The sequence below is a fragment of the Halorubrum marinum genome (assembly GCF_048381195.1).
Classification (GTDB): Archaea; Halobacteriota; Halobacteria; order Halobacteriales; family Haloferacaceae; genus Halorubrum.
The window spans coordinates 222995-277905 of sequence record NZ_JBLWMM010000001.1 but is presented as its reverse complement, the minus strand read 5'-3'; the positions used below and the strand labels follow the sequence as shown (position 1 = coordinate 277905).

The window sequence follows — 54911 nt, the reverse complement described above, 5'->3', positions numbered from 1 at the left end:
CGTACGGGCGCTCCGCGAGGACGCACTTGGCGCCGTGTTCGGCCGCAGCGTTCACGACGACCTCGTCGGGTTTCTGCAGACATGATTCCATCGCTTTGGGGCACCGGCCCGCGAAGTAACACCGGTCGTCCATCTCCGAATCGAGCAACCCCGGGACGTTGCCAGCGATCGGCTGGAGCCGCGACCGCGGGTCCTCCAGGTCGGGGACCGATCCCAGCAGTCCCTCGGTGTACGGGTGGACCGGGTCGTCGAACACCGCGCTGAGCGTCCCTCGTTCGACGATCTCTCCGGCGTACATCACGCACACTCGGTCGCACATCTCCGCGATGACGCCGAGGTCGTGCGTGATGAGGACGATGCTCATCCCGCGATCCGCTTGGACCTCCCGCAGGAGGTTGAGTATCTGCGCCTGGATGGTGACGTCGAGCGCGGTCGTCGGCTCGTCCGCGATCAGCACGTCAGGCTCTCCCGCGAGCGCTTGTGCGATCATCGCCCGCTGGAGCATTCCCCCGGAGAACTGGCCGGGGTACTCGTCGACGCGGTCGGCGGGGTCGGGGATGCCGACCTGTTCGAGCAGTTCGATCGCCCGGTCCATGCTCTCTTCGCTGGTGTAGTCGCGACCGGGAACGATCCCGTCGAGGAGGTACTGACCGAGCCCGTACCCCTGCGTCCGCGACCGCGTCGACCGCGGGTTCGCCGTCGCGCGCCGCTGGACCTCGACGGCCTCGGCGATCTGCTCGCCGACCGTGATCGAGGGATTGAAGCTGCTCATCGGGTCTTGGAAGATGGTGCTGAACGACGGCCCTCGAAGCGATCGCCGGACCCGCGGCGGAACCGTTCGCAGGTCGACGTGGTCGCCGTCGACTCCTACCCCGTCGTTCGATCGGAACTCGTCGGCGAGCGTCTGGTTCCGGTACCACACTTCGCCCTCGGTGATCCGCCCGGGCGACTCCACGAGGTCGATCAGCGACAGCGAGGTCACCGACTTGCCGGATCCGGACTCGCCGACGACGCCGAGGATCTCGTTGTCCCGGAGGTCGAATGAGACGGACTCGACCGCGTTTATCTGCCCCTCCTCGGTGAAGAACCGAGTCGAGAGGTTCGAGACGGAGAGCACGTCGTCGGCGTCTGGACCGCGACCGGCGCGGGACGCCGCCTGGACGCGCTCGCTCATGCCGCACCTCCTTCACCCTCGATACCCGGATCGAGGGCGTCGCGGAGCCAGTCTCCGAGGAGGTTGATCCCGATCACCGACAGCATGATCGCGAAGCCGGGGATCGACGAGATCCACCACTGCCCCGACGAGACGTAGTCGCGCCCCTGCGCGATGTCGAAGCCCCACGAGAGCGTCGTGCCGGAGAACCCGAGGAACGACAGCGAACTCTCCAAGAGGATGATCGCCGCCACCTGTACCGTCCCGAGGACGATGATGGGAGTGATCGCGTTCGGCAGCACGTGTCGGAGGATGATCGTGTTGTCGTCGGCGCCGAGCGCTCGAGAGGCCTTCACGTACTCCTGCCCGCGCAAGGAGAGCGCCTCCCCGCGGGCGACGCGGGCGAACCACACCCAGTTGACGAGCCCGACGACTATCACCACGGTTATCGGTAACACGAAGCTCTCCGGCATCTCCGGCGCTAACCCGGCGGCGACGAAGGGATCGGGAACGTTCACCGCCGCGCGACCCCAGAGCCCGATGAGCGCGACCGCCAACACGAGCGAGGGGAACGCGAGGCTGACGTCGGCGACCCGCATCAGCGCGTCGTCGACGGTCCCGCGGTGATATCCGGCTAACAGGCCGACCGGAACGCCGACGACGGCCGCCAGCAGCGTCCCGAGCACGCCGACTGCGAGCGACGTGCGGGCGCCGTACACGATCCGCGAGAGCATGTCTCGTCCGAGGCTGTCGGTGCCGAACACGTGGTTCGGGTCCGCCGTGATCTCGACGGTCTCGGTGACCGTCTGGATCTCACCGTCGACCAGTTGGGAAGAGGTCCGCTCCGTCGTCTCGGAGAACCCGATCGGCGGCAGTTGACTCTGATCGAGCTGTTGGGTTGTCGGGTCGTGCGGAGCGACGAACGGCGCGAACGTGGCGATCAGAATGATGCTGATCACCAGAACGAGGCCGATCTTCGCGAGCACACTGTTTCTGAACTCCTTTTTGAGATTGCGAATGACACGTGCGGAAACCATTAGTCGTTCACCACTTGTGGGTCGAGATACGCGTAGACGACGTCCACGAGGACGTTCACGAGCACGAAGCTCGTACCGATGACGATGAGACTACCCTGTAACACCGGCCAGTCCCGGCGGTTGATGCTGTCGATGACGAGCGTGCCGAGCCCCGGCCAAGAGAAGACGGCCTCGGTGATCACCGCACCGCCGATCAGCGTGCCGAGCTGAAGCCCGAGAACGGTGATAACGGGGATAAGCGTGTTCCGAAGCGCGTGTTTGTACCGGATCAGCGTCTGCGGGAGTCCCTTCGCTCGGGCGGCCTGCACGTACCCCTTGCTGAGTTCGTCGAGCATCCCCGAGCGGGTCAACCGCGTGATAAGCGCCATGAAGTACGTCCCCAGGGCGATCGCGGGGAGGGTGATGTACGCGAGCCACGCGAGCAGCGTGCCGAAGAACGGCTCCGAGCCGACGATTGAGAGCGCCACGTCACCGACGTCGACGCCGCGTCCGCTCGTGTTGAACACGTTGAACTCCACCGCGAAGATCAGGATGAGCATGATGCCGAGCCAGAAGTTCGGCGTGCTGATCCCTCCGAGCGAGAGGAGCGTCGCGCCGTAGTCGACCGGCTCGTTCCGCCGCGTCGCACTGAGGACGCCGAGCGGGATCGAGAGGGCGATCGCGACGATGCTGGCGGCGAGCGCCAGCTCCACCGTCGCCGGGAGCCGACCGAACACGAGTCCGACGACCTCCTGCCCGCGGATGTACGAGAATCCCATATCGCCCTGAAGCAGGTCGAAGAGGTACTGTCCGTACTGGATGTACAGCGGTTGGTCTAAACCGAGCTCGGCGGCGATCGCCTGACGCGTCTCCGGAGTCGCGTCGAGGGGAGCGACCGCGTTGATCGCGCTCCCCGGTGTGACGAATCGGAGCGCGAACACGACGGTGACGACCCCCCAGACGACGCCGAGTCCTTGGAGGCTTCTTTTGAATACGAATCTGCCGAATGACATTAATAACTGATGTGAGAGGTTCGTCTGGCCTTACTGTCTCGTCGCCGTATCGGGGTCGATGAACTCGTCGCTCCGCGGCTCCCACGAGATGTCGTTCGAGACGCCGTAGACGCTGAACTGCTGGTGAAGGAACACCCACGGTGCGAGGTCGTGCGCGAGCTGGTTCGCCTCTCGCAGGAACTCGACCCGTTCGTCGGGGTCCTCGGTGTTCTCGGCCTGTCGTATCAACTCGTCGAGCTCCTCGTTTTCGAGGATCGTGAGCGCACCGTTCGTGGTCATGAGCGGAGTGATGGTCTGGCTACCGTCGAACTCGGCGTTCCCCCACCCGAGGAGGTTGAAGTGCGGCTTGTCCTCGATGTTCCCCGTCGTGATGTCCTGCACGAGCGAGGAGAACTCGCGCTGTTCGAGGTCACAGGAGACGTTCGACAGCGAGTCGATCTGGTTCGCCGCCGCCTGCGCGATCTCCACGTCGCCGAGGTAGCGCCCGATCGGCGTTTCCAGCGTGATCTCCGCGCCGGCGAAGCCCGACTCTTCGACCAGTCGCTCCGCCTCTTCGGGGTCGTACGGGTACGGATCGATGTCCGGGTTGTACCCGACGTGCTCTTCTAAGGTCGGTTGACCCGTGATCGACCCGAACCCGTTGAGGACGTTCTCGATGATGCTCTCGACGTCGACGGCGTGGTTCATCGCCTGGCGGAACTGCTGGCTGGAGAACGGCTCGACGTCGTAGCGCATCTGCAGGAAGATGATCCGCGCGCTCGGCACCGAGTTGATCCCGGCGACGTCGGAGCTCTCGACGCGTGAGACCTCCTGTGGCGGTACGTTCGTCACGATGTCGGTCTCCTCGGCGAGCAGCCGGTTCACTCGCGTGCTCGATTCGCTGGAGGCACCCATCGTGAGCCGGTCGACGGGGACGTCACCGCCCCAGTAGTCGTCGTTGGGCTCGTAGATGACCTCGTTACCGGAGTCGTACTCGGTGACGACGAAGGGGCCGGTGCCGTTGGTGTTCTGATTGATGTAGTTCCCGTCGTTCTCCTCGACCCACGACTGCTGCATGACCTCGCCGTTCGTCGCGAACAGCTGGAAGGCGATGGGGTTGAATCCCTCGAAGCTCACGGTCACGTCGCCGTCGCCCGCGGTGACCTCGTCGATGACCCCGAGGTCGTTCGACTGCGGGCTGACGATGCCGACCTCGTCGTCGACGATCCGGCGGATGCTGTACGCCACGTCCTCGGCGGTCAGCGCGTCGCCGTTGTGGAACGAGACGCCCTCGCGGAGCGTGAACCGGACGCTGCCGTCGTCGGTGCGCTCCCAGTCCGTGGCGAGGCTCTCGACGATACCCCCCAGCTTGTCGCGGTCCATCAGCCCTTCGTACGTCTGCCCGACGATGATCTCCGTGTTCGTTTCGGCGTGGTCCTGCGGGTCGAGCCCGGAGTCCATCTGCCCCATCGTGACGCCGATCTCGAAGCGGTCGTCGCCGCTGCTTCCGTCGTCGCTGCTTCCGTCGTCACCGCTGCCGCCGTCTCCGCCGCTCCCGTCGTCGCCGTTTCCGGAACAGCCGGCGAGGCCGACCGCGGCGGCGGTTCCGGCGTACGCAAGAACGGACCTTCTGTTGACATGATCACCGTTGTCAGGGTTCATGGAGTACTTCATACGAGCGAGTGTTATGAACCTAACGACGTGAACACCCGTCGTAGCCGTCGTATCTACAGTATTTTGTCACGACGACTGGACAAGTATTTACCAGACCGGAGAATTGTTATCGATATGCGACGAGTCGATCCGGGCGAGCGCTGGGGCGACGTGGTGGCCGACAGCGACGCGACGGCCGACGCGTTCCGCGAGCGAGGCTGGACCGCGCTCGCCGCTCACCCCGGCGACGTGAACCCGGTCGCCGACGCGGGGCGGCTCGACGTGCTGTTGCCCGGATCGGAGTTCGACGCGGCGAACGAGGCGGTCGGCGACGCCGCGATCGACACGGTTCGCGTGTACGCCGCGGCTGGAGAGGGCGTCCAGTACCGTCTCGTCGTCGCCGAGGACGCGGACGCGGCGCTCGCCGTCTGCGTTCCGACCTACCTCGGTGCCGCTGAGTTCGACGCGCTCCGGGCGGCGATCGGCGATGACGGGACGCTCACGGTCCGCCTTCGGCCTCTCGACGATCGCGACGTCGTCGAGATCGACCTGACCGATCCCGGCGTCTTCTTCGAGCCCCCGGCCGACGCCTGAGACGAGCGACCGACCCCCTGAGACGCACACGGATGTGTATCGAGCCGAACGGACACTTCGACGTATTCATAGTTGTGCGATCACGATCATTTCCATGAACCGAGCAGAGAAGGCGGCCCTCCAGCTGCAGGCGGTCGCCGTGTTGCGGATGTTGAAGCAGACGCGAACGTACGAGGAGCTGTCCGCGGTGACGGGACTGCCCGCGGGCGACCTGAATCGGTACGTGAACGGCCACGTGTTGCCCGGCGCCGACCGCGCGAGCGAAGTCGTCGAGGCGGTCGGTCGCGACGCGCTCGCGGACGAGCTCATCGCCCGCGTCGAGTTCGACGAGGAAGGGTACGTCGACAACTCCAGTATCGTCTTCGACCAGTCGTTCCTCGACCTGGTCGCGCCGGTCGCTGCGGAGACGTTCGGGTTCGAATCCCCAGACGTGGTGCTAACGGCCGCGACGGACGGGATCACCCTCGGCGCGGCGATGGCCTCCTTTTTCGACGCCCGGCTCGCGTACGCCAAGAAGTCGAAGGAGACCGCCGTCGAGGAGTTCATCGAGTCCCGACAGCGGCTCGCCTCCGGCATCGAACTCACCTACTACCTCCCGGCGAGCGCGGTCAACGCCGGCGACACCGTCCTCGTCGTCGACGACCTGATCCGGTCGGGCGAGACCCAGGAGCTCCTCTTGGACATCGCGCTACAGGCCGACGCCGACGTCACCGGCGTGTTCACCCTCATCGCCGTCGGCGACGAGGGGATGGACCGCGCGCGAGCGATCACGGACGCGCCGGTCGGTGCGCTGACGACGTTCGAGTGACGGCCGAGGGGGTGAACGAGGTACGAAAGAGGATGAGATGCCCACGTTTGCGCATAGTATCTGCACACCAACTGTTTTATGACCCGATACGATCCATGTATGTGGGTATTTTCTGACAGTCATCAGCAAGGCTTATAATCCGATCCGTCGGTATCCTCAGTTGTTCAATGGGGCTTACAGACACGCTTGCTACGCGGTTTAACCTAGAGGAGCACGACTCCGACGTCCGTACGGAGCTGGTCGCGGGACTCACGACGTTCCTCGCGATGTCGTACATCATCGTCGTGAACCCGTTCATCCTCGCGGAGGCGATCCAGATCCCGGGGTACGAGTTCTTCGAGGTCGTCCAGATGATCGCAATCGCGACGATCATCGCCTCGGCGATAGCGACGCTGGTGATGGCGCTGTACGCTAACCGCCCGTTCGGGCTCGCACCCGGGATGGGGCTCAACGCCTTCTTCGCGTTCACCGTGGTGATCGGGCTCGGGATCCCGTGGCAGACCGCGCTCGCCGCCGTCTTCGTCGAGGGCGTCCTGTTCATGCTGCTGACCGCCGTCGGCGCGCGGAAGTACATCATTCAACTGTTCCCGGAGCCGGTCAAGCGCGCGGTCGGCGCCGGTATCGGGCTGTTCCTCCTGTTCATCGGACTGCAGGAGCTCCAGATCGTCGTCCCGGACGACGCGACGCTCGTCACGCTCGGCAACGTGTTCGCGAACCCGTGGGCGATTCTCGGGATACTGGGACTGGCGTTGACGTTCGGGCTGTGGGCTCGCGGCGTCACGGGCGCTATCATCCTCGGTATCCTGACGACCGCGCTAGCCGGGTGGGCGCTCACGTTCGCCGGCGTGTTCGAGCGCGGCGTCGTCACTCCCGAGACGCTACCCGCGGCTCAGTACGACATCACTCCGCTCGCGGGCGCGTTCCTCGACGGAATCGCCGATATCGAGCCGCTCACGTTCGTCTTGGTCGTGTTCACGTTCTTCTTCGTCGACTTCTTCGACACCGCGGGGACGCTCATCGGCGTCTCGCAGTTCGGTGACTTCCTCGACGAGGACGGCGACCTGCCCGAGATGGAGAAACCGCTAATGGCCGACGCGGTCGGAACCACCGTCGGTGCCATGGTCGGTACCTCTACGGTGACAACGTACATCGAGTCGTCGGCCGGTATCGAGGAGGGCGGCCGCACCGGACTCACCGCCTTAGTCGTCGCCCTCGGCTTTATCGCGTCGCTGGCGCTGATCCCGTTCGTCGCCGCGATCCCCGAGTACGCCTCCTTCATCGCGCTGATCGTCGTCGGCGTGATGATGCTCCAGGGACTCGTCGAGGTCGACTGGTCGAATCCGGCGTGGGCGGTCTCCGCCGGGCTCACCGTCACGGTGATGCCGTTCGCCTACTCCATCGCCGACGGGCTGGCGGCCGGTATCGTCGCCTATCCGCTCATCAAGATCGCTCTCGGCGAGTACGACGACGTCCACCTCGGACAGTACATCATCGCGGCGCTGCTCGTGGTCTACTACGTGCTGCAGACGCGCGGCGTTATCCTCTAGGGCCGCTTGCGTCTCCGGGGCGCGACGCTCCGTCTCCGGGCCGCGGGGTATTTCCCCGCGCCGACCCGACGGAGCAGCGATGGAAGAGTGGGAGACGGTCCGCGCGTGGAAGCTCCGAGAGCTCCCGGATCCGCCCCTCTACACGCTCACGCAGCTGTTCTCGAAGCTCTCGCAGAGCGGCCCGCGGTCGTACCGATCGCCGCAGCCGGAGTGGGAGCTGAAGGCGCGCGTCCGTCTCCGTGACAAGTTCAAGTGCGCCCTCTGTCCGGCGGGGATGGTAGAGCGCGTCGACGGCGCGACGGTATGGCGCGACCGCGACGACCGGACGCGTCGACGGCCGCCGGGGAAGTCGACGCAGGGAACCGCGGCGCGAATCCTCGAGGTCCACCACGTCGTCCCGCGAGCCAACGGCGGGTCGAACGAGCTCTCGAACCTGATCACGCTCTGCCGCGACTGTCACGAAGACGTCCACGACCGTCGTGCCGACCGGATCCCGCGAGACGAGACGCGGCCCCCGCTCGGGACCCGTCCGTGAGCGAAAGTCGCCTTCATCGACGGTTTCGCCCGTGCGCGTGTCGCGCACCGACCACCGTACTTCTTTACGCGTCTACCCCCTACGTGGAGGTGATGACGAACCTGACGCTTTACGAACTAGAGGGCTGCCCGTACTGCGCGAAGGTGACGGCGAAGCTCGACGAACTTAGCATAGAGTACGAGTCGGTGATGGTCCCGCGCTCTCACTCCGAGCGGACGGAAGTCGAGGAGATAAGCGGCCAGACCGGTGTACCGGTCCTCGTCGACGAGGAACACGGGATCGACGCGATGCCCGAGAGCGACGACATCGTCGAGTACCTCGAAGAGACGTACGGCGACGCGAGCTAGACGTACGCGACACGGGCTCGCGGACGAGCGCGGCTCGCAGTCGGCGCGTCGTCACCGCCATATCGAGGCGACACCGTCGCCGATCGAGAGGCTATTTATCCGGCCGTGTCGACGTGACGAGCGTGCGCCTCGTCCACGTCTCAGGCCCGCCGGACGACCGCGAGAGTCAGCTCCTCGCCAGCGACGTCGATGTCGCGCGATCGACGCTCGAACAGGCGCGCGGCCTGATGTTCCGGCGATCGGTGCCCGACGACCACGCGCTCGTGTTCCCGTTCGACGGGGCGGAGTCGCGGTGGCTCCACATGCTGTTCGTCCCCTTCGCGATCGACGCGCTGTGGCTCGTCGACGGCGAGGTGACCGCGAAACGGCGGCTCGCCCCGTTCGTCGGGCTCGGGCGCGGGCGGGCCGACACGATCGTCGAACTCCCGGCGGGGGCGGCCGACGCGGTCGCGGTCGGTGACGAGATCCGGCTCGTAGACTAACCGCAACCGGCTCGGTCGCCCGTGTCCGCTACTCGTCGTCCAGCGTCCGGAGTTCGACCTCGATCCGGGTGCCACCGGCCTTACTCTCGCGAATGTCGAAGGAGCCGCCACCGGCCGTAACGATCCAGTTGACGTACCAGAGTCCGAGTCCGCTCGCGTGCTCCAGCGGGGTCTCTTCGCCGGTGAGCACCGACCGCTCGGTCGGCGGGATTCCGGGACCGTCGTCGGCGATCACGAGTGACGTCCACGACTCGCTGGGGAGTTCGGCGGCGCTGATCCGGACCCACGGGCGCTCGGCGTCGTTGTGGCGGATCGCGTTGTCGACCAGCTCTGTGATCGCTTCCGCGAGGTAGCCCACCGCCGACACGGTCAGCTTATCGGGGACGTCCACAGCGATGTCGGCGCGCTCGCGGAGTTCGCTCGGAAAGGAGACGAGCGCCTCGTCGACGGCGTCGGCGAGGCGGACCGATCGCGGCGTGGGGCGATCGGCGAGCAGTCGTTCGACCCGTCGAGAGGTCTCGCCGAGCCGGAGGAGTCGATCGGCGGTGGCGACGACGCGTTCGAGGTCTCGGGCGAGGTCCGGATCGTCGACCTCCGAGATCGCGTGCTGGGTGAATCCGGTGACCACGTTGAGATCGTTTCGGAAATTGTGCCGGAGCACGCGGGTCAGGACGGCGAGTCGCTCCTCTCGAAGCGAGGATTCCGTCATGTCCTCGCCGATGCCGACCGCGCCGACGACCTCGTCGCCGTCGATCGCGTCGTCACCGGTCTCGTCGCCGACAGCGTCGTCCCCGCCGACGATCGGCCCGAGCGTGAACCGATACGGAACGCGCTCCCCGGATCGGGTGAACAGGCTCGCTTCGCATTCGGTCACCTCGCCGCGGCGGTACACCGACTGGAGCGCCTCGGCGACCGCGTCGCGGCTCTCCTCGTCGACCAGCGCCGTCAGCGTAGTCCCCGTCAGCTCCTCGGCGGCGTAGCCCGTGTCGCTCGCGAGCCGCTCGTTCCAGCGAGCGAGCGTGCCGTCCACCGTACACTGAAACAGCGCGTCCGTGGTCGTGGACGCGATCGCGTCGAGAACCCGGAGCTGCGACTGTGCGCTCTCTTCGGCACGTACCCGATCGGTGACGTCGGTGAGCCCGACGACGAGCCACCCCTGATTCGAAATCTCGGCCGTGCGGACGGAGACAGAGAGGCAGAATCGCCCGCGAGAGTCCCTGACGTTCCACTCGAAGCGAGTGACGCCGTCCTCCTCGACGGCGGCGTCGACTACCTCGTCGACCGCCTCCCCGTCGACCGTCGTCAGCGACTCGCCGATGTCGGTGAGACCCATCAACGTCAGCGTCGCGGCGTCCCGATCGAGGAGGTCGGTGGCCGGGGCGTTCGCCGCGCGGATCGCTCGCGTGTCCGGATCGCACGCGAGCGTGGGGGTCGGAATCGCTTCGACGAACGATCGGAGGGCGGGCGGTGCCGACGCGTCTCCCGGCGACACGTCAGGTGACGAGCTGTCAGATGACGAGTTCTCGGGAGAGATCGTCGAAAACTCGTCTGGAGCGACGTCGAAATCCGCGTCTCGCGGGACATCGTCGAGCTGGCGGCCTTCATCGGAAGGTCGACCGTCGCCCTGATCGCCACCCATGTCTAGTCCCGCTGATGTATCCGAGGAATATGTGTCTGTGGATCTGACTATCAGGAGGGATATCGTTCGCTCGGTCGGCTTCCGCTGTCTGCCGACGACCGCCGCGCTCAGTCGGCCTTCGCCTGCCAGTCGCGGACCGTATCGGGACCGACGCCGTCGACGTCGGCCGCTAGCTCGTCCGGATCCGCGGACTTGAGATCGCCGACGCCGTCGACTCCAGCGTCCTGCAGCTTCTCGGCGGTCTTCTCGCCGATCCCCTCGACGGCCTGCAGCTCGGACCCCTCCTGCCGGGCGGTGAACTCGCGGTAGTTGCAGATCGGACAGCCCAGCTCCCACGGCTCGTCACCGGAGTGAACGCGGAGGTGCGGGAGGTCGTGCTCCTCACACCGCTCGTCGGTGATCTCGATCTCACCGCGTCGCGGGAGCGGCAGCGAGTAGTCGCAGTCTGGATACCGCGTACAGCCGACGAGCCGGGAGCCGGAGCGGAGCCGCTTGATGGCCAGCTCGCCGCCGGCGTCGGCGGTTTCACCGCCTCCGTCTCGCGGCGAAGCCGCGCCCGCTCCACACTCGGGACACGCCCCGATCACCTCGTCCTCCTGTTCGTCGGCCTCGTCGGCCTTACACTGCGGACACCCGTGGACGAACGTTTTCCGTCCCGCGAGCATCTTCACGTTCCGAAGGTCGTGCTCCTCGCAGGTCTCGTCGAGGATGAGCGGCTTCCCGGTGGAGGGCAGCGGGAGCGTGTACGTGCAGTCGGGGTACCCGTCACAGCCGACGAAGTACGACCCCTGTCGCGACTTCCGAACGAGGAGGTCCGCACCGCACTCCGGACACGGGCCGAGCGTCTTGTCCGCTTTCAGCGACTTCTGAAGGTGGTCACCGACCGCCTCCCGAGAGTCGGTGAGGTCGTCGAACACGCGCGAGAGCAGCTCTCGTGACGCCTCGGTCACTTCGTCGTACCCCTTCTCTCCGCTCGCGATCGACTGCATGTCCCGTTCCAACTGTGCGGTCATCTCTTCGCTCACGACGTGCTCGGCGAACTCCTCGGCGGCCTCGACGACCGCCTCCGCGAGTCGGGTCGGCCGCGGCGGGTCGCTCTCGATGTAGTTGCGGTCGTACAGCTTTTCGAGGGTGCGGTGACGGGTCGCCTTCGTGCCGACGCCGCGTTTCTCCATCTCCTCGATGAGTCGCGACTGCCCGTATCGACGCGGCGGTTGCGTCTCTTTCGCGTCCGTGCGCCGGTCGGTGAGCGCGAGCGTCTCACCGACCTCGACGTCGGGGACGATCCGCTCGTCGCTGGAACGGTACGGATACACGTCGTGGTATCCCGCCTCCAAGAGGCGCTTCCCGTTCGCCTTCAGTCGGAGGCCGCCGTCGGCGACGAGGTCGGCGGGGCCGGTCGCCTCCTCGGGGTCGCGCAGGGCGGCGAGCCCGTCCGCGCGCTCGGCGATCTCCGTCGCCGCGCCGTTCGCGAGCGCGACGACGCGGAGCCGCTCCCACGTCGCCGGCTCGGCACAGGTCGCGAGGAAGCGGCGAACGATCAGCTCGTACACCTCCCACTCGTCCTCCGAGAGGTCCGACGCCGAGGGGAGCTCGCCGGTCGGGTGGATCGGCGGGTGGTCGGTCGTCTCCTTGTCGCCCTCGGTCGGCTCGATCTCGCGGTCCGCGTCCAGCAGGCGCTTCGCGTCTTCGCCGAACGTCGAGGCCGCCGACAGCTCCTCGATCAGTTCGCGAGGCTCTAAGTCCTCGGGGTACACCGTGTTGTCCGTCCGCGGGTAGGTGGCGTAGCCGGCGGTGTACAGGTCCTCCGCGAGCGACATGGCGCGCTGTGCGGAGTAGCCGAGCGAGCCCGCGGCGCGGATGAACGCCGTGGTGTTAAACGGGGTCGGCGGCTCGTCGGTTCGCGTCCGACGGCGCACGTCGTCGACGACCGTCTCGTCGGCCGCAGCGAGCGCGTCCGTGAGCACCTCGGCGACGTCGCCGTCCCAGACGCGTTCCGCCTCGTTACCCTCGTCGTTCAGGTAGAAGTAGCGCGCCTCGAAGGGATCGCCGCCCGCCTTCGTCAGGTTGCCGTACAGCTCCCAGTACGCCTCCGCGTCGAACGCCTGGATCTCCCGCTCGCGGTCGACGATCAGCTTGAGGGTCGGTCCCTGCACCCGGCCGACGGAGATGAAGTCGTCACCGAGCTGGCGGGCCGACAGGGAGAGGAATCGGGTGAGCGCCGCGCCCCACGTGAGGTCGATCACTTGGCGTGCCTCACCGGCGGCAGCGAGGTCAAAGTCGAGCTCGTCGGGGTTCGCGAACGCCTCGTTCACCTCGTTGTCGGTGATCGAGGAGAACCGAACGCGGTCGATGGGGGCGTCCTCGTTGACCTCGCGGACCAGCTCGTACGCTTCCTTCCCGATCAGTTCGCCCTCGCGATCGTAGTCGGTCGCGATGACGACCCGGGAGGCGTCGCGCGCGAGCGTTCGGAGGGCCGCGACGATCCCCTCCTGGGTCGCCTCCTTGGTGACCGGGGCGTCGATCAGCTCGACCGGCTCCACGTCGCGCCAGTCGTTGTACTCCGTCGGGAAATCGACCCCGACGACGTGGCCGGAGAGGCCGATACAGCGCTTGCCGCCCCACTTGTACACGTTGACGTCGTTCTGCCGCTCCGTCGTCGCGGACTCGCCGCTCAGGATCTCCGCGATGCGGCGCGCCGCGTTGTCTTTCTCCGTGATTATCAGTTCGGGGCCGCGACTCATTACCCCGAGATAGGCCGCTCCCCCGTCTAAAGGTTTCGTGACACACGCATAACCGTCCGCACGTGCGGGGATACGCGTACGCTCACGGTATTCGCCGCGTTCGCGGTGTCCGCGACGATCGGTGGGTCGGTGTCGGCGACGGTGGTTGATCACAGAGGCGCTGTCGGAAATACCCTGTTTGCGGGCTCATACTGTTAAATACCCAACCGAATATATTTGGTAGAAACGCTTTGTGTTAGCACGGACGACTCAGTCTGTTGGAAGAGCACCAATCATCCTGTCACCTAATCATGATGAACATCCAAAAAAACTGGGATGATGCCGTTCCGGTATACAAGGTCGATTTAGACGAGACCGCAGACCAATCGACGAGTTGTACAGTGGTCAGAAGTATTGCCAACGTGATTGACAAAGACCTAGACGACCTCGAATCGTTGTGGGACAGCGTAGATCCGGATGCGTTGGACTCGTTCGTCGCTCACGCGAGGGAGTCTTCGACTCCGTATCAACTCACCTTCCAGTATCAGGGGTACGCGGTCAAGATAGAGAACCGTTGGATTCAGTTTACCCCAACGGAAGAAACGCCCTCATCTGTGAGCGCATAGCACGGCGCACGAAACGATTATCAGCTCAGCAACCCTTTATAAGGATAGTTGACCGACCGCCGATCGGCTCTCAGAGCCGTCGTGAGGGATGGGCCAACGAGAAGGTGAATTACTATGCACAGTTACCGATATAGCGTCGATATCGAAGCGCCGGTCGAATCCGTGTTCGCGTTCGATACCGACCCCCGAAACTGGCCCCGGACGATGGCCAGCCTGACTGACCTCGAAATTATCGAAGAGACCGGTGACACCGTCCAACTGAAGGGGACCTACAGCTTGCTCGGGATCAAGATGGAGGGGGAGATAACGATGACAGTCGTCGAACCCAACGCCCATGTCGTCACCGAGTTCCGCAACGATCGGATGCACGGCACGATGCACAACCGCTACGCGGAGACCGAGACGGGGACCCGGCTCGAGCTCGAAGCGGAGTACGAGTTCGGCGACTCGCTGCTCGGACGCCTGACTGAGCCGGTCGCCACGCGCTACAACAACCGCCAGTTCAAAAACCACCTCGAACACACCAAGGACCTCGTCGAGGCCGAAGCAACGGTCGTCGCCGCGTCCGACGCGTGATCGATACGTCCAGTCTGCCCTCCCCAATTGCGATTCCGGTGAAGCTCCCTACGAACAGTTACTCTCCATCGGACTCGCAGATATTTTAGTAAATTGTCATTTCTCGTTGCGAACCGACACGGCGCGCCCTACTCCTCGTCGTCCGGCTCGGTCGGCACGCCGCCGAGGTTCCCCTCGTCGTCGAACAGCTTGGCGCGCAAAAAGCGGGCTCGATACCGGTTCGCACCCTCCTTCGTGTCGGCCTCGCGGATCTCGTCGATCCGACCGTCGGCGACCGCATTGATGATGTCCTCGACCTGCTCCTTCTCGCTCGGCGTCAGCTCGAACTCGTAGGTCCGCGGCCGCTCGCTCTCCAGCCGCGTCCACTTACGGGCGGCCGAGACGACGACCGAACAAGGCTCGCGGCAGGGGAACACGCCGTCGCCGCCGTCGACGTCGAGATCGGTCTCCTCGTCGTACTCCCACTCCCGGCGTTTCAGACACTGCGAGTCGTCACAGCAGGCCTCCGCGACCCAGTCGACGTGCTCGTGGCCCTCGCCGCGGTCCCACGTCTTCACGACGCCGTAGATGCCGGACTGTCGCTCCATCGTCTCGCGCCAGTGATTCACGTCGAGCTCGCCCTCCCGCTCGCGGTGCCAGTTGGCGACCGTCGCCGGGTAGATCGTCTCGACCGCCTCGTACGCGTCTCGCGGCCCGAGATCGGGGAAGACCCACCCACCTACGAGCGACGGAGCCGTCTTGAGCGGTCGGTAGCGGCCCTTCGCGTCGAAGGTCACCAGCTCGCGGGCGTCGAGCGGGTCCTCGTACGTATCCAACTCGTCGACGGGGACCCCCGCGTCGTCTGCGTGGCGCACGTCGTACCGGCGCTCGCCGCGGTCCGTGACCGTCGCCGTAATCGCTAGCTCCCCCCACGCGCGCTCGATTCCCGCCGCGAGCGCGGCGTACCGGGCATCGACCGTCGCGCCGTCGGCGTCCTCGATCCAACGCAGAAACGCGCGGCGCGGCCCGAACTCGCCGACGACGCGCTCGAAGACGTACCAGTCCGTAACTGCTGGGGCGCGCTCGTCGAGCGCCGCGTGGAGTTCGCGGTCGCTCAGTTCCGTCTGCGGATCGTCGCCAGCGGGGTCGAGCCGGTACGTCGCCTCGGTCGCGGACGCGTCGTCTCCGTCGGGCTCGACACCGACTGCAAACCCCTCGAATCGGAGGTCCTCGCCGGGATCGAGACCGGCGAGCGCAGTGAGCACCGCATCGAAGGCGTCGCTCGGGAGGTCGATATCGGGGACAGAGGGCTCGTCGTCGTCCGGCCGAGTCCGGTCGGCGGTGGTTTCGGCCACGGTCAGTCCCCCGTGGCGACGCGAGTCGTTTCGCGCACGGCCTCCAGCGCGGTGCCGAGGTCGGCCCCGGCGTCGGCGGCGCGCTCCAGAATGACGTCGGCCATCAGCGGCTCGGTGCCGACCGCGCCGGCGTACCAGATCCGGGTGCCGTCGACCTCGGTGGGCACGTCGTAGCCCTCGGTGTGGTCCGCACAGAGACCGACGTCTTCCGGGATGTCCTCCTGCGTGTGGTAGCCGTCGGCGATGAAGAGGGGGACCAGAACGACGTCGTCGCTCTCGAAGAACTCGGGGAGGTCGTCGACCTCGGGGTCCTCGTCCATGTACAGCGCTTTCACCTCGTCGAAGCGGTCGCGGTCGCGTATCCGGTCGGCGTGATACTTGACCGCCTTCGCCGAGTTCTCGTTGCGCTCGGTGCCGTGGCCGACGACGGCGAGGCCGAACTCCTCGCCCACGTCGGGGTCGCCGGTGACCGACTCCGCGCGCCGGACGATCACGTCGGTCATCGCGCGGTGGGTCCCGACCGGACCGCAGTAGTGGACCTCGCGGTCGATGTCCTCGGCGACGAGCGTGGCCTGGTCGGCGGAGAGGCCGTCGGAGTTCCACTCGGAGACGTCCCACCCTTCCAGTCGAAGCTCGCGGGGAATCACCTGTTCGGTGAAGTACCCCTCGGAGACGAACAACGGGACGACGTAGATCTCGTCGCCCTCGACGGTACGAAGCACCTCTCGGAAGTGCGGCTCTTCCTTCCAGAAACCGGTTTTCACCTCGTCGAACGCGCCGGTCGCGCGGATCGTGTCCGCGTGGTCGTACGTCGGCGCGCTCGAACCCGGATTGAGGTGTGAGCCGTGTGCGACGATGACGAGCGACTGCATATCCGATCTGGGGTCGCGCCGCTCTTATGGACTTCGGCACGCGCGGCGAAACGGGAATCCCGCGCGGCCGCCGCGGGCTCTCGATCACCGGAGGCCAACGGCGGCGGACGACCGAAATCGCCATCACGACTCGTGGCCCAGACTCACCTATGTCGCTGGCAGCCGAGACACGAGATGCGGTCAGAGCGCGGCCCTTCCTCTTCGACGCGCTCCGTGCGGGAGTCGTGAACCACAGCGCCGCCGCGGCGTGGCTCGCAGCGGAGGCCGACCTCGACGGCGACGCCGACGCGATCGCGACGGCCCTCCGTCGGTTCCGCGAGGAGCAGCCAACGTACGCGACCGCTGAGCGCTCGGCGAGCGTGTCGATGCGGAGCGGCGTGGGCGTGGTCGACGAGCCCGAAGAGCCCCGAGAGCACGAAGCAGATGCGCTGCTGCGGATCGCCGGCTCGGCCGTCGTTCCCGAGGGCGACGCGACCGCCGTCATCGCGAACGGCGACGTGGACGCCGCGGCGCTCGCGGAGACGCTCGACCGCCTTCGCGCCGCCGATATCGCTCCCGTCGCCGCGGGGGCCGCGGGCGATTCGCTCCTCGTCGTCGTCGGGAGACGGGAGGGCGCGACCGCGGTTCGAGTCGTCGAGGCGGCACTCCGCGCGATCCCGGAAACTCGGTGAAATTCCGCTTCGATTCGACGGCGAAAGCACCGAGAGGCGGGCGCCGACGACAATCGCCCGCAGAATTCGTCAAACCCCGTAGGCTTTTCCGGACCGGTCTTATAAGAGCAATCGATGAACGCCGTCACGCTCGGTCCCGCCGGCACGTACTCCCACCGTGCGGCGCGGGCCGTCGCCGCCGAAGTGTCGTTCCGCGAGTCGGTCACGGCCATCGTCGACGCCGTCGAGGCCGGCGAGTTCGAGCGGGGCGTGGTCCCCATCGAGAACAGCATCGAGGGGTCCGTCACGGAGAGCCTCGACGCGCTGGCCGACTACGACGTCGCGGTCACTCGCGAGATCGTCACCCCCATCCGGCACGCCCTGCTCGCGCAGGGGCCGGAGTTCGAGGTCGTCGCCAGCCACTCGCAGGCGCTCGCGCAGTGTCGCAACTGGCTGGACGAACACTACCCGGACGCCGGTCTCGAAGCGGTCGCCTCCACCGCCCGCGGCGTCGAGCGTGCCCGCGAGGACGCCCGCATCGCCGGGATCGGCCATCCGGACAACGTCGGCGACGACCTCACCATCCTCGCCGAGGACATCCAGGACCGCACCTCCAACGCGACGCGGTTCCTCGTCGTCGCCCCCGAGTCGGCTCGCTCCGACGCCGGCGGGAAGACGACGCTCATCGTCTACCCGAACGCGAACTACCCCGGCCTCCTCTTGGAACTCTTGGAGGCCTTCGCCGACCGCAACCTCAACCTCTCGCGGATCGAGTCGCGGCCGAGCGGCGAGCGCCTCGGCGACTACCTGTTCCACTTCGACGTCGACGCCGGGCTCTACGAGGAGCACATGGCGAAAGCGGTCGAAGACATCGAAGCGATCGCCGACAACGGCTGGGTGCGCGTGCTCGGGTCGTACGATACCCAGCACGTGTTAGATTGACATCCTCCCCGCCCTAAAGAGCGAGGATTCCCGAGCGTTGGGATATTAGGGTTTGCAACCAACCTGTTCGCTCGGTGCGAAACGCCCCGAGGTTTGATTGAACAGGTGGACTGCTGGCCGTGCCAAACGACCGTTACTCATATCCTCCGTGGGAGGACTCTGAGTTATCTTTCTACGAATGTTCACTGCACCATTCACGTCTGCGTTCATCGTCGCTCCGCACGACTCACAGACGTACAGACCACGCTCCACGCGATTCGCATCCCGCTTCCGACCACAACACGAACACGTCTTCGATGTGTTTCGCTCAGACACACGGTCAACAAGGATACCGTGTTCCTCTGCTTTGTACTCTAAGAGCGTCGTGAAGCGGTCGAATTCCCACCCGTGGAGTTTCTTGTTCCCGCGCTTACCCCAGTTCCGCGAGTCGCCGTTCTCCTCTTCTCGAATCTTGCTCAAGTCGCCAACAGCGATGCGACCGACCGCGTGGTCGATGCACTGCTCAACGATGTGTTTGGCGAGGGCGTGCAGGAAGTGGTCTTTCCGACGCGAGAGTTTCTGTCGGGCGCGGAGCGCACGGTGTGACGGGCCGTTCTCGCCTTCGGTGTCGTACTCGTCGCGGGTGAAGTAGTGTTTGTCCTGTTTCAACACGTTCCCCGGATACAACTCCGCATCACCATCGTCGTAGCCAATAGCGAGGTAGTTCTTGATACCGAGATCGATTCCAGCCGTGTTGTCGCCGGGGGCGTCCTCAACAGGAATTTTGACCTTGCAGACGAGGTGCAGTTCCCAGCGGTCGCCGTTCCACACAGCCCGCACTTGCTGGATGTTCTCCACGGTTACGTCCGGTCGTGTTTCGTACTCTGTGAGGATGAAGTCTGAGCGGTGGTTCTTCAGGTTGAATCCTTTGCTCAGACGGAGTTTGTTGTGCTTGGAGTCGTGTTTGATGCCGTTCTGTTTCCACGTCACGGTGGAGCGTGGGTGGTTGTCGCCTCGCTTTCGATAGCCGGGAGGATTCGCGTCTATGTCACCGTTCTTGCGCTTTTTGAACCAACCGTTGAACGACTCAGCGAGTTCTTCAAGAACGCGCTGACTTGACTGAGAATGTAGGTCACTGTATCGTTCGTGGTCTTTTAGTTCGTGCTTGAGGTCGGCTTCGGACGGAATCTCGCCAGTTTCATCCCATTCTTGTTGGGCGTGGTAACGGGCGACGTTCCACAGTTTGGATGCTGAGTGCCCACAGTCATCGAGGTCGTCGCTCACCTGTTGGTGGTTGACGATTTTCGCTCGATAGGTACGGGTTGTCTCCAGCATCTGACTGTGTTCATAAGTACTTATAAAAATCAGTATATTAAAAGTAACGGCTGAGGCGTGGAATATCCGGTTGTGCCATCGAACGTGGTTAGTGGAGGTGTTGTCGGCTGTATCCCCGCCCTGAAGGGCGGGGTTTTAGCCTTGTAATTTCCATAAGCGAGCGGCTGGGCCTTTGGCAGTGGTCCCCGCAGCGTCACCGACTTATAAGCGAGCAGCCGAAACCTCGACGGTCGTCACCGCCCCGACGATCACTCTCGCGAAAACCCAATCACCCTATTACTCAAATCGGTACGTCGCGCCGTCCGACCCGTCTTCGATCTCGACGCCCACGTCGCGCAGCGCGTCGCGGAGCTCGTCTGCGCGCTCGTAGTTGCCGGCCTCGCGCTCCGCTTCCCGGACGTTCAGGATCAGCTCGACGAGCTCGCCGGCCAGCTCGACCTCGCCGTCGCTCGTCGACCCGAACTGGAGGCCCAACACGTCGCCGCCGAGTTCGTCGAACGCCTCGACGGCCTCTCGGAGGCCGCGGTAGTCGTAGGCGGAGTCGAGAGCGCCGTCCTCCACGTCGTCCACGTGCCGGTTCACCGCGTCGGTGAGTTCGAGGAGCGCCGCGGTCGCCTCCCGGAGGTTCAGGTCGTCGTTCATCGCGGTCTCGAACTCGTCCCGAGCCGTCTCGACCGCTCCGCGAAGCCCGCCGTCTTCGGCCTTCGAGCGAGCGTCCACGGAGTCCAGCGCCGCCACCGCGCGGTCGTAGGTCCGGGAGAGTCGCTCCCAGCGCTCCTCGGCCTCCGCGATCGTCTCCTCGGTGAGCGCCTGCTCGGAGCGGTAGGCGGCCCCGGCGTAGAAGGTGCGAATCACGTTGACGCCGAGTTCCGCAAGGGCGTCCGGCACCGTCCAGAAGTTGCCGATCGAAGACGACATCTTCTCGCCGTCCATCGCGAGGAGGCCGACGTGGAGCCAGTGACGCGCGAACGTCTCGCCGGTCGCCGCCTCCGACTGCGCGATCTCGTTTTCGTGGTGCGGGAAGACCAGATCGCGCCCGCCCATGTGGATGTCCAGCGTGTCGCCGAGGTGCGTCGTCGACATCGCCGAGCACTCGACGTGCCAGCCCGGCCGCCCCTCGCTCCACGGGGAGTCCCACGTCTCGCCCGACGGCGTCGTCTCGCCGTGCTCGTGTTTCGCGTGCTCGCGCGCGGCCGTCTCGCTCACGCCGTCGGCCTTCCACAGCGCGAAGTCCGACGGGTTGCGCTTCTCGGACCGCTCGTCCGGCTCGCCCTGCGCCTCCAGGTCCTCGACGTTCTGGTTCGAGAGCTTCCCGTACTCGTCGAACGTCGTCACGTCGAAGTAGACGGAGCCGTTCGACTCGTAGGCGTACCCCTTCTCGACCAGCGTCCCGACGAGCTCTCGGATTTCCGGGACGTGCTCCGTGACGCGAGGGTACACCTCCGCGCGGAGCAGGTTCAGCCCGCGCATCGCGTCGAAGGTGGTCGCGGTAAAGGACTCGGCCACGTCGCGCTCGGCTTCCCAGTCGTCGCGCTCGCCGACGCGGGCGGTGATCTTCTCGTTGACGTCGGTGACGTTCTCGACGTGGCGCACGTCGTAGCCGACGTGTTCGAGCCACCGGTGGAGGACGTCCGCGTGGAACCACAGCCGAGCGTGCCCGAGGTGGGGGTCGTCCGACACCGTCAGTCCGCAGACGTAGAGCGTGACGTCACCGTCGGCCGTGAACTCGACGCGCTCGTCTTCCAGGGTGTCGGTAACGACGAGACTCATTACCGAGTCGTTGCTCTGGTGAGAGTTTTAACCCGTCGGATCGATCGAGGCCGTCGCGACGAGCGTCCCGGTGGTTCGATCGTCTGCTTATAAACAGCCGCTTCTCAGGCATCCGGGGATCGCTGCCGAGCAACCGTCGTTGCGAGCGGCGGTACGGTGACTACTGATAAAGCCCCAGCCGCTCGCTTATAAGCAGTCGACGACGGATCGACGGCGAACGCTTCCGAAGCCCCAGCCGCGAGGACTCGCCACTGCCCCTTTGAGTCCCACCCCGCCCCGCACAGCATCGCAGGCGCACGCCATCGCAGACCAATTTATAAATCAACGCCGCCCACCACTACGCTTCCGTCGTCCACTCCACCGGATACCCCGCCTCGCGCACCGCTTTTAACACACGATCGACGTGTGCCGGGCCGTTCGTCTCCACCTCGAACACGAGGTCGGCGTCGCCCACGGGGAGGTCGGGGCGGCTGCGCTCGTGGCGGACCGTCCGGATGTTCGCGCGCTCCGCGCCGATCAGGGTGGCGATCTCGCCCATCGTGCCGGGCGTGTCATCGATCCGCACGGCGAGCTCGATGAGCTGGTGGCGTTCCACGAGCGCGTGCGTCACCACCTCCTTCAGCGTGGTGACGTCGATGTTGCCGCCGCAGAGCAGGGGAACGACCGTCTCGCCCGCCAGATCGAGGTCGTCGACGATCGCGTCGTCGAGCAGGGCCGCCGCGGCGGTCGCGCCCGCGCCCTCGACCATCTGCTTCGCGCGCTCTAAGAGGAGGAGAATGGCGGCGGCCACGTCGTCGTCGCTGACGACCACCACGTCGTCGAGGTGCGCCTCCAACAGGCCGAAGGTGAGGTCGCTCAGCCCGCCGGTCGCGATCCCGTCCGCGATCGTGTCGGGCTCCTCGCGCGTGACCAACTCGCCGGCCGCGAGGCTCTCCGAGAGCGTCGAGGCCCCGTCGGTCTGCACCCCCACGACCCGCGTCTCGGGCGAGCGGGCCTTGATCGCGGTCGCGACGCCGCCCGCGAGCCCGCCCCCGCCGACCGGAACGAGCACGGTGTCGACGGCCGGGAGCTGGTCGAGCAGCTCCAACCCGAGCGTCCCCTGCCCGGCGACCACGTCCGGATCGTCGAAGGCGTGAACGAACCGCGTCCCGGGATCGTCGATCAGCGTCTGCGCGTGCGCCATCGCCTCCGGGAAGGCGTTTCCACGGAGCACGACCTCGGCGCCGTAGCCGCGGGTCGCCTCGATCTTCGCCGCCGGCGCCGACTCCGGCATCACGATCGTCGCGTCGATCCCCGCGCCCGCGGCCGCCAGCGCGACGCCCTGCGCGTGGTTGCCCGCGCTCGCCGCGACCACGTGGTCGATCTCGGGCTCTTCGGACCCCGGTCCGGAGCCGTCGACGGCCAGCGAGATCGCGTTGTACGCGCCGCGCGTTTTAAACGAGCCGGTGCGCTGGAGGTGTTCCATCTTCAGGTGGACGTCGGCGCCGCAGCGCTCGCTCAGCGACCGGCTCCGCTCGACCGCCGTCCGCTGGACGATCGCCGCGGCGTCGAGCCGGTCGGCCGCGGCCTCGATGTCGGCGATGGTGACGGAGGACATGACGACCGTGTTCACCGCACCGCGTGAAAAGTGACTCGGGTACGGAACGGAGTCAGCGCTTACCGAGCGCCTCCTCGAAGACGCGCTGTGCGCGCTCGTACCCCTCGTTGCGGTCGACGATCGGATGCGGGTAGTCGGGCGCCAGCCCCTCGCGGTCGGCCCGCGAGAGCGTCGGCCAGTCGACGATTTTGTCCGCCGGAACCGCCTGCAGCTCCGAGACGTAGCGTTTCACGTAGTGCGCCCCGTCGTCGTACTTCGCCATTTGGCTCACGGGATCGAAGATGCGCACGTCGACCGAGTCGGTTCCGGTCGAGGCGGTCCACTGCCACGCGCCGTGATTCGAGGCGTAGTCGTGGTCGATCAGCTGTTTCGTGAAGTAGCGCGCCCCCCGACGCCAGTCGATCAGGAGGTGTTTCGTGAGGAAGCTGGCGACGACCTGTCGCGGTCGGTTGTGGATATATCCCTCCTCGTTCAGCTGACGCATCCCGGCGTCGATGAGGGGATAGCCGGTCTCCCCCCGCGTCCACGAATCGAAGGCCGCGTCGTCGTCGCGCCACGCGATCTCGTTGGGGAACGATTTGTAGTTCGAAACGGCCAGATCGGGGGTGTAGTACAGCAGGTGATACATCTGCTCGCGCCACGACAGCTCGTAGCGGTACTTGTCGACGTTGCGACGCTCACCGCCGGTCACGGCGTCGTAGACGTCGCTCGCGCCGTCCCACACCTCCCGGATCCCGATCGCGCCCGTCGCGAGGTACGGCGACATGCGAGAGACCGCGTGGGTCGGCGCCTCGACGGCCTTTGCGAGGTCGTCTCGCGTGTCGTTGTAGGAGGTGATACCGTGCTCGAGGAAGTCGTCGAATCGCTTTCGGGCCGCCTCGTACCCCGCCTCCGGAAGCTCGATGTCGACGTCCGGCTCCGGAACCGTCTCGGCGTCGCGGACGCTCGCGAGAGACTCCGCGTCGGGCTCCGGATAGGGGCCGTGCGTGGGGACCGCCTCCCAATCGTCGTGGAACTGACTGTGGTTCCGGTACTGGGATTCCAGCCGCCCGGGATCGACCAACACGCGGTCCGTCCGCGAGTCGGTGTCGACGCCGGCAGCCGCGAGGGCGTCCTCGACCGCGCGCTGCCGGTTCCGACGCGACGGTCTGTACCCGTCGTTATAAAAGACCGTCTCCGCGTCGAACTCCGCCGCGAGGTCGACGAGGACCTCGTTCGGGTCGCCCGCGCGAACGGTCAGGTCGCTGTCGAGCTCGCGGTACCGCTCCTCCAACCGTTTCACGCTCCGGAGAAAGAACCCCCGTTGGCGTGCGCCGATCGTCGCGAGCAGGTCCGCGTCGTACACGAACACGGGGGCGACCGTGCCCGCCCGGGCGGCCGCCGCGAGCCCGGCGTTGTCGCGGGTTCTCGGGTCGCACCGATGCCAGAACAAGTGCATACAGATCACAGGGGTTCCGGCGGATAGTGTCCTTCGCCTGACTGCGCGGGCCCCGCTCGGCGCCGCAAAACTCACCCGTGGGCTTAAGCCGATGAGCCCGAAGCGTCGGTATGCAACCGCTCGTCGCCGCCATCCTGATCGGCGTGCCGCTCGCGTGGCTCGTCGGATTCGCGGCCTACGTCTACGTCGACGCGCCGAAGCGCGGAATGAATCGCCGGAAGTGGACGGCTATCGCCTTCTTCGTCCCGCTGTTCGGCTTCTTCGCGTACATCTTCGAGCGCGACGAACGGGATTACGACCCGGAAGAGGACCCGTACGCCGGCGGAACTGAGAGCCGTGAAGCCGGCTTCGCCGTCCACGAATCACGCCGGGGCGAGAAGCCGCTCGGCCCGGCCGGGACGGAGGTCGACTCGGACGACGACGAGTGGAACGATCCGGCGAGCGTCGACGTCGACGAAGTCGCGGGCGAAGGGAACGGACGCGACAGCGCCAGCCGCGACAGGCGGTGACCGCGGAATCTGACGACCGCACGCGAGTTATAAAACGTCCACCAGAGCCGCCCGACGACGGTCGAGGTCGAACGCCGCGTCGCCGGCGTCGAGTCGGTCGAGAAACGCGAAGACGTCGGCCCCTTTCAGTTCCGCGTGTTCGACGAGCGCCTCGATCGAGGCTCGGTTGAGCGCGAACGACTCGAGGTGGCCACAGACGAGCGCCAACGCGATCCCCGCCTCGCCGCCGGGAAACGCCGAGTCGACGACGGAGAGGTCCGGGTCACCGGTCGCCTCCGCCGCGACGCCCGCCCGCTCGGCCGGGAACGTCCGCAAGCACCGCGTACAGACCGCCGTCTCCGCCGCCGGGGCGTGCTCGACGATCGCTGGCGGGACCGCGAACGCGACGACGGCGGCGTCACAGTGGGGACAAGACACGCGATCCGATAGCGACGGGCGGTGAATAAACGGCAGGGGTCGAAACAGGCCGAAGAGAATTGGGGGTCGGGTCGAGCGGGATCAGTCGGCCGCTTCCGGCTCCTCGACCGCGGCGGCCTCGGCGGCTGCAGCCTCCTCCGCTTCTTCCTTCTCCTCTTCCTCTTTTTTCGCCTTGATCTTCTTCATACGGAAGATCTCCTCGCGCTCCTGCTCTTCGAGCTTCTGCTCGATGTACTCCTGATTTTCGTACAGACGGGGCAGGAGGGTGAACTCCAAGGCGTTGACGCGGCGCTTCGTCGTCTCGATCTCCGTCAGCATCTTCTTCATCGCCGTCTCGACCTCGGCGGCGAGGATGATCGATTCGAGCAGCTCCTCGTACGCGTCGGCCGCCTCGTCGATCCGCGCGGACGAGCCGAGCAGGCCGTAGCCCCGCTCGTCGAGGCTCTTTTTCACCTTCGAGGACTCGATCTGCGGGACAACGACGCCCATGATGTTCTTCGACTGCGTCGTGATCTCCGGGTGTTCTTTGAGGGCCGCGGCCGCGCCGCGGACGGCGACGTCGCCCTCCATCGCGCGAGCCATGTCGATCGTTCGCTGGGCCGTCTCGTAGTTCGCGGACACCTCGGAGCGGACGTCTTGGGCCTGATCGAGGATGTCCATGAACTCCATGATGAGGCCGTCCCGCTTCTGTTCGAGGGTGTCGTGCCCGCGCTCGGAGAGGTCGATGCGGTCCTCAATCGCCATCAGGTTCTTCCGAGTCGGTTTGACGTCCTTGGCCATCTATTGGGCGTGTGTTCCGCTCCGAGGGGGTTAATTCTTTTCAGTCGCGACGTGTCCGCGCGCGGCCACGCACGTGGCGATCAACGAAAGGGGTCGAAAAATCGGGACCGATCGCGTGCCTCTGACGGCGCGGGCGGTCGCGCCCGGCGGCCGTAGCCGAGGTGGCGCTCGCCCGTTCGGGTCCGGTGGGGCCGACTGGATGGGTGGACGTCCCGGCGGGACCCGCGATAGTCTCGTCGAACCGAAGTCGGCTGCGTCGCTCGGCTACGCTCTCCGCCAGCCGGCGTATCCGAGCAGTCCTGCCGCGAGGAGGGCCAGCGTCGGCGCCAGCGGGGTCGGGAGCGAGCCGTCGGTGACACCGGCGGCGTCGCTCGGAGCGAACGCGGCGGAGAAGCCCGACAGGTCCGTGCCGGCGGCCCACTCGGCGGTCACCGCGTCGCCGCTGTCGCCACCGTCGGACGCGGTCGTCGCGTCGGCGTCGACCGTCGCGTCCGCGAGCGCGTACCCGTCGGGAGCGACGAGGACGAACGGACGGTCCGGTCGGAACTCGCTGGCGAACGGCTCGCTCACGACCAGCCGGTCACCGTCGACCGCGGCGAGGTTCGTCCACGTCGCAGAGAGCCGAACGACACCGGTGCCGTCACCGGACTCGATCTCGGTGCGAACGTCGGAGACGGTCATCTCGCGGTCGACCTGCGTCGCCGTCCGATCGGCGATGCGAGAGATGCGGTCGTCGAATCGGGCCGTGACGTTCTCCGGGCGCTCGCGCAGGTCCTCGAACGCCGCCTCGTCGTCGGCGTCAGCGAGGTCGTAAGTCAACACGAGCGTGACCGTCGCGTCGCCGTCGGGTTCGAGCGCGACGACGAACGCCGAACCGTCCTCGACCGCGGCCTCCGTGCCCGGATCGTCGAGCGCGGCGACCCCCGGCGCGAGGAGCGCACCGATAAGCGCGACCGCCGCGACCGTCGTGAGGACCGTGACGACGCGGCTGCGGGAACGCATCACTCGTCGTCCTCCGCGGCCTCGTCGTCGTCCTCATCGTCCTCATCGTCGTCGTCCTCATCGTCGTCGTCCTCATCGTCATCGTCGTCGTCATCATCCTCATCGTCCTCATCGTCGGCCTCCACATCATCGTCGTCGGCCTCCGCATCATCGTCGTCGGCCTCCGCATCGTCATCGTCGGCCTCCGCATCATCGCCGTCCACGTCGGCGTACTCTATCTCGAGTTCGCCCTCGCGGTCGCCGTCCTCGACTTCGATCTCGGCCTCGTCGTTATCGGCCGGGAGCGTCACCGTGATCTGTCCATTTGCGTCGGTCGTTCCGACGAACTCGTCTTCGACCTCGACGCTCGCGCCCTCGACGGGCTCGCCGTCGACGTCGGTCACTTCGATCGTCACCGTCGCACCGGGGGCAGGGTCGCCGGAGACAACGGCGACGGAGAGTTCATCACCATCGCGGTCGGCGTCGTCGTCGCGGTCGTCCGCGTCGCGCTCGTCGATATCGACGTCATCGAGCACGAGCGTCCCGTCCGCGCCGACCTCGAACTCGAGTTCGGCCTCGAACGCGCCCTTCACGAGCGTCACCTCCAGCTCGTCGTCGACGCTGGGCGCGTCGAACGAGAGGCTCCCGTCCGCGCCGGTCGTCCCGACGCGCTCGTCGTCGACGTAGACGGAGACGCCGTCGACGCCCTCGCCGTCGTACGTCACCGAGACGGTGACCGTTCCGTCCTCGACGCTGCCGTCCACGGAGAGCCGCTCGCGGACCTCGTCGTCGCGGTCGTCGCCGACGTCCGACCGGAGCGTGAGCTCCAGTTCGCCCTCGCGGTCGCCGTCCTCGACCTCGATGTCGACCTCGTCGTCGTCGGGCAGCGTCACGGTAATCTGCCCGTCCGCGTCGGTCGTTCCGGCGTCCTGGTCGTCCAGTTCGACGGTCGCGCCCTCGACGGGCTCACCGGCGGCGGTCACGCGGAGCGTCACCGTCGAGCCCGGCTCGGCCGTTCCGTCGACGATCGAGATCGACAGCGGCGTCTCCTCGTCGTCGTCGGCGTCTCGGGGTTCGAGCTCCTCTTCGAACTCGAACACGTCACCGGTCTGACCGTCGACGCTCACTTCGGCTTCGCCGGTCGTCTCCGGACCGAAGAAGGTGAACTCGAACTCGTAGTAGCCGTCGTCCTCGTCGCGGTCGGCGGACCGAAGGGTCCACTCGCCGTCCGCGTCCGTCGACAGCTGCGTGATAGCCGCGGTGAGCGCCTCGCTCTGCGTCACGTCGAAGCTCCCGTCACCGGGCTGGTCGCGCTCGAACTCGCGCGAGCGCTCGCCGTCGTCGTTTTCCACCTCGATGGAGACGCCGCCGTCGACCTCGAGGGAGAATTCGCCGGCGTGCTCGCCGGTGTACTGCGCGAGCAGCGCGCTCGCTCCGGTTCCCGTCACGCGGGTGAGTCGCTGACGCGCCTCCGCGTTGGCGTTCTGGTCGTACCCCGCCGCACGGAGTTCGAGCGCGGAGACGTCGTCCGCGCGGTCGTCGACCCGGTCGAAGCCGCGGTCGACCGTGTGGGCCTGTCCGGCGAGCACCGCGAGCCGCTGTGCGAACTCGCCGCGAGTTATCTCGCCGTCTTCGTAGGCGACGCGCGCCTCGCGCTGATCGGCGACGATCCCGTCGGCGCGGTCACGGAGCGCAGCGGCGCGGTCGGTGAGGATCGCCGCGCGCTCCGACTCGTTGGCGTCTTCGAGCGCCGCGTCGAGCGACGACGACTCGACGTCGCTCGACACCTCGTCGTCGGTGACGGCGATCACCGTCGCGAGCTGCTGTCCGACGGTCGCCCGTGAGGCGTTTTCGTCGTCCTCACTGGCGTTTTCGTCGTCCTCGCTGGCGTTTTCGTCGTCCTCGCTGGCGTTCTCATCGTTCTCGCTGGCATTCGCGTCGTCGTCGCCAGCGGTCCCGTCGTCCGTCTGTGCCGTGACGGCCGAGTCGTCGATACCCTCGATCACCGCGTCGGCTGCGTCGATATCCGTCGCGTCCCCGGTACCGGCGGCGCTCGCGAGCGCCCCGCCCGGCACGGAGCCCAGAACGAGCCCCAGCGCAATGAGAACGGTCAGGAGTCGTGTGCCTTGCATGACGGATGGGTCAATGGCTCCCGACCACATATACCGGGACGACCGTGGCGGCCCGTTGCGCTCTGTTCCACCGGATTTCACCGCACAAACGACCGTTGCACCGAGTTTCAACGGGTTGCACGAGACACGTCGCGCGACGATCTGTGGGTTTAACCCGCGAGCCGAGGTACCGTACACTAATGAGACGACGCGATCGGACGATCGGATCGATCGCCGCCCTCCTCGTCGCCGTCTGCTGTGTCGCCGCCGTCGCGTTCGCCGCGCCCGCCGGCGCACAGACGACCGCGTTTCTGCAGACCGACGACCAGCCGGAGCCGGACAACACGATCACGCGGATCAGCCTGACGGCCGACGGCTCGGCGACGTGGGAGATAACCCTCCGGACGCGGCTCGAAAACGATTCTGACGTCGCCGAGTACGAGCGGTTTCAAGAGCGGTTCCGATCGAACACGAGCCGCTATCTCGACCCGTTCGCCAACCGGATGACCGGCGTCGTCGCAGCCGCGAACGAGTCGTCAGACCGCGAGATGCGCGCGACCGACTTCGAGGCCGACACGTCGATACAGGAGGTGCCGCGTCGGTGGGGCGTCGTGAACTTCCGATTCACCTGGACCGGCTTCGCGGCGGTTAACGGCGACGCGGTCGTCGTCGGCGACGTGTTCGACGGCGGGTTCTTCATCGGTGACGACGACGCGCTGGCGATCGCAGTACCCGACGGCTACGCGATCGCGGAGGTCTCGCCGACCCCGGACGAGATCGACGACGGCGTCTCCGAGTGGCGGGGACGGGAGGACTTCGCCGACGGCCATCCGAGCGTCCGAGCCGCGCCCGCGACGACCGTCGATGGCGGGAGCAGTGAGACAGGCGGAGACGGGGTCCTAGCCAGCAACGCCCCGATCCTCGTCGCGCTCGGGGGCCTCTTCATCGTCGCCGCCCTCGCGCTCGGCGCGTTCGCCGTCCGAACCGGTCGGATCGGACTCGGCGGCGACGCCGACAGCGACTCCCCCGCGGCAGCCCCCTCGACGAACGGCGGTGTCGACACGGAACAGCGCGGTGAGGACGACTCGGGCGCCGCCGCAAAGGGCTCCGGCCGCGAAACGGCGGAACTCCGCGGGGATCGGGCGGTCGCAGCGGAGGAATCGGCCGATTCAGGTGAGATAGATCCGGCACTGCTCACGGACGAAGACCGCGTCACGCGCGTGCTCAGCGAGGAGAACGGACGGATGAAGCAGTCGGCGGTGGTCGACGCGCTCGGCTGGTCGAAATCGAAGACGTCGCGCGTGCTCTCGCGGATGGCCGACGACGGCGAGATCGAGAAGCTTCGGATCGGACGGGAGAACGTGATCGACCTGGTCGACGGTAACGACGGCGAGTGAGCGTCCGACGCGACCGCTGTTCGAGGGCGAAAGAGTGGAAAGAAGACGCCGCGTCAGTCGGCCGCTTCGACGACTTCGCTCTCGGAGTCGTCCTCGCGGTAGTACTTCTCGATGAACTCCTCGTCGATCCGGTTGAGGGCGTCCTTCGGAAGCGTCGAGAGGAGGTCCCAGCCGATCGAGAGGGTCTCCTCGATGTCGCGGTTCTGGTCGAACCCTTGGTCGATGAACTCCGACTCGAAGGCGTCCGCGAAGTCGAGATACTTGTTGTCGAGCTCCGAGAGCGCCTCGCGGCCGACGATGTTCACGAGGTCGCGGAGGTCTTCGCCCTCGGCGTACGCCGCGAACATCTGGTTCGCGACGTCCTCGTGGTCCTCGCGGGTGAGCCCCTCGCCGATCCCGTCGTCCATCAGCCGCGACAGGCTGGGAAGGACGTTGACGGGAGGCTGTAGGCCCTGACTGTTCAGGTCGGGGTCGACGTAGATCTGTCCCTCCGTGATGTACCCGGTCAGGTCCGGGATCGGGTGGGTGTCGTCGTCTCCCGGCATCGTGAGGATCGGAATCTGCGTCACCGACCCGTCACGGCCCTGGATCCGACCGGCGCGCTCGTACAGCTGCGCCAGGTCGGTGTACATGTATCCGGGGTAGCCACGACGACCCGGGACCTCCTCGCGGGCCGCGCCGATCTCGCGGAGCGCCTCGCAGTAGTTGGTCATGTCCGTCAGGATGACGAGGACGTGATAGTCCTTCTCGAAGGCGAGGTACTCGGCCGTGGTGAGCACCATCCGCGGAGTGACCGTCCGCTCGACGGCCGGGTCGTCCGCGAGGTTCATGAAGACGACGGAGCGTTCGAGCGCGCCGGTGCGCTCGAAGTCCTGCATGAACTCGTTCGCCTCCTCGGCCGTGATCCCCATCGCACCGAAGATGACGGCGAACTCCGAGCTGTCCTCGTCGTCGCCCTCCTCTTCTTCGGGCACGCTGGCCTGCCGGGCGATCTGCATCGCCAGTTTGCTGTGCGGCTGGCCGGAACTGGAGAAGATCGGGAGCTTCTGGCCGCGGACGAGCGTGTTCATCCCGTCGATCGCGGAGACGCCCGTCTCGATGAACTCCTCGGGATACTCCCGGGAGTACGGGTTGATCGCCGCACCGACGATGTCCTGGCGCTCTTCGGGGACGATCTCCGGGCCGTCGTCGATCGGGCGGCCGGAGCCGTCGAGGACCCGTCCGAGCAGGTCCTCGGTGACGGGCATCTTCATCGTCTCGCCCAGGAAGCGGACGGACGCGTTCTGGTCGATACCGGAGGTGCCCTCGAACACCTGGATGGCGACGACGCCCTCCGAGGATTCGAGCACCTGTCCGCGCAGCGTCTCCCCCTGTGCCGTTTCGATCTCGACGATCTCGTCGTAGCCGATCGCCTCGTCGACCTCGGCGTACACCAGCGGGCCGCTGATCTCGGTGATGGTTTGATACTCTTTCATGTTAGTAGAGGCTCCGGAGCTCTTCGGCGATGTCGGCTTTGAGCTCCTCGGTGTACTCCTCGTAGTCCTCTTGGACGCCGATCCGGTTGATCCGGGGGGCGGCCTCGGTGTCGACGATCTCCTCGACGGGGACGCCCGCTTCGAGGGCGTCGAACGCCTCGTCGTTGAACGCCTCGATCGTCGTCAGCATGAGGTACGTCTTCTCCGGCGGGCAGAACGTGTCCACCGGGTGGAACGCGTTCTGCTGGAGGTACGCCTCACGCAGGTAGCGGGCGACTTCGAGGACGAGCTGCTGGTCGTCCGGAAGCGCGTCCTTCCCGACGAGCTGGACGATCTCCTGCAGCTCGGTCTCCTCGTCCAGGATGTCGACCGCCCACTGGCGCTTCTCGGGCCAGTCCTCCTCGACGTTCTCCTGGAACCACGGGTCGAGCTGGTTCTTGTACAGCGAGTACGACTCGTTCCAGTTGATCGACGGGAAGTGGCGTCGCTCTGCCAGGTCCGCGTCGAGCGCCCAGAACGTCTTCACGATACGCAGCGTGTTCTGCGTGACCGGCTCGGAGAAGTCGCCGCCGGGCGGACTCACCGCGCCGATCGCGGAGACGGACCCCTCCGTCCCGTTGACGTTCTCGAAGTAACCGGCGCGCTCGTAGAACTGTGCAAGCCGGGCGGCGAGGTACGCGGGGTACCCCTCCTCGCCGGGCATCTCCTCCAGTCGGGAGGAGATCTCGCGCATCGCCTCCGCCCACCGGGAGGTGGAGTCGGCCATCAGCGCGACGTCGTAGCCCATGTCGCGGTAGTACTCCGCGATCGTGATTCCCGTGTAGATACAGGACTCACGGGCCGCGACGGGCATGTTCGAGGTGTTCGCGATGAGCGAGGTTCGGGCCATCAGCGGGTTGCCGTTGGCCGGGTCCTCCAGCTCGGGGAAGTCCTCGATCACTTCGGTCATCTCGTTACCGCGCTCGCCGCAGCCGACGTAGACGATGATGTCCGCGTCGGCGTACTTCGCGAGCTGGTGCTGCGTGACCGTCTTCCCGGAGCCGAACGGCCCCGGAATCGCGGCCGTCCCGCCCTTCGCGATGGGGAACAGGCCGTCGAGGATGCGCTGACCGGACACCAGCGGCGTCCGGGGCGTCTTCTTGTTCTCGGAGGGACGCGCCTCGCGGACGGGCCACTCCTGATGCATCGACACGTCCGTGCCGTTGGCGAGCTCGGCCACCGTCTCGGTGACGTCGAACGAGCCCGACTCGATGGCAGTGACCTCGGTGGTCTCGTCCGCTTCGAGCGCGTCCGGCGGCACCATCACCTTGTGGTCGATGGTGACCGTCTCTTCGACGATCCCGACCACGTCGCCGCGGCCGACTTCGTCGCCGACCTCGACGGTGGGCTCGAACTCCCACTCCTTCTCGAGGTCGATGCCGGGCGCGTCGACCCCGCGGTCGAGGTACGGACTGCCCATCTTGCCCTCCAGCACGTCCAGGGGGCGCTGGACGCCGTCGTAGATGGCGTCTAGCATTCCCGGACCAAGGTCGACCGACAGCGGCTCGCCCGTGTTTTCGACGGGCTCGCCGGGGGCGACCCCGGAGGTCTCCTCGTACACCTGAACCGTCGTGATATCGCCCTCGATCTCGATCACTTCCCCCATGAGGCCTTCGTCGCCGACGTAGACGACGTCGTTCATGCGGGCGTTGAGATCACGGGCGCTCACGACCGGACCGCTCACGCTTTGGATAACACCGTTTTCGCTGGTGGTCTCCGTGGATTCTGCTTTACTCATATTAGTCGTCCTCCTCCATCAGGTCGATCCCGATGGCTCGTTTGATCTGATCGCGCAGCCCGCCGCTGCCTGCGCCGGACCCGCCGAGCGTCACGAGCACTGGCTCGATGCTTCCCTCGACCGCCTCGCGGGTCCCCCGCGAGAGGTGTTCGAGGTCGTCGGTGTGCATCACGATGATACCGGTGCCCTCGTCGTCGAGAGTCCGTTCGACGGCCTCGTCGAGCCGCTCGTCTTTCTCGTCGTCCGATACGTTCTCGAACTTCCGCACGCCGGCGAGCCGGAATCCGGTCGTGAACTCCGGGCTGCCGATAACGGCGATCTCCTGGCTCATGTTATCACCAGCTCCGATTCGATCTCGTCGGCCGACAGCCCGGCCTCTTTCCCGCGGGCGATCGCGCGGATGTTCTCGACCTCGCGCTCCTTCGCGAGGATGTACGAGATCACCGGCGTCACCGACACCGGGTGGATCGTTCCGAGGCGGTCGCCGTACGCCAACAGCGCGGCGTCGGTCGCGTGCTCGAACGCGATGAGGCTGTCCGCCTCCTCGAGTTCGCGCAGCGCCGGACCGAGTTCGTCGGCGTACTGGCTGTCCGCGATGTACTCGACGAGCTCGTCGAGGTTCCGCGCGAGTCGGGCGAGCGACCCGCGCGTGAACAGCTCGCCGCCCTCGATGAAGTACGCTGCGGGGTCGATATCCGCGCCCGACCGGGCGAGCCGGAGGGCGTTCGTCGCGTTCCGGAAGTCGACCTCCGCCTTGAGGAACGCCTCGTACTGTCGGGTCGGTTCGTCGCCGCCGAGCCCAGACAGGAGCCGCTCGTAGAACGCGCGGTCGACGGCGTTCTCCAGGGGCACGAGGACCTTCGTCTCCTCGTATTCCGCGTACGCCTCCCGAAGCGGAGCGCCGTAGATCGTGTCTTCGAGCACTTCGATGACGGCTTCGATCGAGTCGGCCTCCAGCAGGCGACGGAACCGACGGTCGTCGAACTCGCCGGCGCGGATCAGGTCGGACTCGATCGCGGACTGATCGGCCTCGGTGTAGACGCCGCGAATAACCGTTTTCACGTTCCACGCGTCGAATTTCCGGAGGTAGCGGGCGATCAGGTCGTACAGCGATCCCTCGCTCCAGTCGAGGATGGCCTCGAACTGCTCCGCGAGGTTCCGGTTCAACGTGTACTCGATCAGGTCGACGCCGCCGTGGCGACTACCGAGGGCGTTTATCTCCGCCGCGTAGCTCGATTCTTCCATGAATCGGGCGATCTCCGCCGGGCTCATGCGAGTGAGCTTCCGGTACTCCTCGTCCCCGTAGAGGCTGCCGCGGCGGGCACGAACCCGCGCGACGACGTACTCTGGGTTCGAGCTGCCGACGGCGCTCATTGGTCGAACAGTCGCTCCGAGATGTTCTTCAACTCGTCCTCCCAGACGGCGTCGAGGATCGAGTCGAACGTGTTGTTCACGCGGACGCGAGAGGTGTCGCTCTCCGCGACGAGGCCACCGAGACAGTCGATCTCGCCGTCGACCTGCGCGTTGCGGTCGGCGACGAGCTCCTCGAGCAGCTCGACGTCCTCGCTGCGGGTGTAGACGGCGATGTCCTCGTCGTCGTCGAACTCCGCGAGGGTCGCGTCGAGCAGCGCCTCGGTCAGCTCGCGGCGTCGGTCGGCGTCGAGGCCGGCGAGCGCCGCCTCGACGTCGTCGTAGACGTCTTCGAGGACGTCGCGACGGGCACCGAGCCGCTCCTGTTTGGCCCCGAGTTTGGCCGAGGAGAGCGTCTGCTCGCGCTCTTGATCGATCTGCCGATCGACCTCGGCGAGCCGCTCCTCGCGGATCCGGTCGGCGTCTTCCTCCGCCTCGGCGATGATCTCCGCAGCCTCGGCGTCGGCGGCCTCGCGGATCTCCTCTGCACGCGCGCGGGCTTCGTCTCGAACGTCCTCAACGACAGTGTCCAAACTCATTGGTGTGAAAGGGGGTGCCGCTTAGACGATGAAGACGACGACGAGTGCGAGGATAACGATCGTCTCGGGAAGGACCGTCAGGATGAGCCCGTTGACGAACAGATCCTCGTCCTCGGCCATCGCGCCGACGGCGGCCGAACCGATACCGCGCTCGGCGTATCCCGCACCGAGGGCCGCGAGCCCGACAGCGAGGGCTGCTGCGGCGCTAGGGTCAGTGAGCGTTCCACCAGTGGACAGTACGGCATTCCCGAGTTCGTTGGTAGCTTCAAGCATTGGTAGTAGTTACGGTTGCTCGTCTCCGAACAGTTGCTATTTGCCGCCACAGTGGTCATAAAGCTTCCCAAAACGACCGAATAGCGCGGGCGAAACGACGCAAAAAGCCGCGACTGATGGAGGTGCCATCCCGCCGGAATCGCGGGACGAGTGCACAGCATTCCACAGATTCGTGACAGTTCGACGAGCGCGCTCGGAAGCGTGCCCGGGGGGAGAGCCGCTAGTTATCCTCGGCGGTGTACTGCCGTTCGTAGCCGAACGGGAGGTACGTGTCGCCGCCGCCCTCGTAGAACTTCCCGAAGAACTCGACGTACTCGAGACGGATTCCCTGAATGCCGGCGGCCGTGATGCCGAGCAGGAGCACGACGATGTGACCGATGATGGCGACGACGACGCCGCCGAGCAGCGCGACGACGCCGACCGCGCCGATCGAGGCCGGGTCGAAGGCGGTCGTCATCCCCGCGAAGACGAGTTCGTACGAGTCGGGCTGCGCCTGCACTTCGGCGAGCCGCTCGGCGCTGAAGATGAAGTGGAAGCTCCCCGAGCCGCCGTTGTCGATGTACGCGCCGAACGCGAGCAGGTTGACGGCGAGCGCCATTCCGCCCTTCGCGAGCAGCACCGCCATGAGCCGGGCGTACGAGATGACGTTGACGACCGGAGAGAGCACCTCGGCGAGCTCCGCCGGCTCACCGATCGCGAGCAGGACGACGCCGAGTCCGGCGGCCACGAGGCCGGCGATACCGACGGCGACCGGGAATCCGGAGAACGTCACCGCGCCGAGGGTGAGCACCGAGACCGACTCGAAGAGGAAGTCGGGCTTCGGGCCGGGGACGTGCTGGCTGAAGATCCACAGCCACGCGCCGTTGAGCAGGAGCAACCAAGACGCACTCTCGTATATCGCGTGCTTGAGGTCGTGCTGTTGGAGGTTACTCACGAACGAGAGGACGTACCCCGCGTTCAGGTGAATGAGTCCGAACACGACGCTCACCACGAGCCACGACAGCGCCCAGTCGAGGTCGGCCGGTGAGAGCCCCTTCGCGACCGGCCACGAGTCGATGCCGAGCAGCGGGTACGCGTGGTATCCGAACAGGTCGATCCCGTAGTAGATACCGAAAAGCACCGTGAACAGACCCGCCCAGATAGCGACCGCGCCCATCTCCCGGAAGGCGCCGTCGTAGTTCGCGTACAGGAACCATCCGATACCGGCGTACAGCACGCCGTACCCGATGTCCCCGATCATCAGGCCGAACATGAACGGGAACGTGAGGAAGACGAGAAGCGTGGGATCGAACTCCGAGTACTTCGGTCGGCCGAACCCCTGCACGAGCAGCTCGAAGGGACCGGCTGCGCTCCCGTTGTTCTGGACGACCGGCGGGTCGTCGCTACCGTGGGTCGCGTGACCGCCGTCGGTGGCGGCCTCGCGCTCGACGTCGTCCGCGTCTGCGGCGTCGGCACCGGCGGTCGAAGCCGCCGCGGCTCCGCTCGCCGAGCCGTCGCCGCCGACCGCCTCGGTGTGGTGGTCGCCGTCGGGCGTGAACGACGCGCGTTCGAGCTCCTCGACCTCGGCGTGGTCGCCGACCGTCTCGTCGATGGCCGCCTCGAAGTCGGCGTACGTCTCGGTCGGGACCCATCCCTCGGCGATGAACGCGTTCTCGGTGGTCGCGAAGGAGAGCGGTGCCTCCTTCTTCTGCGCCTCGATGGTGAGCTGCTCTTCGGCGCGCAACAGGAAGCCGGCGGCCTCCTCCTTCACGCTCGCGAGCTCGGCGTCGACAGCCGTCAGATCGCTCCGTAGGTCGTCGCGCTCGCGTTCGAGCTCGGCGACGTATTCGGTCGGGCTGGCTTCGGCGTCCGGAACCTCGAGCAGCGCGATGTCGACCCCGACGAGCGAGTCTTGGAGAACCCCCTCGTCCGCGTCTGCGGCGGGCCGAGCGAAGATCGCCACGACGTTGCCGCCGGCGAACACGTCGAACGCGTCGATCCCGTCCGCGTCGGTGAGCGCCGCCTCGACGGCGTCGGGTTTCGCTTCGCCGACGACGACTTCGAGCGACTCGTAGCCGCCGAGCAGATCGAGCTCGATTCCGAGCTCCGCGAACGGCTCCATCCGGTCGATCTCCTCCTGCCGGTCGCGGATCTCCGCTCGGAGCTCGTCGTGCTCGTCGTTGAGCGCGTTCACGCGCTCGCGGACATCAGCGAGTTCGGCTTCGAGCGCCGCGTCGTCGAGCGCGCCGCCGACCTCGATCTCGTCGCCCTCGACGTCGAGAATGCTCTCGAGCGATCGGACGGTGACGAGTCGCTCGTTCACCGCCTCCGCGCCGTCGAGCGACTCTCCGGGTTCGAACCCTTCGTAGCGCTCGTCGTAGTCGGTGACGTGCAGGGAGTGGTGTTCGTACGTCGCCTCGATCACGTCGTCGATGACGCGCTTCGAGCCCGTCACCGACACCTTGCTCATCCGCTCAGGCCTGAGCATCCACCGCCTCCTCGGCTTGTTGGTTCACCGCTTCTTCGAACCGTTCGACGGCGTAGTCGACGGCCGATTCCACGCGGTCGCGGGCCTCGCGTTCGAGCTCGTCGCGGTCGGCACGACCCGATTCGAGGATCTCCTCGCGGCGTTCCTCGATGTCCTCGCGGGCCGCCTCCAGCCGCTCGTCGGCCTCGGAGTCCGCCTCTTCCTCGGCCTCGGCGCGGATCTTCTCCGCGCGTTGTCGAGCCTCGGCGAGGCGCTCGTCGGCGTCCGATTCAGCCTCCGCGATGATCTCGTCCGCCTCCGTTTCAGCCTGCTTGATCCGGTCGAGCACCTCTGGTCTCGCCATACTACTAATCGCCTGAATCTCTACCAGCGACGTATAAGGTGTTTGCGAAAATCTGCGGGATTTGCGGCGGGCTCCGCGGCGGATTTCGGGCTGATCCCCCGTCGTCGGCCCGATCGAATCCGCGTGCTGCCGCCTACATTTAAGTACCAGTCGCCGGACCGTCACCGTATGACAACGGTGTATGCGGTCGCGTCGGCGAAAGGTGGGGTCGGGAAGACCACCACGACCGCGGCGATCGCGACGATACTGGCCGACTCGGGCGCCGACGTCGTCGCGATCGACGCCGACATCGGCATGGCGAACCTCGCGGCGGCCGTGGGCGTGACCCCCGGCGAGACCACCCTCCACGACGTGCTGGCTGGGGAGGCCGAGCCGCTCGACGCGGTTTACGAGGGGCCGTCCGGGCTTCGGGTCGTCCCGGGAACGGCGGACCTCGACGCGTACGCGGCGGCCGATCCGTCGGTCCTCGGCGCGGTCGTGTCGGCGTTCGACGACGCCGACTACGTGTTCGTCGACGCGGGCGCCGGGCTCTCGCACGACTCGACGCTCCCGCTCGGGCTCGCCGACGAGACGCTGCTCGTCTCGACGGCCGAGCGGAGCGCGCTCGGCGACACCGATAAGACCCGGCAGCTGACCGAACGCCTCGGCGGTACCGTCGCCGGGGCGGCGATAACGCGGATCGATGCCGACCATGCGGCTGGCGGGGAAGCCGACGGCGCGGACCTCGTCGCCGAACTGCTCGACGCGCCCGTGCTCGGCCGGATCCCCGAAGACGAATCGGTCCTGCGGGCGGCCGACGCGGGGGAGCCGCTACCGCTGTTCGCGCCCGACGCGCCAGCGACGCGGGGGTACCGAGACCTGACGCGGGCGCTGACCGGCGCCGAGATCGACGGCGACGGGCTCTCGACCGGTGTGGCAAACGACGAGGCCGAGCGCGGCGACGCCGAACAGCCGTCCGACGCAGACGACGGCGCCGAGGGACCGGAATCGATAGCTGCGGAACACGAGGAGAGAGGCGACTCTGAGGGAGGCGACTCTGAGAGAGGCGACGGCGCTGAAGCAGACGACGACGAGGACGGCATCGTCGCCGACGAGTCACCGGTCGCAGACGACGATTCGGCGGCCGAACGCGACACAGCGGGGAGCGAGCCGTCGGCAGCGCCGGACGGTCCCGGTAGCGAGGTCGCGGACGAGACCGAGATGGTCGGTGAAGACCACGTCAACGGCGACGACCTCGAAGCGATGATCGAAGCCGACGACGACGAATCCGCGGCGTTCGATGACCGAGAGGCCGATACGGCCGACGAAAGCGACGAGAACGACGAAAGCGACGAAAGCGACATCGATGAGGCTGATGAAAGCGAGGCCGACGAAAGCGGCAGAGACGACGAAGCGATCGCAGACGCCGACGAGGTCGCCTCGCGGGCGAGGGAGGGTGAAAGCGAGACGGTCGCGGGCGACGAGACGGCCGATAGCAACGAAACGAGCGATATCGACGACGAGTTGGTCGGGAGCGTCCCCTTCCGTGACGACGACACCGGAACGATGAACACGGCGCTCACGGGCGACGAGGCGGCGGCAGCGGGCGACGACGGGGCCGCCGACGAGGGCGACAGCGACGATGGAGACCGTGAGGGACGCGAGAGGGACGACGAAGAACGCGACGATAGAAGCGAGCGAGGTGACGACAAGAGAGGCGGGTTCCTCAGTCGGCTGTTCGGTCGGTAAGCGTCGGATCGGAGATAACGGGGACGAAGATGCCGGAGCTGGTCAGGCTTCCGACGGCGCCTCCGCGCGGTCGCGGATCAGCTCGCGGATCTCCTCGGGATCGGTGATGTCGGCGAGCTCCTCACAGGAAACCAAGGCGGTGCCGTCGACCGAGTCGCGCCTCTCCTCCTCCTCGGTGAAGTAGACGGAGCGCGTCTGTGCCACCTCGCCGATCGAGGACATGATTTTTGCGCGCTTTTCCGCGGCGGGCGTGAACGCCGAGTGACCCGTGAGCACGCGTGTCACGGCGCTCTCCTCGTCTTCGGAGACGGCCTTAAACGGAGCGCGCGCGGTCGGGTGGACGGTGAACCCCGCGCTCGTGAGCACGTGGAGGACGTGTTCGTCGTCGGGGTCGGTCTCCGGCGCGGAGGGGGTCGGCTCCGCGTCTCGGACGTCTCTCGCCCCGGTGAGCACGTCGACCGGGCTGGAGAACGGCTCGTTGAACAGCTCCTCCAACTGGATCGCGACCTCGATCGAGGCGTTCATCCCGTCCTCGTACTTCGAGACGGTGCGTCGGGAGACGCCGAGCTCGGTCGCGAGCCGACCGAGCGACCAGCCGCGCTCCTCGCGCTCGTCCGCGAGCAGATCGCCGTCGAGGCTGACGTAGAGCCCGCCGGGGGCCGCGTAGATCAGCGGCGGCATCCCCTCGACGAACAGGTCGTACCCCGTGTCGGGGTTGAACACCGGAACGCCGTGTCTGAAGTAGACGACGCCCGGTTTCAGCTCCTCGTCTCTGGTCCGGATCCCGATCACCATCGGCGTCGCCTGCAGGTACTCGCCGAGCCGCCGCATCTCCGCGCCGGTCTCGGAATCGAGGGCGTCGACGTTGCCGAGAATTTTTAAGAGGACGAGATCCTCGCCGCGTCGGGCCGCCACGTCGAAGCTCTTGGGCCGGACCGCACACCGGTCGCTGACGAGGAAGCCCGCGTCCTCCAGCATCGCGGTGACGTTTTCGATCAGCGCAGTCCGGGACATAGTCGACATAAGCGGGTCGCCGTATATATACATTGTGTCAGTTGTATACGCGCGAAACCGCTGCCCGCCTGCGGTTTTGCCGATCCACTGGGCGATGCGGTTATATATTTGATTGACTCTCGGTCCCGGTCGAGTCCGGCGCCGATACGCGACATCGGGACGCCGATCGACCGCAGACCGACGCCGATCGACCGCAGACCGACGCCGAAACCGGTTTGGTCGGCAGCGAGAAACCCCTCCCATGCCCATCGTCGCCGTCGACGACACCGACTCCCGCGAGCGCGGAATGTGCACGACGTACGTCGGCGCACGCCTCGCAGAGCGGCTCGACGCCGCGGGCGGCCGCGTCCGACGGCGGCTCCTCATCCGGCTCAACCCGGCCGTGAAACACAAGACGCGAGGCAACGCCGCCGTCGCGCTACACGTCGCCGGTATCGACGGTGACACCGCGTTCGCCCTCGCGTCGGAGACGGTCCGGGAGTTCGCCGCAGCCGACGATCCCCGGACCTCGCCCGGAGTCGTCGTCGCCGATGTCGATCTGCCGCCGGGCGACAGTGGCACCGCTCCCGACGGCGTTTCCACCTTCGACGACATCGCCGTCCCCGACGGCGTGGCCGCGTTCGCCCGGCGCGCGCTCCGACACCGCCTCTCGCTGGACGAGGCGCTGACGCTCGCGGACCGACACGGATTCCGACACGCGGCGTTCGGTGAGGGGGGAGCGGGAACGGGGGCGAGTCCGGGCGAAGCCAGCCCGGACTCCGGCGCCGTCGCGGGGCGCGGGCGGATCGGCGCGCTCGCGGCGATCGGTGCCGCGGTAGCGTTCGACGACTGGACCGTCGAGCGCATCTCCTACCGCGAGCTGGATCGGTGCGGAACGCCCCGCGACGTCGACGTCGAGAGCGTCTTCGCCGCCGCGGACGAGTGGTACCCGACCGTCTGGGACACGGTCGATCGCGAAACCGGTGCCGCCGTCTGCGTCCCCAACGCCCCCGGACCGATCCTCCACGGGATCCGCGGCGACGACGCGGCCGCCTGTCGGGCCGCCGCGGCGGCGATCGAGAGCGAACCGGTCGAGCGCGCCGCGACGTTCCTGACGAACCAGGGCACCGACGCCCACCTCGCGACCGGGGCGATCGGCGCGCTCCGAGACGGAGCCGGCTATCGGGTGGACGGAGTCGTCGCGAGCGAGCCGGAGACGAAACGCGGGGGGCACGTCCACGTCGACGTCGTACCTCCCGGAGCCGCCGCTGTTCCGCCCGGCGCCGACGACGCCGAGTCGGCCGTTACCGACGCCGAGACGACCGCTCCAGAACGCCTCCGGTGTCTCGCGTTCAAGCCGACCGGCCGGTTCCGCGACCGCGTTCGCGCGCTCCGCCCCGGCGACCGGGTGACGCTGTGCGGCGAACACGAGTTGCGGGACGTGGGCGGGAGTCGGCGGTCGACGCTCAAACTGGAGAAGTTCGCCGCCCGCGGGCTCGTGCGAACCGAGCCGGCGGTCCCGACGTGTCCCGACTGCGGGCGCTCGATGTCCTCGGCGGGGCGGGGGCAGGGGTACCGCTGCCGCGACTGCGACACCGCCGCGCCGGGGAAGGTCGACCGGGAGATCGACAGGGGGCTGGAGCGCGGCTGGTACGAGGTGCCGCCGAGCGCCCGGCGCCACGTCGCGAAGCCGCTGGTCCGGGGCGGGTTCGACGCGCCGATTCACCCGGAGCGGTGAAGTGGTCTCCCGTCGAGACATCGAGCATGGCCGGAATCGTGTTCTACGCGACGGAGAACCACGACGCGGTCGTCGACTTCTACCGCGAGACGATGGGCGCAACGGTGGAGATCGAACAGCCGGACTGCACGATCCTGCGCTACGACACCCTCCTGTTCGGCTTCTGTGCTCGCGACGAGACGGACCGTTGCGGGACACTCACCTTCGTCTACCCCGACCGCGACGGGGTCGACGACGCCCACGAGCGGTTGGCCGAGACCCCGACCGCGACCGTCCGCGACGCCCCGCACGAGAACGAGCGGTACGACATCTATCAGTTCTTCTTCGAGGACCCAGACGGACGGACGGTCGAGTGTCAGGCGTTCCTCGACGCGGCGGTCGACCTCTCGTGAGTTGGGGGTCGTGAGAGCGCGTCGAGTTCGAACGATCGCGGCACAGAATATCGGCGTCAGTCGTCGAGATCGCGCTCGTCTCGCCACGTCGCGGCGCGGGCGAGCGCCGCCTCTCGGTCGTCGAATCGCTCGCGTTCGTACGCCGACTCGTCCGTCGCCTGTTCCATCACGTCGAGGCGAACCACGAGCCCCCCGTCGCCGCGCTCGCGGACCCTGACCGTGGCGTACCCGTCGGACCGCTCCCACTCGGTGACGACGTCGTCCTCGCGTTTCAGTGACCAGCTCATATCTCCACAAGACCCGCGCCGAGGCTAAAGGGCCGCGGTTCGCCGGCAGGAAGGCGTCAGGTGGGGTCTGTGTGGCTGGATCGGCGCAGCGGTCCGTATCCGGACAGCCGCCAAACTCACCGGTCGCCGTCGAGGGGGTTCGACGAGTGCCGACAGAACGGACACACCGAGTAGCCGAGCGTGTCGTAGGGTACGGCCGCCGAGGGTGCGGTCACGTCGCAGTTCGGGCAGTCGAACATCGACGCGTTCTCTGTGCTCATACGACACTCCACCACAACTACGCATATGGTTATGCGGTGCCTGCGGCTCGCGTAACGACTCCGTACTTATTTGCGACAGCCGCGCCGAGCGCGTGCATGAGCGAGACCGGCGACGAGGGGACGGACGTGTACGCGGACCGACGCAAGCAGGCGGCGACGCGGCTTCGAGAAGCGAACGCGAATGGACTCGTGTGTGTTCCGAGCCGGAACCTCCAGTATCTCACTGGGTTCGACGAGGAGCCGGGCGAGCGACACTTTCTGCTCGCGATACCGGCGGCACCGGATCCGGACGCGGAGAACGGCCCCGTCATGCTCGTCCCCGCGCTGTACGAGACGCGGGTTCGCGAGGAGACGTCTGTGGAGGACGTGCGGACGTGGGCCGACGGCGACGATCCGGTCGCGGCGGTCCGGCGCCTCCTCGCAGACGTCGGGTTGCGAGAGGGTCGCCTCCTCGTCGACGACACGATGTGGGCGACGTTCACACAGGATCTCCGGACGGCCGCGCCCGACGCGACGTGGGGGCTCGCGAGCGAGGCGCTCGCGGAGCTGCGCGTGCGGAAGGACGACGCGGAACTGGCCGCGATGCGCGCCGCGGCCGACGCCGCTGACGCGACCGTGACCGACCTCCGCGAGCTCGGCGCTGGCGCGGTCGGGATGACCGAACGCGAGCTGGCGACGTGGATCGGCGACCGCCTGAGCGCCCACGGCGGGGACGGGGTCTCCTTCGAGACGATCGTCGGCGCGGGACCGAACGGCGCGAAGCCCCACCACGGCCGCGGCGACCGCGAGATCGCCGCGGGCGAGCCCGTCGTGCTCGACTTCGGGACGCGCGTCGACGGGTACCCGTCGGACCAGACGCGGACGCTCGTCTTCGACGGGGAGCCGCCCGAGGAGTACGAGCGGGTCCACGCGGTCGTCCGCGAGGCGCAGGCGGCCGCGGTCGACGCGGTGGAGCCGGGCGCGACGGCCGAATCGATCGATCGGGCCGCCCGAGACGTGATCGAGGGAGCGGGGTACGGCGACGCGTTCGTCCACCGGACCGGTCACGGCGTCGGCCTCGACGTTCACGAGGAGCCGTACGTCGTCGCCGGCAACGACCGCGAGCTCGAACCGGGCATGGTGTTCTCCGTGGAGCCGGGCGTATACCTCGACGGGCGCTTCGGCTGCCGGATCGAGGATCTGATCGTCGTGACCACCGAGGGGTGCGAGCGACTGAATCGGACGGACCGCGGCTGGCGATGAACTGACCGTGGGGCCGGTCCGTCCGTGAGCGATGAGAACGAAACGGGGAACCGGCGCGTCAGTCGTCGTCGACGCGCGAACGCGGGAGTCGTGTGCCTACCCCCAACCGGAAATTACTGCCGATTAACATAGTCGTGTTACCGAATTATTTCGGGTGACTACTTCGGAGCCGTGGTTCGGGGGCTGCCGCGGTCGCCGTCCCGCTCAGCGCGGGCGACACGTCCGGTTCGCATCGAAACCATTAGTGTCGCCGGAGCGGAACCGCGGGGTATGAGCGACAACGAGGAGGCGGAGGCCGGAGAGGCGGAGGCCGAAGAAGCCGAACCGGCCGTCGAACTCGGCGAGGGACCGGACGTGGCGGGCGAGCCGATCGCCCGCGTCGCGTCTCGTCTCACGTGGCCCGCGAAGCGCAGCGACGTGCGCGCACAGGAGGGTGATGCGGTGATTCGAACGCCCGAAGGCGCGCGCGACCTCGACAGCGTGCTCGCGGACGCCGAGGTGCCGCTGTTCGAGAGTCGAAGCGAGTTCGTGGCGGCGGTCGAGGAGCTGGTCGGTCGCGGACCGGTCGCGACAGAGTGAACCGCCTCGGGGTCACGCCCCGAGGCACTCGCCTTGCGTATCTGTAGATCGGCGCCCGTCGATTTTTTGGTCGAGCGCCCCGGAGTCAGTGTATGGCGATCCCTTTCGATCCCGACGAGCTTGACCCCGAAGACTACGGCGAGAAGCGAGCGACGCTCGCCACCGACCACGAGTCGGCCATCGAACGCGTCCGAGAGGTGTGTGCCGACGCCGGGTTCGGCGTTCCCGTCGAGTTCTCCCCGTCGGAGCTGCTCAACGAGAAGGTCGACGCCGACCGCGACCCGTACTACGTGCTCGGCGCCTGCAACCCCGCCGTCGCCGACCGCGCGCTCGACGCGACCGACGGGCGTATCGGCGCGCTGTTCCCCTGTAACATGGTTATCCAAGAAATCGCCCCCGACGAACAGCTCGTCTACCACGTCTCGATCATGAAGGTCGCCCGGCTGCTCGGGTTCTCCGTCGACGACGAGGAGATGGACGCGATCATCGACGACACCGGCGAGATGGTCGAGACCGTGTTCGCGGAGCTGGAGGCGTAGGCGACGGCGGCAGCAGACACTTATACCGAACAAAGGCGGTGGCGCGTGCCTCCGAGCGGTTGCCACCGGCGACCGCGAGGAGCCCGCGCGAGGGAGGCGGACCGGCGCATCTGCGCCGGTCCGACGAGGCTGGGGAGGCGTGAGGTGCGGTGCGGTTGCGGTCGGGGAGGGACCCAAAGGGGCAGTCGCCGGCGGCTCTGCCGCCGGCTGCCAGAGGCGCGAAGCGCCTCGCTGTCACCGGCGCTATGCGCCGGTTGCAAGCGAGAGCTCCGCTCTCGCCCTGTCGCGAGGACGGCGCAGGCGTTCACGAGAGCAGAGGCCTCGTGAGCCAATCAGAACGCTTCGCGTTCTGATGACGACGTAACACTGGAAGGAGCGAACGGAGTGAGCGACTGAAACGCGCAACGAGCGTGCGCCGTCCTCGCGGCTGGGGCTTTGGCGGTGTTCACCGAGGATCTCCAGTCAGCCACTTATAAATCAACGACCGAGCCTCAGTCCGCGGCCTCGGGCTCGCTCGGCGCGGCGACCCCGTCGAGCCGCGACACCGCGAACCGCTCGAACGGCTCGGAGTACTGCATCAGCGTCGTGCCCAGGATCGCCATCACGAGGACGTACCCGACCGCGAAGGCGTTGATCGTCGCCGCGAGTTCGGGGTCGAACGCACCGGCCTCCGCCCCGGTGATAGCGATCGTCGCGATGATCAGCGAGAACTCCCCGCGAGTCGTCATCCCGAGCCCGACCCGCGTCGACCGCCGGGTGTCGAGACCGAACGCGCGACCGCCCAGAAACCCCGTCACGAGCTTCGTCGGCGTGGTCACGAGGACGGCCAACGCGATCAGCGCGGCGACGCCGCCGAACAGGAGCGGGTCGGTGACCAACCCGATCCAGAAGAAGAACACCGCGGCGAAGGTGTCACGGAGCGGTTCGAGCAGCTCTTCGATCTGATGGACGTGCTCCGTGGACGAGAACGCCATCCCGACGAAGAAGGCGGCGACCGCCTCGCTGACGCCGAGCGAGAGCGCCGCCCCCGCGATCAACACCAGCACGCCGACCGCCCGGAGCACGATGGACTCGTGGTTGTCGGTCTCGACGAGGTGGGCGAACGCCGCGGTGCCGAAGTACACGAGAAGTAGGAGCACGAGGATAAAGGCGAGCGCGATCCCGATGTCGAACGCGGCCGCGGCGACGCTGCCGCCACCGAGCACGATGGCGGACGCGACCGCGAGGTACACCGCGATGAACAGGTCCTCGTAGACGAGCGTCCCCAGCATCGGCTCGGACTCGTCGTTCGCGATCCAGCCGAGGTCGATGAGCGACTTCGTGATCACCGCCGACGAGGAGATGTAGATGATCCCGGCGATCAGAAACGCGGGCAGGAACGCGCCGAAGACGAGCCAGCCGATGACGAAGCCGGCGCCGAAGTTGGCGAGGTCGATCGTTCCCGCGGTCCCGATCTCGGTGCGACGATCGAGCAGGCGGTCGAGGTTGAACTCTAAGCCGAGAAAGAACAGGAGGAAAACGATGCCGAGCTCCGCCCCGATCGTGATGAACTCCGACTCGGGAACGAACACCGTTCCGAGCATCGGCAGCGCGACCCGACCGAGGACGTACTCGCTGAGGACCATGCCGACGACGATATAAAACGGGATCACCGACTGACCGAGTCGGTTCGCGAGCGCACCGACGCCCGCGATCGCCGCGAACATGATCCCCAGTTCGAGGAGGGCGTCAGCCACCGGCTGGCACCTCCTGACCGGTACCGTCGCTGCACCGAGACCCGGTCATTCCGAGAGGATCTCCTCGAACGCCGCGCAGTTCTCGCGGGTGCCGACGCCGATCAGGGTGTCGCTTTCACGGAGCGTCGTGGAGGCGTCGGGGCTATCGATGACGTCGTCGTCGCGCTGGATCGCGACGATCGCGAGACCGGTGCGGTTGCCGATGTCGGCGCTCTCCAAGCTTTCGCCGATGAGCGGCGAGCCGGGAGGGAGCTCGTACCACTCCAAGAGGATCCCGCCCGGAAGCGTCGTCTCCTGTGTGTCCGGTTCGATCGGCTGGAAGTACGCGCCTTCGATGATCGAGCCGATAGTGCGAGCGAGGTCGTCGTCGAACTCGAACACCTTCTCGGAGTCGGCGTCCCGCTCCGGTCGGTAGAACAGCTCGCGTTTACCCGTGTTGTGGATGACGACGATCATCTCGCCGTCCTTCAGTTCGATCTCGAACTTCTTCCCGACGCCCGGGAGGTCTGATTCGGTGATCGTCATATCGGCGAGAGTGCACCCACGGTAATAGAAGTGTAGATCGGTTGGCTACGGTGTCGCCGACCGATCGACCCGAACCCCCGCGTCCGACGGGCGTCAGCCGGCGCACCAAACGCTAAGTGCTGCGGGGTCGATGAGAGAGATATGTGGCGAGCCCGGAGAAGCCGGGACCGGCGGACGGTGATCTGCATCGCGTGTGGGGACTCGGTGCTCCGCGAGGACGCGCGCGAGTACGACAAGGAGGGCGACCGCTGGAACCGGCGCGACAAGGAGTTCGAGTACCTCTGTACCGACTGCGACGACGACATCTGTCACCAGCCCCGCGACGGGCTCGAATCGCTGATCCTCTCGTTCGAGTCCGACGGCCTCACGCGGGAGGAGTTTCTCGACCGATACGCCGCCGCGGTCGACGCTTCAGAATCGACGACACGATCCGAGCGCGACCGATAGCCCGCGACGCGACTCCGCTCTGTTATCTCCCGCGTGGTCGCCGCTCCCCGACAGGCCTTTCTAACGGACCCGCGTTGGTCACCGTATGTCAGACGACGAGCCGAAGCCGGGCTCCGCGGAGGACCAAGGCCCCGTGACGATCACGGAGGCGCTCGCGGACCGCCTCGCCGAGAAGCGGACGGAGCTGTTCGAGGAGTTCGAGATCCGCGACGAGTTCCCGAACGAGGTCCTGCGCGAGGCCGAGACCCGGACCGAGGGCGTGTACGACGAGATCGAAGCCGAGATCGACGAGCGGCGGGACCTCCGGGGGCTCACCACGTGGACGACCGACCCGGTCGACGCACAGGACTTCGACGACGCCATCTCGATCGAGCGCGAGGAGGGGGCCTACCGGCTGTGGGTCCACATCGCCGACGTCACCCACTACGTCACCCCCGACACCGCGATGTGGGAGGAGGCCGTCGAGCGGGCCAACACCGTCTATCTCCCCGATTACACGATCCATATGCTCCCGCCGGTGCTCGCCGAGACGGTCTGCTCGCTCGTCCCGAACGAGGACCGGCTCGCGCACACCGTCGAGATGGAGATCGACGACGAGACGCTCTCCTTCGAGGACATCGAGATCTACAAGTCCGTCATCAACTCGGACGAGCGGCTCACCTACAAGCAGTGTGAAGAGCGACTTGAGGACCCCTCGCTCCCGCTCGGCGAGGAGAACACGCTCGCTTTCGAACTGGCCGACCGGATGCACGAGCAGCGCAAGGAGGACGGCTCGCTCGTGTTGAATCCCAGCCGCGACCACGCACACACCATCATCGAGGAGTCGATGCTGAAAGCGAACAAGGCGGTGACACACACCCTGATGTGGGACCGCGGCGTCGAGGCGATGTACCGCGTCCACCCGCAGCCGACCCCGGACCAGTGGAGCAAGGCGCTCCAGGAGATCCAGGACCTCGACGGCGTCTCGATCCCGGGCGACGCGTGGGGCGGCGACCCGCGAAAGGCCGTCAACGCCGCCCTCGAAACCGCGCCGGACCGCCAGCTCAACAAGATCCAGCGGGCCGTGCTGAAAGTGATGCCCCGCGCGAAGTACATGAACGACCCGTTCGGCGGCCACCACGCGCTCAACTTCGACATCTACGGCCACTTCACCTCGCCTATTCGGCGGCTCTCGGACACGATCAACCACTGGATCGTCCACGAGAACGACGTCCCCGAGAACCTGATCGAGCTGTGCGACCACGCCAGCGACAAACAGAAGGACGGCGAGACCGCCGAGCGGCTCTACAAGCAGTTCCTTCAAGAGCAGGGGCTCGACCCCTACGCGGTCAACAATCGCGGCGTCGAGGTCGTCGAGGACCCGGGCGAAGCGAAGCACACGGTCTAGCGCAGGGAGGCGACGGCCGCTCTCTCGACGACCGCCGAAGCCTATAGGCCGCCGGAACCCGTACGAAGAGTATGACTCATCACGACCACGACGAGAGCCACGGCGTCCGCGGAGGCGGTTCGGCGCGTGAGCGGACCCGGTCCGAACGAGAGGCCGAGCGGGCGGCCACGCTCGGCGGGTTCGCCGGCGCGGTGCTCGGTGCCCGCGGCGGACCGGTCGGAGCGGGGATCGGCGCGCTGGTCGGCGGATCGACCGGCTACGCGGTCGGCTACGCGATGAGCGAGCTCGAGCACGCCCGAGACGACACCCGCGAGACGACCCTGTCGGAGTACGAGACGGTGGACGTCGACGGGGACGACGAAGACGACGGACCCGTAACGATCGCGGTCAACGAGGGTGAGGACGACGAAGACGACCGCGAGGGACACGGCGAGTCCGACGACGAGGAGTGAATCGCGGCGCGTCGGCCTCGACGCTCGGGTCGTCCCTGCCGACAGCCGAATATTGATACCCGCCGCTGTGCACGCCTCCGTATGGTTACAGATCGAATCGTCGACCACTGCGAGACCGTCGACGGCGACCGTCCGGACCTCCCGGACCATCTTCTCGACTGGTTCGCCGTGACGATCGGCGGGGCCGCTCACGCCGATTCTTCTGAATCGATACTCGAAGGGGTCCGAACGCTCTCGGGCCCGGCGCCCGACCCCGATACCGACGCGACCGCGACCGTCCTCCCGACCGGCGAGCACATGACTCCCGCGGACGCCGCACTCGCGAACGGCGCGCTCGCACACAGCCTCGATTTCGACGACACGCACCTCCCCTCCTCGTTGCATCCCGGCGCGCCGACGATCGCCGCCGCGCTCGCGGCCGCCGAGGGCGCAGACGCGAGCGTCGACCGGTTCCTCGCGGGCGTCGCCGCCGGCTACGACGTCGCCTGCACCGTGGGGGAGCTCGTGGGGCCGGACTCGCACTACGACCGCGGCTTCCACGTGACCGCCACGTGCGGGACGTTCGGGGCCGTCGCCGCCGCGGGAGTCGCCCGCGACCTCGACGCCGACGCGCTCCGGAACGCCCTCGGGATCGCGGGGAGTCAGGCCGCCGGCTCCCTGCAGTTCCTCGCGAACGGGGCGTGGAACAAGCGGCTCCACCCCGGGCTCGCCGCCCGCCGAGCGATCGAGGCGACCGACCTCGCCGCGGCGGGCGTCGTCGGCGCCGCCGACCCGATCGAGGGCGACCACGGTTTCCTCACGGGATACACCGACGGCCCGAACCCCGCGGCGATCGATCGACTGGAGTCGCGGGACGCGGTCGCCGAGACCGGTCGCAAGCCGTACCCGTGTTGTCGCTACCTCCACGCCGCGATCGACGGGCTCCGAGAGATCTCCGACGCGGTCGACCCCGGAGACGTGACGGCGGTCGAGGTCGCGATCCCGAGCCCGGGCATCCGGCTCACCGGCGACCCGATCGAGGCGAAACGCCGCCCCGAGAGCTTCGTCGACTGCCAGTTTTCCGCGCCGTTCGCCGCCGCCCTGACGCTCACGGAGGGGTCGGCGGGCGCCGAGCCGTTTCTCCGGGCCGTCGGCCGGTTCGATGACGCACCCCGGTGGAACGATCCCGAGACTCGTCGGCTGATGGACGCGACGCGCGTCACGACCGACGAGGGAGTCGAAGAGCGGTTCCCCAGCGAATGGGGTGCCGAGGTCAGCGTGACCGCCGACGGCGAGACCCACGAGCGCTCCGTGCGGAACCCGCTCGGCGAACCGGAGACGCCGATGTCGACCGCGGAGAGCCGTGCGAAGGTCGAGGGATTACTCGCTGGAACCGGCGTAGACGCCGAACGGCTCGCTGCGGTCGTCGAGTCGCTCGCGTCGGCGCCCGGAGCGGGCGCGGGGCGACCGACGGTTGCGGAGCTGGTGGACGCGGCAACCGAGTGAGAAGGCAGGCTGTCGAAACGGCTGCTATCGCTACTCGCCGTCGCCGTTCGGCTTGCCGACGATCACCGGGCGGTCGGCGTTGAGCAGGACGGTCTGGCTGACGCTGCCGAACAGCGCCTTGCCGACCGGCGAGCGCTTCCGCATCCCGATGACGATGGCGTCCACGTCGCGGTCGCGGGCGACCGACTGAATCGCTTCTGCAGCGTCGCCCACGTGAAGCACGCGGTCGTTCGCGATCCCGAGCGCGTCGAGCTCTGCCTCAACGAGTTGGAGCGAGTCCGGAACCCCACGAAGCTCCTCGATCGATTCGTTGATGTCGTCGATAAGCGCCGATCCCGCCTCGTCGGCCGGCGCGTCGACGGCCTCGTACACGTGTAACACCGTCGCTCTGATCTCGTCCGGGTCCACCGGAAGCGACTCCAACAGCTCCACCTGTGAGCGAGCACGGCCCTCCTCGATATCGATCGGCAGCAGGACGTGATACATACGCCACGATTACCCACGTGTGTTCTTAAATACCGCCGTCCGAGCGGCGCGTCGCCGGTCAGTCTTGACGCGTCGCGAAGCGGGTGACCGCGACCGCCGACAGCGAGCCGAGCGTCGCGATGGACGCGAGGACGAAGAACAGCTCCTGTGGACCAGCACGAGTGAGCACCGTTCCCGCGAGCGCGGCCCCGAGTGCACCGACCCCGAAGATGCCGAGGTACGTGTAGCCGAACGAGATGCCGCGGGCCTCGCTTGGCGAGTACGCGGCCACCGTCGCCTGCGAAAGCGGCTGAACCGTGAACAGCGCGACGCCGAGCAGCAACGAGACGACGACGAACGTCGCGGTAGTCGCGCCCGCCGGAACGAACAACAGCGCGAGCACCGCTAACACGGCCATAACCGCGATCAGTCCTCGCTCCGGCAACATCCGGTCGGCGATCCGACCGCCGAGGTACTGGCCGAGCACGCCGACCGTGAGGACGGCGACGTACAGGTATCGACCGACGTCGAACTCGTCGGCGTAGGGGCTCTCGGGGTCGATGAGTTGCACGTCGATCAGTCCACCGAGCACGTCGCCGAGCAGATCGGGGAGGAACGTGAGGAAGGTCCGGTAGTAGAGCCCGCTGAACGTGACGAACGCGAAGACGACGAGGAAGCCGCCCGCGAGCAGGATCCGCGTGTCGTCGGCGATCGTCGCCAGCGAGACCTCGCCTTTAGTGCCCCCCTCGCTCGCCGCGTCCGACGAAGACGAGGCGTCGTCCGGGAGCGCCGCTCCGACGTCGACGGTGAGTCCGTAGGCCGCGACCGCGAGCGCGGGAAGCGTCAGCGCCGCCGCGACGACGCGCCAGTCGAACGCTAACAACAGCAGCGCGGTCGCCAGCGGGCCGAAGGCGATCCCGAGGTTGCCGCCGATCCCGTGGTAACCGAGCGCGGTTCCCCGCTTGTCGATCGATTTCGAGATCAGCGCCAACCCCGCGGGGTGGTACACGCTCGCGGTGACGCCCCAGACGGCGATCGCGACCGCGAGCGTGAGGAGGTTCGGTGCGACGCTCACGAGGAGAAACGACCCGGCCATCCCGCCGAGACAGGCGAGGATGAGCGGCTTGGAGCCGAACCGATCGACCAAGATACCCCCGGGGAGCGCCCCGACGCCGAACAGGCCGTAGCCGATCGTGACGATGAGACCGAGCGCCGCCGCAGTCGTCGAGAACTCCGCGATCCACACCGTCAACAGGATCGGTATCGAGAGCTCGTACGTGTGGACGAGCCCGTGCGACCCGGCGGTGAAGGCCACGATCCGTTGCTCGTCGGCGTCCATTGAGCACGGGTTCTCCGTGGTCCCTGATAGGTCCGGGGGTAGCTGCCGAGGTTGCCGCGACGGCGGGGCGGTACCGGCGGTAGCGACCGACAGAATTCGGTGAGAAACGGCGGGTATCGGGTCCCGACTCACTCCGCCATCGCCGTCTCGCCGACCGGCGGCTCCGAGCGGATGACGGAGACGACGAGGACCGCGGCGACGAGACAGACGCCCGCGAGCAGCGTCCAGCT

54 protein-coding genes (2 of these 54 running past the window's edge) are annotated in these 54911 nt (G+C 67.1%); 22 read left to right on the top strand and 32 right to left on the bottom strand.

The annotated features are described in order from the left end of the window. The 4 genes in view from ACNSN4_RS01430 to ACNSN4_RS01415 are tightly spaced (at most 30 nt apart) and all read right to left on the bottom strand, a layout consistent with a single transcriptional unit that may run on beyond the window. Window positions 1-1174 carry the 5' portion of an ABC transporter ATP-binding protein gene (locus tag ACNSN4_RS01430; RefSeq protein WP_418283984.1) on the bottom strand. Its footprint begins 50 nt before the window's first position, so the window shows 1174 of its 1224 coding nt (coding positions 1-1174); its start codon is at window positions 1172-1174; its stop codon lies off the left edge, out of view. Continuing rightward, the gene (locus ACNSN4_RS01425; protein ID WP_418283983.1) at window positions 1171-2190 is read right to left on the bottom strand and encodes an ABC transporter permease; all 1020 of its coding nucleotides are present in this window, start codon (window positions 2188-2190) and stop codon (window positions 1171-1173) included. The genes ACNSN4_RS01430 and ACNSN4_RS01425 overlap by 4 nt, the downstream gene beginning before the upstream one ends. After that, on the bottom strand, window positions 2190-3182 hold the full coding sequence (locus ACNSN4_RS01420) for an ABC transporter permease (RefSeq protein ID WP_418283982.1): 993 nt from the start codon (window positions 3180-3182) through the stop codon (window positions 2190-2192). The genes ACNSN4_RS01425 and ACNSN4_RS01420 overlap by 1 nt, the downstream gene beginning before the upstream one ends. Before the next feature lie 30 nt (window positions 3183-3212). Next, a complete protein-coding gene (locus ACNSN4_RS01415; RefSeq protein WP_418283981.1) occupies window positions 3213-4823 on the bottom strand; it encodes an ABC transporter substrate-binding protein in 1611 nt (536 codons plus the stop codon). Window positions 4824-4949: 126 nt separating this feature from the next. Between ACNSN4_RS01415 and ACNSN4_RS01410 the strand changes: the two genes are divergently transcribed. The 6 genes from ACNSN4_RS01410 to ACNSN4_RS01385 all read left to right on the top strand — a co-directional run bounded on the left by ACNSN4_RS01410 (window position 4950) and on the right by ACNSN4_RS01385 (window position 9127). Next, entirely contained in the window at window positions 4950-5408 is a 459-nt protein-coding gene (locus ACNSN4_RS01410) for a DUF7529 family protein (protein ID WP_418283980.1), read from the top strand. Window positions 5409-5502: 94 nt separating this feature from the next. Further along, window positions 5503-6216 carry a phosphoribosyltransferase family protein gene (locus tag ACNSN4_RS01405; protein WP_418283979.1) on the top strand — a complete coding sequence of 238 codons (714 nt, stop codon included), beginning with the start codon at window positions 5503-5505 and terminating at the stop codon, window positions 6214-6216. A gap of 167 nt (window positions 6217-6383) precedes the next feature. Beyond that, the gene (locus ACNSN4_RS01400) at window positions 6384-7763 is read left to right on the top strand and encodes an NCS2 family permease (RefSeq protein WP_418283978.1); all 1380 of its coding nucleotides are present in this window, start codon (window positions 6384-6386) and stop codon (window positions 7761-7763) included. A 79-nt stretch (window positions 7764-7842) separates the two neighbouring features. Beyond that, window positions 7843-8298, top strand: a complete 456-nt coding sequence (locus ACNSN4_RS01395; protein ID WP_418283977.1) for an HNH endonuclease — start codon at window positions 7843-7845, stop codon at window positions 8296-8298. A 92-nt stretch (window positions 8299-8390) separates the two neighbouring features. Further along, complete coding sequence (locus ACNSN4_RS01390) at window positions 8391-8645, top strand: glutaredoxin family protein (RefSeq protein ID WP_418283976.1); 255 nt, start codon at window positions 8391-8393, stop codon at window positions 8643-8645. 113 nt (window positions 8646-8758) lie between these two features. After that, window positions 8759-9127: a DUF192 domain-containing protein gene (locus ACNSN4_RS01385; protein WP_418283975.1), complete on the top strand. Its 369-nt coding sequence runs from the start codon at window positions 8759-8761 to the stop codon at window positions 9125-9127. A gap of 28 nt (window positions 9128-9155) precedes the next feature. On the opposite strand, the gene ACNSN4_RS01380 is transcribed toward ACNSN4_RS01385, so the two are convergent. Next, window positions 9156-10766, bottom strand: a complete 1611-nt coding sequence (locus ACNSN4_RS01380) for a PAS domain-containing sensor histidine kinase (RefSeq protein ID WP_418283974.1) — start codon at window positions 10764-10766, stop codon at window positions 9156-9158. Between the two features lie 107 nt (window positions 10767-10873). Further along, entirely contained in the window at window positions 10874-13510 is a 2637-nt protein-coding gene (locus ACNSN4_RS01375) for a DNA topoisomerase I (protein WP_418283973.1), read from the bottom strand. 290 nt (window positions 13511-13800) lie between these two features. Here ACNSN4_RS01375 and ACNSN4_RS01370 point away from each other — a divergent pair, with 290 nt between their 5' ends. Both ACNSN4_RS01370 and ACNSN4_RS01365 read left to right on the top strand, forming a co-directional pair. Beyond that, window positions 13801-14115, top strand: a complete 315-nt coding sequence (locus ACNSN4_RS01370) for a HalOD1 output domain-containing protein (protein WP_418284347.1) — start codon at window positions 13801-13803, stop codon at window positions 14113-14115. Between the two features lie 114 nt (window positions 14116-14229). Continuing rightward, window positions 14230-14691 carry an SRPBCC family protein gene (locus tag ACNSN4_RS01365; protein ID WP_418283972.1) on the top strand — a complete coding sequence of 154 codons (462 nt, stop codon included), beginning with the start codon at window positions 14230-14232 and terminating at the stop codon, window positions 14689-14691. A 128-nt stretch (window positions 14692-14819) separates the two neighbouring features. Here the strand turns inward: ACNSN4_RS01365 and ACNSN4_RS01360 are convergent, their stop codons facing one another. Together ACNSN4_RS01360 and ACNSN4_RS01355 are read right to left on the bottom strand one after the other, a co-directional pair. Further along, complete coding sequence (locus ACNSN4_RS01360; protein WP_418283971.1) at window positions 14820-16025, bottom strand: DR2241 family protein; 1206 nt, start codon at window positions 16023-16025, stop codon at window positions 14820-14822. Between the two features lie 2 nt (window positions 16026-16027). Further along, the gene (locus ACNSN4_RS01355) at window positions 16028-16897 is read right to left on the bottom strand and encodes a CbiX/SirB N-terminal domain-containing protein (protein ID WP_418283970.1); all 870 of its coding nucleotides are present in this window, start codon (window positions 16895-16897) and stop codon (window positions 16028-16030) included. Between the two features lie 149 nt (window positions 16898-17046). Here ACNSN4_RS01355 and ACNSN4_RS01350 point away from each other — a divergent pair, with 149 nt between their 5' ends. Further along, on the top strand, window positions 17047-17568 hold the full coding sequence (locus ACNSN4_RS01350) for a DUF7523 family protein (RefSeq protein WP_418284346.1): 522 nt from the start codon (window positions 17047-17049) through the stop codon (window positions 17566-17568). Between the two features lie 114 nt (window positions 17569-17682). Next, window positions 17683-18489 carry a prephenate dehydratase gene (gene pheA / locus ACNSN4_RS01345; RefSeq protein WP_418283969.1) on the top strand — a complete coding sequence of 269 codons (807 nt, stop codon included), beginning with the start codon at window positions 17683-17685 and terminating at the stop codon, window positions 18487-18489. A 45-nt stretch (window positions 18490-18534) separates the two neighbouring features. On the opposite strand, the gene ACNSN4_RS01340 is transcribed toward pheA, so the two are convergent. The 4 genes from ACNSN4_RS01340 to ACNSN4_RS01325 all read right to left on the bottom strand — a co-directional run bounded on the left by ACNSN4_RS01340 (window position 18535) and on the right by ACNSN4_RS01325 (window position 24608). After that, entirely contained in the window at window positions 18535-19803 is a 1269-nt protein-coding gene (locus ACNSN4_RS01340) for an RNA-guided endonuclease InsQ/TnpB family protein (protein ID WP_418283968.1), read from the bottom strand. Between the two features lie 276 nt (window positions 19804-20079). Further along, window positions 20080-21573: a cysteine--tRNA ligase gene (cysS, locus tag ACNSN4_RS01335; protein WP_418283967.1), complete on the bottom strand. Its 1494-nt coding sequence runs from the start codon at window positions 21571-21573 to the stop codon at window positions 20080-20082. A gap of 337 nt (window positions 21574-21910) precedes the next feature. Continuing rightward, window positions 21911-23170 carry a threonine ammonia-lyase gene (ilvA, locus tag ACNSN4_RS01330; protein WP_418283966.1) on the bottom strand — a complete coding sequence of 420 codons (1260 nt, stop codon included), beginning with the start codon at window positions 23168-23170 and terminating at the stop codon, window positions 21911-21913. A 52-nt stretch (window positions 23171-23222) separates the two neighbouring features. Continuing rightward, complete coding sequence (locus ACNSN4_RS01325; RefSeq protein ID WP_418283965.1) at window positions 23223-24608, bottom strand: cryptochrome/photolyase family protein; 1386 nt, start codon at window positions 24606-24608, stop codon at window positions 23223-23225. Between the two features lie 110 nt (window positions 24609-24718). Between ACNSN4_RS01325 and ACNSN4_RS01320 the strand changes: the two genes are divergently transcribed. After that, window positions 24719-25117, top strand: a complete 399-nt coding sequence (locus tag ACNSN4_RS01320; RefSeq protein ID WP_418283964.1) for a PLD nuclease N-terminal domain-containing protein — start codon at window positions 24719-24721, stop codon at window positions 25115-25117. Between the two features lie 27 nt (window positions 25118-25144). Here ACNSN4_RS01320 and ACNSN4_RS01315 read toward each other — a convergent pair whose 3' ends face one another. From ACNSN4_RS01315 to ACNSN4_RS01300, 4 genes are all read right to left on the bottom strand, one after another. Further along, window positions 25145-25534: a DUF6276 family protein gene (locus ACNSN4_RS01315; protein WP_418283963.1), complete on the bottom strand. Its 390-nt coding sequence runs from the start codon at window positions 25532-25534 to the stop codon at window positions 25145-25147. 81 nt (window positions 25535-25615) lie between these two features. Continuing rightward, window positions 25616-26314, bottom strand: a complete 699-nt coding sequence (locus tag ACNSN4_RS01310; RefSeq protein ID WP_418283962.1) for a V-type ATP synthase subunit D — start codon at window positions 26312-26314, stop codon at window positions 25616-25618. A 264-nt stretch (window positions 26315-26578) separates the two neighbouring features. Next, a complete protein-coding gene (locus ACNSN4_RS01305) occupies window positions 26579-27316 on the bottom strand; it encodes a DUF7345 domain-containing protein (RefSeq protein ID WP_418283961.1) in 738 nt (245 codons plus the stop codon). Beyond that, complete coding sequence (locus ACNSN4_RS01300; RefSeq protein WP_418283960.1) at window positions 27316-29427, bottom strand: DUF7096 domain-containing protein; 2112 nt, start codon at window positions 29425-29427, stop codon at window positions 27316-27318. The genes ACNSN4_RS01305 and ACNSN4_RS01300 overlap by 1 nt, the downstream gene beginning before the upstream one ends. Before the next feature lie 179 nt (window positions 29428-29606). Between ACNSN4_RS01300 and ACNSN4_RS01295 the strand changes: the two genes are divergently transcribed. Further along, a complete protein-coding gene (locus tag ACNSN4_RS01295) occupies window positions 29607-30803 on the top strand; it encodes a DUF7345 domain-containing protein (protein ID WP_418283959.1) in 1197 nt (398 codons plus the stop codon). Between the two features lie 53 nt (window positions 30804-30856). On the opposite strand, the gene ACNSN4_RS01290 is transcribed toward ACNSN4_RS01295, so the two are convergent. The 8 genes from ACNSN4_RS01290 to ahaH form a co-directional block, all read right to left on the bottom strand. Then, on the bottom strand, window positions 30857-32278 hold the full coding sequence (locus ACNSN4_RS01290; protein WP_418283958.1) for a V-type ATP synthase subunit B: 1422 nt from the start codon (window positions 32276-32278) through the stop codon (window positions 30857-30859). Window position 32279: 1 nt separating this feature from the next. After that, window positions 32280-34055 carry an ATP synthase subunit A gene (locus tag ACNSN4_RS01285; RefSeq protein ID WP_418283957.1) on the bottom strand — a complete coding sequence of 592 codons (1776 nt, stop codon included), beginning with the start codon at window positions 34053-34055 and terminating at the stop codon, window positions 32280-32282. Window position 34056: 1 nt separating this feature from the next. After that, a complete protein-coding gene (locus tag ACNSN4_RS01280; RefSeq protein WP_418283956.1) occupies window positions 34057-34386 on the bottom strand; it encodes a V-type ATP synthase subunit F in 330 nt (109 codons plus the stop codon). After that, window positions 34383-35429 carry a V-type ATP synthase subunit C gene (locus tag ACNSN4_RS01275; protein ID WP_418283955.1) on the bottom strand — a complete coding sequence of 349 codons (1047 nt, stop codon included), beginning with the start codon at window positions 35427-35429 and terminating at the stop codon, window positions 34383-34385. The genes ACNSN4_RS01280 and ACNSN4_RS01275 overlap by 4 nt, the downstream gene beginning before the upstream one ends. Then, window positions 35426-36004: a V-type ATP synthase subunit E gene (locus tag ACNSN4_RS01270; RefSeq protein ID WP_418283954.1), complete on the bottom strand. Its 579-nt coding sequence runs from the start codon at window positions 36002-36004 to the stop codon at window positions 35426-35428. Before ACNSN4_RS01270 ends, ACNSN4_RS01275 begins: the two co-directional genes overlap by 4 nt. Window positions 36005-36025: 21 nt before the next feature. Next, the gene (locus ACNSN4_RS01265; RefSeq protein WP_418283953.1) at window positions 36026-36277 is read right to left on the bottom strand and encodes an ATP synthase subunit C-like protein; all 252 of its coding nucleotides are present in this window, start codon (window positions 36275-36277) and stop codon (window positions 36026-36028) included. Between the two features lie 220 nt (window positions 36278-36497). Continuing rightward, window positions 36498-38726, bottom strand: a complete 2229-nt coding sequence (locus tag ACNSN4_RS01260; protein WP_418284345.1) for a V-type ATP synthase subunit I — start codon at window positions 38724-38726, stop codon at window positions 36498-36500. Window positions 38727-38730: 4 nt separating this feature from the next. Next, entirely contained in the window at window positions 38731-39087 is a 357-nt protein-coding gene (ahaH, locus tag ACNSN4_RS01255; protein ID WP_418283952.1) for an ATP synthase archaeal subunit H, read from the bottom strand. 168 nt (window positions 39088-39255) lie between these two features. On the opposite strand from ahaH, the gene ACNSN4_RS01250 reads away from it, so the two are divergent. Beyond that, window positions 39256-40815 (top strand): nucleotide-binding protein, encoded by a 1560-nt coding sequence (locus tag ACNSN4_RS01250; RefSeq protein ID WP_418283951.1) that lies wholly within the window; start codon window positions 39256-39258, stop codon window positions 40813-40815. A gap of 42 nt (window positions 40816-40857) precedes the next feature. Here the strand turns inward: ACNSN4_RS01250 and ACNSN4_RS01245 are convergent, their stop codons facing one another. Beyond that, on the bottom strand, window positions 40858-41829 hold the full coding sequence (locus ACNSN4_RS01245) for a transcriptional regulator (RefSeq protein WP_418283950.1): 972 nt from the start codon (window positions 41827-41829) through the stop codon (window positions 40858-40860). Window positions 41830-42070: 241 nt separating this feature from the next. On the opposite strand from ACNSN4_RS01245, the gene ACNSN4_RS01240 reads away from it, so the two are divergent. Both ACNSN4_RS01240 and ACNSN4_RS01235 read left to right on the top strand, forming a co-directional pair. Continuing rightward, window positions 42071-43546, top strand: coding sequence for a TiaS agmantine-binding domain-containing protein (locus ACNSN4_RS01240; RefSeq protein ID WP_418283949.1), 1476 nt, complete (start codon window positions 42071-42073; stop codon window positions 43544-43546). Between the two features lie 26 nt (window positions 43547-43572). Next, the gene (locus ACNSN4_RS01235) at window positions 43573-43938 is read left to right on the top strand and encodes a VOC family protein (protein WP_418283948.1); all 366 of its coding nucleotides are present in this window, start codon (window positions 43573-43575) and stop codon (window positions 43936-43938) included. Between the two features lie 56 nt (window positions 43939-43994). Here ACNSN4_RS01235 and ACNSN4_RS01230 read toward each other — a convergent pair whose 3' ends face one another. Together ACNSN4_RS01230 and ACNSN4_RS01225 are read right to left on the bottom strand one after the other, a co-directional pair. Continuing rightward, the gene (locus ACNSN4_RS01230) at window positions 43995-44225 is read right to left on the bottom strand and encodes a DUF7543 family protein (protein ID WP_418283947.1); all 231 of its coding nucleotides are present in this window, start codon (window positions 44223-44225) and stop codon (window positions 43995-43997) included. A gap of 116 nt (window positions 44226-44341) precedes the next feature. Continuing rightward, entirely contained in the window at window positions 44342-44485 is a 144-nt protein-coding gene (locus ACNSN4_RS01225) for a hypothetical protein (RefSeq protein ID WP_418283946.1), read from the bottom strand. A 96-nt stretch (window positions 44486-44581) separates the two neighbouring features. Here ACNSN4_RS01225 and ACNSN4_RS01220 point away from each other — a divergent pair, with 96 nt between their 5' ends. The 3 genes from ACNSN4_RS01220 (at window position 44582) to ACNSN4_RS01210 (ending at window position 46845) form a co-directional block, all read left to right on the top strand. Beyond that, the gene (locus ACNSN4_RS01220) at window positions 44582-45727 is read left to right on the top strand and encodes an aminopeptidase P family protein (RefSeq protein ID WP_418283945.1); all 1146 of its coding nucleotides are present in this window, start codon (window positions 44582-44584) and stop codon (window positions 45725-45727) included. Window positions 45728-45997: 270 nt separating this feature from the next. After that, window positions 45998-46306, top strand: a complete 309-nt coding sequence (locus tag ACNSN4_RS01215; RefSeq protein WP_418283944.1) for a DUF5789 family protein — start codon at window positions 45998-46000, stop codon at window positions 46304-46306. Window positions 46307-46398: 92 nt separating this feature from the next. Beyond that, window positions 46399-46845, top strand: coding sequence for a DUF302 domain-containing protein (locus ACNSN4_RS01210; RefSeq protein WP_418283943.1), 447 nt, complete (start codon window positions 46399-46401; stop codon window positions 46843-46845). A gap of 491 nt (window positions 46846-47336) precedes the next feature. Here ACNSN4_RS01210 and ACNSN4_RS01205 read toward each other — a convergent pair whose 3' ends face one another. Continuing rightward, a complete protein-coding gene (locus ACNSN4_RS01205; RefSeq protein WP_418284344.1) occupies window positions 47337-48551 on the bottom strand; it encodes a cation:proton antiporter in 1215 nt (404 codons plus the stop codon). Between the two features lie 75 nt (window positions 48552-48626). Beyond that, window positions 48627-49106 carry a cation:proton antiporter regulatory subunit gene (locus ACNSN4_RS01200; RefSeq protein WP_418283942.1) on the bottom strand — a complete coding sequence of 160 codons (480 nt, stop codon included), beginning with the start codon at window positions 49104-49106 and terminating at the stop codon, window positions 48627-48629. 141 nt (window positions 49107-49247) lie between these two features. Between ACNSN4_RS01200 and ACNSN4_RS01195 the strand changes: the two genes are divergently transcribed. The 4 genes from ACNSN4_RS01195 to ACNSN4_RS01180 all read left to right on the top strand — a co-directional run bounded on the left by ACNSN4_RS01195 (window position 49248) and on the right by ACNSN4_RS01180 (window position 52877). After that, window positions 49248-49553 carry a DUF7562 family protein gene (locus ACNSN4_RS01195; protein WP_418283941.1) on the top strand — a complete coding sequence of 102 codons (306 nt, stop codon included), beginning with the start codon at window positions 49248-49250 and terminating at the stop codon, window positions 49551-49553. A gap of 85 nt (window positions 49554-49638) precedes the next feature. Further along, the gene (locus ACNSN4_RS01190) at window positions 49639-50940 is read left to right on the top strand and encodes an RNB domain-containing ribonuclease (RefSeq protein ID WP_418283940.1); all 1302 of its coding nucleotides are present in this window, start codon (window positions 49639-49641) and stop codon (window positions 50938-50940) included. Window positions 50941-51011: 71 nt separating this feature from the next. Next, the gene (locus ACNSN4_RS01185) at window positions 51012-51392 is read left to right on the top strand and encodes a glycine zipper domain-containing protein (RefSeq protein WP_418283939.1); all 381 of its coding nucleotides are present in this window, start codon (window positions 51012-51014) and stop codon (window positions 51390-51392) included. Window positions 51393-51473: 81 nt separating this feature from the next. Beyond that, on the top strand, window positions 51474-52877 hold the full coding sequence (locus ACNSN4_RS01180; RefSeq protein ID WP_418283938.1) for an MmgE/PrpD family protein: 1404 nt from the start codon (window positions 51474-51476) through the stop codon (window positions 52875-52877). Between the two features lie 30 nt (window positions 52878-52907). Here the strand turns inward: ACNSN4_RS01180 and ACNSN4_RS01175 are convergent, their stop codons facing one another. From ACNSN4_RS01175 to ACNSN4_RS01165, 3 genes are all read right to left on the bottom strand, one after another. Continuing rightward, on the bottom strand, window positions 52908-53363 hold the full coding sequence (locus ACNSN4_RS01175; RefSeq protein WP_418283937.1) for a universal stress protein: 456 nt from the start codon (window positions 53361-53363) through the stop codon (window positions 52908-52910). 58 nt (window positions 53364-53421) lie between these two features. Beyond that, window positions 53422-54681 carry an MFS transporter gene (locus ACNSN4_RS01170; RefSeq protein ID WP_418283936.1) on the bottom strand — a complete coding sequence of 420 codons (1260 nt, stop codon included), beginning with the start codon at window positions 54679-54681 and terminating at the stop codon, window positions 53422-53424. Between the two features lie 128 nt (window positions 54682-54809). Beyond that, window positions 54810-54911, bottom strand: partial view of an MFS transporter gene (locus tag ACNSN4_RS01165; RefSeq protein WP_418283935.1) — the final stretch only. It continues 1092 nt past the right edge of the window; 102 of the gene's 1194 nt are visible here — the last part of the coding sequence; its start codon lies beyond the right edge, outside the window; its stop codon occupies window positions 54810-54812.

What these genes read in the sequence shown, in the direction of transcription:
- ACNSN4_RS01400 (WP_418283978.1), top strand. Translation starts at nt 6,384, where the DNA reads ATGGGGCTTACAGACACGCTTGCTACGCGGTTTAACCTAGAGGAGCAC.
- ACNSN4_RS01395 (WP_418283977.1), top strand. Translation starts at nt 7,843, where the DNA reads ATGGAAGAGTGGGAGACGGTCCGCGCGTGGAAGCTCCGAGAGCTCCCG.
- ACNSN4_RS01270 (WP_418283954.1), bottom strand. Translation starts at nt 36,004, where the DNA reads ATGAGTTTGGACACTGTCGTTGAGGACGTTCGAGACGAAGCCCGCGCG.
- pheA (WP_418283969.1), top strand. Translation starts at nt 17,683, where the DNA reads ATGAACGCCGTCACGCTCGGTCCCGCCGGCACGTACTCCCACCGTGCG.
- ACNSN4_RS01225 (WP_418283946.1), bottom strand. Translation starts at nt 44,485, where the DNA reads ATGAGCACAGAGAACGCGTCGATGTTCGACTGCCCGAACTGCGACGTG.
- ACNSN4_RS01355 (WP_418283970.1), bottom strand. Translation starts at nt 16,897, where the DNA reads ATGCAGTCGCTCGTCATCGTCGCACACGGCTCACACCTCAATCCGGGT.
- ACNSN4_RS01420 (WP_418283982.1), bottom strand. Translation starts at nt 3,182, where the DNA reads ATGTCATTCGGCAGATTCGTATTCAAAAGAAGCCTCCAAGGACTCGGC.
- ACNSN4_RS01320 (WP_418283964.1), top strand. Translation starts at nt 24,719, where the DNA reads ATGCAACCGCTCGTCGCCGCCATCCTGATCGGCGTGCCGCTCGCGTGG.
- ACNSN4_RS01205 (WP_418284344.1), bottom strand. Translation starts at nt 48,551, where the DNA reads ATGTTCGCGGCGATCGCGGGCGTCGGTGCGCTCGCGAACCGACTCGGT.
- ACNSN4_RS01260 (WP_418284345.1), bottom strand. Translation starts at nt 38,726, where the DNA reads ATGAGCAAGGTGTCGGTGACGGGCTCGAAGCGCGTCATCGACGACGTG.
- ACNSN4_RS01280 (WP_418283956.1), bottom strand. Translation starts at nt 34,386, where the DNA reads ATGAGCCAGGAGATCGCCGTTATCGGCAGCCCGGAGTTCACGACCGGA.
- ACNSN4_RS01215 (WP_418283944.1), top strand. Translation starts at nt 45,998, where the DNA reads ATGAGCGACAACGAGGAGGCGGAGGCCGGAGAGGCGGAGGCCGAAGAA.
- ACNSN4_RS01220 (WP_418283945.1), top strand. Translation starts at nt 44,582, where the DNA reads ATGAGCGAGACCGGCGACGAGGGGACGGACGTGTACGCGGACCGACGC.
- ACNSN4_RS01200 (WP_418283942.1), bottom strand. Translation starts at nt 49,106, where the DNA reads ATGACGATCACCGAATCAGACCTCCCGGGCGTCGGGAAGAAGTTCGAG.
- ACNSN4_RS01425 (WP_418283983.1), bottom strand. Translation starts at nt 2,190, where the DNA reads ATGGTTTCCGCACGTGTCATTCGCAATCTCAAAAAGGAGTTCAGAAAC.
- ACNSN4_RS01290 (WP_418283958.1), bottom strand. Translation starts at nt 32,278, where the DNA reads ATGAAAGAGTATCAAACCATCACCGAGATCAGCGGCCCGCTGGTGTAC.
- ACNSN4_RS01350 (WP_418284346.1), top strand. Translation starts at nt 17,047, where the DNA reads ATGTCGCTGGCAGCCGAGACACGAGATGCGGTCAGAGCGCGGCCCTTC.
- ACNSN4_RS01300 (WP_418283960.1), bottom strand. Translation starts at nt 29,427, where the DNA reads ATGCAAGGCACACGACTCCTGACCGTTCTCATTGCGCTGGGGCTCGTT.
- ACNSN4_RS01410 (WP_418283980.1), top strand. Translation starts at nt 4,950, where the DNA reads ATGCGACGAGTCGATCCGGGCGAGCGCTGGGGCGACGTGGTGGCCGAC.
- ilvA (WP_418283966.1), bottom strand. Translation starts at nt 23,170, where the DNA reads ATGTCCTCCGTCACCATCGCCGACATCGAGGCCGCGGCCGACCGGCTC.
- ahaH (WP_418283952.1), bottom strand. Translation starts at nt 39,087, where the DNA reads ATGGCGAGACCAGAGGTGCTCGACCGGATCAAGCAGGCTGAAACGGAG.
- cysS (WP_418283967.1), bottom strand. Translation starts at nt 21,573, where the DNA reads ATGAGTCTCGTCGTTACCGACACCCTGGAAGACGAGCGCGTCGAGTTC.
- ACNSN4_RS01230 (WP_418283947.1), bottom strand. Translation starts at nt 44,225, where the DNA reads ATGAGCTGGTCACTGAAACGCGAGGACGACGTCGTCACCGAGTGGGAG.
- ACNSN4_RS01285 (WP_418283957.1), bottom strand. Translation starts at nt 34,055, where the DNA reads ATGAGTAAAGCAGAATCCACGGAGACCACCAGCGAAAACGGTGTTATC.
- ACNSN4_RS01185 (WP_418283939.1), top strand. Translation starts at nt 51,012, where the DNA reads ATGACTCATCACGACCACGACGAGAGCCACGGCGTCCGCGGAGGCGGT.
- ACNSN4_RS01310 (WP_418283962.1), bottom strand. Translation starts at nt 26,314, where the DNA reads ATGGCCAAGGACGTCAAACCGACTCGGAAGAACCTGATGGCGATTGAG.
- ACNSN4_RS01240 (WP_418283949.1), top strand. Translation starts at nt 42,071, where the DNA reads ATGCCCATCGTCGCCGTCGACGACACCGACTCCCGCGAGCGCGGAATG.
- ACNSN4_RS01275 (WP_418283955.1), bottom strand. Translation starts at nt 35,429, where the DNA reads ATGAGCGCCGTCGGCAGCTCGAACCCAGAGTACGTCGTCGCGCGGGTT.
- ACNSN4_RS01380 (WP_418283974.1), bottom strand. Translation starts at nt 10,766, where the DNA reads ATGGGTGGCGATCAGGGCGACGGTCGACCTTCCGATGAAGGCCGCCAG.
- ACNSN4_RS01375 (WP_418283973.1), bottom strand. Translation starts at nt 13,510, where the DNA reads ATGAGTCGCGGCCCCGAACTGATAATCACGGAGAAAGACAACGCGGCG.
- ACNSN4_RS01235 (WP_418283948.1), top strand. Translation starts at nt 43,573, where the DNA reads ATGGCCGGAATCGTGTTCTACGCGACGGAGAACCACGACGCGGTCGTC.
- ACNSN4_RS01325 (WP_418283965.1), bottom strand. Translation starts at nt 24,608, where the DNA reads ATGCACTTGTTCTGGCATCGGTGCGACCCGAGAACCCGCGACAACGCC.
- ACNSN4_RS01245 (WP_418283950.1), bottom strand. Translation starts at nt 41,829, where the DNA reads ATGTCCCGGACTGCGCTGATCGAAAACGTCACCGCGATGCTGGAGGAC.
- ACNSN4_RS01415 (WP_418283981.1), bottom strand. Translation starts at nt 4,823, where the DNA reads ATGAACCCTGACAACGGTGATCATGTCAACAGAAGGTCCGTTCTTGCG.
- ACNSN4_RS01365 (WP_418283972.1), top strand. Translation starts at nt 14,230, where the DNA reads ATGCACAGTTACCGATATAGCGTCGATATCGAAGCGCCGGTCGAATCC.
- ACNSN4_RS01370 (WP_418284347.1), top strand. Translation starts at nt 13,801, where the DNA reads ATGATGAACATCCAAAAAAACTGGGATGATGCCGTTCCGGTATACAAG.
- ACNSN4_RS01405 (WP_418283979.1), top strand. Translation starts at nt 5,503, where the DNA reads ATGAACCGAGCAGAGAAGGCGGCCCTCCAGCTGCAGGCGGTCGCCGTG.
- ACNSN4_RS01195 (WP_418283941.1), top strand. Translation starts at nt 49,248, where the DNA reads ATGTGGCGAGCCCGGAGAAGCCGGGACCGGCGGACGGTGATCTGCATC.
- ACNSN4_RS01340 (WP_418283968.1), bottom strand. Translation starts at nt 19,803, where the DNA reads ATGCTGGAGACAACCCGTACCTATCGAGCGAAAATCGTCAACCACCAA.
- ACNSN4_RS01265 (WP_418283953.1), bottom strand. Translation starts at nt 36,277, where the DNA reads ATGCTTGAAGCTACCAACGAACTCGGGAATGCCGTACTGTCCACTGGT.
- ACNSN4_RS01190 (WP_418283940.1), top strand. Translation starts at nt 49,639, where the DNA reads ATGTCAGACGACGAGCCGAAGCCGGGCTCCGCGGAGGACCAAGGCCCC.
- ACNSN4_RS01210 (WP_418283943.1), top strand. Translation starts at nt 46,399, where the DNA reads ATGGCGATCCCTTTCGATCCCGACGAGCTTGACCCCGAAGACTACGGC.
- ACNSN4_RS01170 (WP_418283936.1), bottom strand. Translation starts at nt 54,681, where the DNA reads ATGGACGCCGACGAGCAACGGATCGTGGCCTTCACCGCCGGGTCGCAC.
- ACNSN4_RS01390 (WP_418283976.1), top strand. Translation starts at nt 8,391, where the DNA reads ATGACGAACCTGACGCTTTACGAACTAGAGGGCTGCCCGTACTGCGCG.
- ACNSN4_RS01250 (WP_418283951.1), top strand. Translation starts at nt 39,256, where the DNA reads ATGACAACGGTGTATGCGGTCGCGTCGGCGAAAGGTGGGGTCGGGAAG.
- ACNSN4_RS01180 (WP_418283938.1), top strand. Translation starts at nt 51,474, where the DNA reads ATGGTTACAGATCGAATCGTCGACCACTGCGAGACCGTCGACGGCGAC.
- ACNSN4_RS01175 (WP_418283937.1), bottom strand. Translation starts at nt 53,363, where the DNA reads ATGTATCACGTCCTGCTGCCGATCGATATCGAGGAGGGCCGTGCTCGC.
- ACNSN4_RS01295 (WP_418283959.1), top strand. Translation starts at nt 29,607, where the DNA reads ATGAGACGACGCGATCGGACGATCGGATCGATCGCCGCCCTCCTCGTC.
- ACNSN4_RS01305 (WP_418283961.1), bottom strand. Translation starts at nt 27,316, where the DNA reads ATGCGTTCCCGCAGCCGCGTCGTCACGGTCCTCACGACGGTCGCGGCG.